The organism is Spirillospora sp. NPDC029432 (assembly GCF_040703975.1).
Taxonomy (GTDB): Bacteria; Actinomycetota; Actinomycetes; order Streptosporangiales; family Streptosporangiaceae; genus Spirillospora.
In genome coordinates this window covers 1-56,886 of record NZ_JBEZWH010000050.1, presented here as the reverse complement: position 1 = coordinate 56,886, position 56,886 = coordinate 1, and the positions used below count along the sequence as shown (strand labels likewise).

General features: G+C 73.7%; 51 protein-coding genes (1 of these 51 only partly in view). 26 read left to right on the top strand and 25 right to left on the bottom strand.

What is annotated here, in order from left to right:
- A protein-coding gene (locus AB0881_RS30215; protein ID WP_366622310.1) for a hypothetical protein crosses the window boundary here: on the bottom strand, positions 1-1,042 show its 5' portion. The gene continues 65 nt to the left of window position 1, outside the view; the window shows 1,042 of its 1,107 coding nt (coding positions 1-1,042); the start codon lies at positions 1,040-1,042; the stop codon falls past the left edge of the window.
- 374 nt (positions 1,043-1,416) lie between these two features.
- Here AB0881_RS30215 and AB0881_RS30210 point away from each other — a divergent pair, with 374 nt between their 5' ends.
- The gene (locus AB0881_RS30210) at positions 1,417-1,725 is read left to right on the top strand and encodes a hypothetical protein (protein WP_366622308.1); all 309 of its coding nucleotides are present in this window, start codon (positions 1,417-1,419) and stop codon (positions 1,723-1,725) included.
- 172 nt (positions 1,726-1,897) lie between these two features.
- Positions 1,898-2,488: a Uma2 family endonuclease gene (locus AB0881_RS30205; protein WP_366622306.1), complete on the top strand. Its 591-nt coding sequence runs from the start codon at positions 1,898-1,900 to the stop codon at positions 2,486-2,488.
- Between the two features lie 295 nt (positions 2,489-2,783).
- On the opposite strand, the gene AB0881_RS30200 is transcribed toward AB0881_RS30205, so the two are convergent.
- On the bottom strand, positions 2,784-3,596 hold the full coding sequence (locus tag AB0881_RS30200) for a crotonase/enoyl-CoA hydratase family protein (RefSeq protein ID WP_366622305.1): 813 nt from the start codon (positions 3,594-3,596) through the stop codon (positions 2,784-2,786).
- Positions 3,597-3,745: 149 nt separating this feature from the next.
- Between AB0881_RS30200 and AB0881_RS30195 the strand changes: the two genes are divergently transcribed.
- The 6 genes from AB0881_RS30195 to AB0881_RS30170 all read left to right on the top strand — a co-directional run bounded on the left by AB0881_RS30195 (position 3,746) and on the right by AB0881_RS30170 (position 10,621).
- The gene (locus AB0881_RS30195) at positions 3,746-5,311 is read left to right on the top strand and encodes an acyl-CoA synthetase (protein ID WP_366622303.1); all 1,566 of its coding nucleotides are present in this window, start codon (positions 3,746-3,748) and stop codon (positions 5,309-5,311) included.
- Positions 5,301-6,233, top strand: coding sequence for an OB-fold domain-containing protein (locus AB0881_RS30190; RefSeq protein ID WP_366622301.1), 933 nt, complete (start codon positions 5,301-5,303; stop codon positions 6,231-6,233). The genes AB0881_RS30195 and AB0881_RS30190 overlap by 11 nt, the downstream gene beginning before the upstream one ends.
- Complete coding sequence (locus tag AB0881_RS30185) at positions 6,230-7,261, top strand: thiolase domain-containing protein (protein WP_366622299.1); 1,032 nt, start codon at positions 6,230-6,232, stop codon at positions 7,259-7,261. Before AB0881_RS30190 ends, AB0881_RS30185 begins: the two co-directional genes overlap by 4 nt.
- Positions 7,261-8,418 (top strand): thiolase domain-containing protein, encoded by a 1,158-nt coding sequence (locus AB0881_RS30180; RefSeq protein WP_366622297.1) that lies wholly within the window; start codon positions 7,261-7,263, stop codon positions 8,416-8,418. The genes AB0881_RS30185 and AB0881_RS30180 overlap by 1 nt, the downstream gene beginning before the upstream one ends.
- 48 nt (positions 8,419-8,466) lie before the next feature.
- Entirely contained in the window at positions 8,467-10,044 is a 1,578-nt protein-coding gene (locus tag AB0881_RS30175) for an acyl-CoA synthetase (protein ID WP_366622295.1), read from the top strand.
- 106 nt (positions 10,045-10,150) lie between these two features.
- Positions 10,151-10,621, top strand: coding sequence for a MarR family transcriptional regulator (locus AB0881_RS30170; protein ID WP_366622294.1), 471 nt, complete (start codon positions 10,151-10,153; stop codon positions 10,619-10,621).
- Here the strand turns inward: AB0881_RS30170 and AB0881_RS30165 are convergent.
- The 4 genes from AB0881_RS30165 to AB0881_RS30150 are packed head-to-tail and all read right to left on the bottom strand — an operon-like array spanning position 10,593 to position 15,955.
- On the bottom strand, positions 10,593-11,225 hold the full coding sequence (locus AB0881_RS30165; protein ID WP_366622292.1) for a TetR/AcrR family transcriptional regulator: 633 nt from the start codon (positions 11,223-11,225) through the stop codon (positions 10,593-10,595). The two genes, AB0881_RS30170 and AB0881_RS30165, sit on opposite strands and share 29 nt — an antisense overlap.
- An 11-nt stretch (positions 11,226-11,236) precedes the next feature.
- A complete protein-coding gene (locus AB0881_RS30160; protein WP_366622290.1) occupies positions 11,237-13,384 on the bottom strand; it encodes a YhgE/Pip domain-containing protein in 2,148 nt (715 codons plus the stop codon).
- Positions 13,381-14,019 (bottom strand): ATP-binding cassette domain-containing protein, encoded by a 639-nt coding sequence (locus AB0881_RS30155; RefSeq protein ID WP_366622288.1) that lies wholly within the window; start codon positions 14,017-14,019, stop codon positions 13,381-13,383. The genes AB0881_RS30160 and AB0881_RS30155 overlap by 4 nt, the downstream gene beginning before the upstream one ends.
- A gap of 55 nt (positions 14,020-14,074) precedes the next feature.
- Complete coding sequence (locus tag AB0881_RS30150; protein ID WP_366622286.1) at positions 14,075-15,955, bottom strand: protein-arginine deiminase family protein; 1,881 nt, start codon at positions 15,953-15,955, stop codon at positions 14,075-14,077.
- Between AB0881_RS30150 and AB0881_RS30145 the strand changes: the two genes are divergently transcribed.
- The 3 genes from AB0881_RS30145 to AB0881_RS30135 are packed head-to-tail and all read left to right on the top strand — an operon-like array spanning position 15,944 to position 18,052.
- The gene (locus AB0881_RS30145) at positions 15,944-16,999 is read left to right on the top strand and encodes a histidine kinase (RefSeq protein ID WP_366622284.1); all 1,056 of its coding nucleotides are present in this window, start codon (positions 15,944-15,946) and stop codon (positions 16,997-16,999) included. The genes AB0881_RS30150 and AB0881_RS30145 overlap by 12 nt on opposite strands.
- A complete protein-coding gene (locus AB0881_RS30140) occupies positions 16,996-17,640 on the top strand; it encodes a response regulator transcription factor (RefSeq protein ID WP_366622282.1) in 645 nt (214 codons plus the stop codon). Before AB0881_RS30145 ends, AB0881_RS30140 begins: the two co-directional genes overlap by 4 nt.
- A 37-nt stretch (positions 17,641-17,677) precedes the next feature.
- Positions 17,678-18,052 (top strand): MauE/DoxX family redox-associated membrane protein, encoded by a 375-nt coding sequence (locus AB0881_RS30135; RefSeq protein WP_366622280.1) that lies wholly within the window; start codon positions 17,678-17,680, stop codon positions 18,050-18,052.
- Here the strand turns inward: AB0881_RS30135 and AB0881_RS30130 are convergent.
- On the bottom strand, positions 18,039-19,229 hold the full coding sequence (locus tag AB0881_RS30130) for a lipid-transfer protein (protein WP_366622278.1): 1,191 nt from the start codon (positions 19,227-19,229) through the stop codon (positions 18,039-18,041). The two genes, AB0881_RS30135 and AB0881_RS30130, sit on opposite strands and share 14 nt — an antisense overlap.
- A 64-nt stretch (positions 19,230-19,293) precedes the next feature.
- Positions 19,294-19,740: an OB-fold domain-containing protein gene (locus tag AB0881_RS30125; RefSeq protein WP_366622276.1), complete on the bottom strand. Its 447-nt coding sequence runs from the start codon at positions 19,738-19,740 to the stop codon at positions 19,294-19,296.
- Positions 19,741-19,947: 207 nt separating this feature from the next.
- Between AB0881_RS30125 and AB0881_RS30120 the strand changes: the two genes are divergently transcribed.
- The 4 genes from AB0881_RS30120 to AB0881_RS30105 all read left to right on the top strand — a co-directional run bounded on the left by AB0881_RS30120 (position 19,948) and on the right by AB0881_RS30105 (position 22,590).
- A complete protein-coding gene (locus AB0881_RS30120) occupies positions 19,948-20,715 on the top strand; it encodes an SDR family oxidoreductase (RefSeq protein ID WP_366622274.1) in 768 nt (255 codons plus the stop codon).
- 8 nt (positions 20,716-20,723) lie between these two features.
- Positions 20,724-21,689: an LLM class F420-dependent oxidoreductase gene (locus tag AB0881_RS30115; protein ID WP_366622273.1), complete on the top strand. Its 966-nt coding sequence runs from the start codon at positions 20,724-20,726 to the stop codon at positions 21,687-21,689.
- A 208-nt stretch (positions 21,690-21,897) separates the two neighbouring features.
- Positions 21,898-22,221 carry a Fe-S cluster assembly protein HesB gene (locus AB0881_RS30110; RefSeq protein WP_366622271.1) on the top strand — a complete coding sequence of 108 codons (324 nt, stop codon included), beginning with the start codon at positions 21,898-21,900 and terminating at the stop codon, positions 22,219-22,221.
- A gap of 156 nt (positions 22,222-22,377) precedes the next feature.
- On the top strand, positions 22,378-22,590 hold the full coding sequence (locus AB0881_RS30105) for a hypothetical protein (RefSeq protein ID WP_366622269.1): 213 nt from the start codon (positions 22,378-22,380) through the stop codon (positions 22,588-22,590).
- A gap of 21 nt (positions 22,591-22,611) precedes the next feature.
- Here the strand turns inward: AB0881_RS30105 and AB0881_RS30100 are convergent, their stop codons facing one another.
- Positions 22,612-23,718: a hypothetical protein gene (locus AB0881_RS30100; protein WP_366622267.1), complete on the bottom strand. Its 1,107-nt coding sequence runs from the start codon at positions 23,716-23,718 to the stop codon at positions 22,612-22,614.
- On the bottom strand, positions 23,715-24,797 hold the full coding sequence (locus AB0881_RS30095; protein ID WP_366622265.1) for a phosphotransferase family protein: 1,083 nt from the start codon (positions 24,795-24,797) through the stop codon (positions 23,715-23,717). Before AB0881_RS30095 ends, AB0881_RS30100 begins: the two co-directional genes overlap by 4 nt.
- Positions 24,798-24,952: 155 nt before the next feature.
- Between AB0881_RS30095 and AB0881_RS30090 the strand changes: the two genes are divergently transcribed.
- From AB0881_RS30090 to AB0881_RS30065, 6 genes are all read left to right on the top strand, one after another.
- Positions 24,953-25,594: an MBL fold metallo-hydrolase gene (locus tag AB0881_RS30090; RefSeq protein WP_366622264.1), complete on the top strand. Its 642-nt coding sequence runs from the start codon at positions 24,953-24,955 to the stop codon at positions 25,592-25,594.
- Complete coding sequence (locus tag AB0881_RS30085; RefSeq protein ID WP_366622262.1) at positions 25,591-26,271, top strand: HAD family hydrolase; 681 nt, start codon at positions 25,591-25,593, stop codon at positions 26,269-26,271. The genes AB0881_RS30090 and AB0881_RS30085 overlap by 4 nt, the downstream gene beginning before the upstream one ends.
- Before the next feature lie 141 nt (positions 26,272-26,412).
- Positions 26,413-26,616 carry a PspC domain-containing protein gene (locus AB0881_RS30080; RefSeq protein WP_366622260.1) on the top strand — a complete coding sequence of 68 codons (204 nt, stop codon included), beginning with the start codon at positions 26,413-26,415 and terminating at the stop codon, positions 26,614-26,616.
- 124 nt (positions 26,617-26,740) lie between these two features.
- A complete protein-coding gene (locus tag AB0881_RS30075; protein WP_366622258.1) occupies positions 26,741-29,980 on the top strand; it encodes a hypothetical protein in 3,240 nt (1,079 codons plus the stop codon).
- A 95-nt stretch (positions 29,981-30,075) separates the two neighbouring features.
- Positions 30,076-30,456: a hypothetical protein gene (locus tag AB0881_RS30070; protein ID WP_366622256.1), complete on the top strand. Its 381-nt coding sequence runs from the start codon at positions 30,076-30,078 to the stop codon at positions 30,454-30,456.
- A gap of 43 nt (positions 30,457-30,499) precedes the next feature.
- Positions 30,500-31,057 carry a hypothetical protein gene (locus AB0881_RS30065; protein ID WP_366622254.1) on the top strand — a complete coding sequence of 186 codons (558 nt, stop codon included), beginning with the start codon at positions 30,500-30,502 and terminating at the stop codon, positions 31,055-31,057.
- Positions 31,058-31,064: 7 nt separating this feature from the next.
- Here AB0881_RS30065 and lysX read toward each other — a convergent pair whose 3' ends face one another.
- Positions 31,065-34,385, bottom strand: coding sequence for a bifunctional lysylphosphatidylglycerol synthetase/lysine--tRNA ligase LysX (gene lysX / locus AB0881_RS30060; protein ID WP_366622252.1), 3,321 nt, complete (start codon positions 34,383-34,385; stop codon positions 31,065-31,067).
- 193 nt (positions 34,386-34,578) lie between these two features.
- Between lysX and AB0881_RS30055 the strand changes: the two genes are divergently transcribed.
- The 3 genes from AB0881_RS30055 to AB0881_RS30045 are packed head-to-tail and all read left to right on the top strand — an operon-like array spanning position 34,579 to position 39,691.
- Positions 34,579-36,486 carry a serine/threonine-protein kinase gene (locus tag AB0881_RS30055; protein WP_366622250.1) on the top strand — a complete coding sequence of 636 codons (1,908 nt, stop codon included), beginning with the start codon at positions 34,579-34,581 and terminating at the stop codon, positions 36,484-36,486.
- A gap of 26 nt (positions 36,487-36,512) precedes the next feature.
- Entirely contained in the window at positions 36,513-38,213 is a 1,701-nt protein-coding gene (locus AB0881_RS30050) for a serine/threonine-protein kinase (RefSeq protein ID WP_366622248.1), read from the top strand.
- Positions 38,214-38,257: 44 nt separating this feature from the next.
- Positions 38,258-39,691, top strand: coding sequence for a protein kinase (locus AB0881_RS30045; RefSeq protein WP_366622246.1), 1,434 nt, complete (start codon positions 38,258-38,260; stop codon positions 39,689-39,691).
- 54 nt (positions 39,692-39,745) lie between these two features.
- Here the strand turns inward: AB0881_RS30045 and AB0881_RS30040 are convergent, their stop codons facing one another.
- From AB0881_RS30040 to AB0881_RS30015, 6 genes are all read right to left on the bottom strand, one after another.
- Positions 39,746-40,372, bottom strand: coding sequence for a response regulator (locus tag AB0881_RS30040; protein WP_366622245.1), 627 nt, complete (start codon positions 40,370-40,372; stop codon positions 39,746-39,748).
- 103 nt (positions 40,373-40,475) lie between these two features.
- Positions 40,476-41,141: a response regulator transcription factor gene (locus tag AB0881_RS30035; RefSeq protein WP_366622243.1), complete on the bottom strand. Its 666-nt coding sequence runs from the start codon at positions 41,139-41,141 to the stop codon at positions 40,476-40,478.
- Positions 41,138-42,466, bottom strand: coding sequence for a sensor histidine kinase (locus AB0881_RS30030; protein ID WP_366622241.1), 1,329 nt, complete (start codon positions 42,464-42,466; stop codon positions 41,138-41,140). Before AB0881_RS30030 ends, AB0881_RS30035 begins: the two co-directional genes overlap by 4 nt.
- Before the next feature lie 124 nt (positions 42,467-42,590).
- Positions 42,591-43,466, bottom strand: coding sequence for a cytochrome P450 (locus tag AB0881_RS30025; protein ID WP_366622239.1), 876 nt, complete (start codon positions 43,464-43,466; stop codon positions 42,591-42,593).
- A 62-nt stretch (positions 43,467-43,528) separates the two neighbouring features.
- The gene (locus AB0881_RS30020; RefSeq protein ID WP_366622238.1) at positions 43,529-44,179 is read right to left on the bottom strand and encodes a response regulator transcription factor; all 651 of its coding nucleotides are present in this window, start codon (positions 44,177-44,179) and stop codon (positions 43,529-43,531) included.
- Positions 44,180-44,230: 51 nt separating this feature from the next.
- Entirely contained in the window at positions 44,231-44,980 is a 750-nt protein-coding gene (locus tag AB0881_RS30015; RefSeq protein WP_366622236.1) for an ATP-binding protein, read from the bottom strand.
- A 309-nt stretch (positions 44,981-45,289) separates the two neighbouring features.
- Here AB0881_RS30015 and AB0881_RS30010 point away from each other — a divergent pair, with 309 nt between their 5' ends.
- Both AB0881_RS30010 and AB0881_RS30005 read left to right on the top strand, forming a co-directional pair.
- Positions 45,290-46,855, top strand: a complete 1,566-nt coding sequence (locus tag AB0881_RS30010; RefSeq protein WP_366622234.1) for a Rieske 2Fe-2S domain-containing protein — start codon at positions 45,290-45,292, stop codon at positions 46,853-46,855.
- 102 nt (positions 46,856-46,957) lie between these two features.
- Entirely contained in the window at positions 46,958-47,104 is a 147-nt protein-coding gene (locus AB0881_RS30005) for a hypothetical protein (RefSeq protein ID WP_366622232.1), read from the top strand.
- A 28-nt stretch (positions 47,105-47,132) separates the two neighbouring features.
- Here AB0881_RS30005 and AB0881_RS30000 read toward each other — a convergent pair whose 3' ends face one another.
- The 8 genes from AB0881_RS30000 to AB0881_RS29965 are packed head-to-tail and all read right to left on the bottom strand — an operon-like array spanning position 47,133 to position 56,532.
- On the bottom strand, positions 47,133-48,047 hold the full coding sequence (locus tag AB0881_RS30000; RefSeq protein ID WP_366622230.1) for a hypothetical protein: 915 nt from the start codon (positions 48,045-48,047) through the stop codon (positions 47,133-47,135).
- A 25-nt stretch (positions 48,048-48,072) separates the two neighbouring features.
- Positions 48,073-48,903: a sugar transferase gene (locus AB0881_RS29995; RefSeq protein WP_366622228.1), complete on the bottom strand. Its 831-nt coding sequence runs from the start codon at positions 48,901-48,903 to the stop codon at positions 48,073-48,075.
- Between the two features lie 5 nt (positions 48,904-48,908).
- The gene (locus AB0881_RS29990; RefSeq protein WP_366622226.1) at positions 48,909-50,240 is read right to left on the bottom strand and encodes a lipopolysaccharide biosynthesis protein; all 1,332 of its coding nucleotides are present in this window, start codon (positions 50,238-50,240) and stop codon (positions 48,909-48,911) included.
- Positions 50,237-51,562, bottom strand: coding sequence for an O-antigen ligase family protein (locus AB0881_RS29985; protein WP_366622224.1), 1,326 nt, complete (start codon positions 51,560-51,562; stop codon positions 50,237-50,239). Before AB0881_RS29985 ends, AB0881_RS29990 begins: the two co-directional genes overlap by 4 nt.
- A 25-nt stretch (positions 51,563-51,587) precedes the next feature.
- Entirely contained in the window at positions 51,588-52,784 is a 1,197-nt protein-coding gene (locus AB0881_RS29980) for a glycosyltransferase (RefSeq protein WP_366622222.1), read from the bottom strand.
- A 40-nt stretch (positions 52,785-52,824) separates the two neighbouring features.
- On the bottom strand, positions 52,825-53,982 hold the full coding sequence (locus tag AB0881_RS29975; protein ID WP_366622220.1) for an SDR family NAD(P)-dependent oxidoreductase: 1,158 nt from the start codon (positions 53,980-53,982) through the stop codon (positions 52,825-52,827).
- Entirely contained in the window at positions 53,979-55,148 is a 1,170-nt protein-coding gene (locus AB0881_RS29970) for a DegT/DnrJ/EryC1/StrS aminotransferase family protein (protein ID WP_366622218.1), read from the bottom strand. The genes AB0881_RS29975 and AB0881_RS29970 overlap by 4 nt, the downstream gene beginning before the upstream one ends.
- Before the next feature lie 4 nt (positions 55,149-55,152).
- A complete protein-coding gene (locus AB0881_RS29965) occupies positions 55,153-56,532 on the bottom strand; it encodes a hypothetical protein (RefSeq protein ID WP_366622216.1) in 1,380 nt (459 codons plus the stop codon).
- Positions 56,533-56,886 lie beyond the last annotated feature (354 nt).

Here is a 56,886-nt window from a genome sequence, read left to right as displayed (position 1 = left end):
GGGCCCGGTCCGCCACGGCCATGATCGCCGCGGCGGCCGCCTCGCCCATCCCCGCGGCGCTCACCGCCCGGTGCGCGTCCCGTTCGGGACGGAACCGCAGATCCTCCACATCGCCCAGCACGACCGCGCCGGTCCGGCCCAGGTCGTCGATGTCCTCATCGCTCCACCGCCGGACCAGCTCCGCCGCCGCCTCCGGCACGCCCGCCCGCGGGCCGCGCGCCCCGTTCCCCGCCAGGATCCGCTCCCGCAGCGCGCGGGCCTCGAACACGTCCCATCCGGCCGCCTCGATCGCCCGGTTGAGGTACGTCAGCAGCTCGGTCTCCGGCAGCGTGAGACCGGCGTGCGTGCGCCGTACGAGAACGTCCTCCGGCGGCAGGTCGCACGGCGCGCCGACCGCTTCGGCGAACCGCCGCCACAGCAGATCCGGCGGCGAACCCGGATTGACCACCACGGTCACCCGCCCGGCGATCCCCGCCCACCGGCGCACCAGCCCGCCGAGCGCGAACGACCGCCAAAGATGCAGGTGCCGCTCCTCCTCGATCGCCCTCGCGCCGCGCTCCCGCTGCTCGGCCAGCGACTCGAAGAACTGCGGCGCCCCGAGCGCCCGCCCGTTCCGCACGTGCTGCTGCCACAGCGACGGCAGCGTCCGGCCCAGCGCCCGCGTCGTGACGACCACGTCCAGCTCCGCCGGCCGCAGCTCGTCCGCCAGCCGCCCGACGGCCGGCGCGCGCACCACCGACAGCGCCTCCGCGGACAGCAGCACCGTCCCGGGCCACTCCCGTACCCGCTCGGCGAGCCGCACCCACTTGCGCCGCTCGCCCTCCGCCCGCTCGGCCGACACCCACGGGTACTCGGTGCCGAGCAGGCCGTACGTCGCCCGCTCATGGTTCTCGATCGCGTCCGGCAGGATCTCGCGCAGCGACGGCGGGAACAGGATCCCCGCCTTGGCGGCGAGCCCGTCCGTACAGCTCCCCAGGACTTCCTGCAGGTACGTCGTGCCCGATTTCTGCTGACCGATATGCAGGACCACCCTGGCCGCCATGCGCTCCCCAAACTCGCCACCTGCCCGGACAGCGGAGAGTAACCGCCCCGCTGCCGTGCATCAGGGCGGGAGCGGGGCGGTTAGGGAAACGTTGGAAGGACGTTCACTCCGCGGTCAGAACCGGACCAGCCACGACAGGACGCGCGCCAGCACGTAGTACAGACCGGCGGCGATCGCCCAGTTCACGTACAGCTCCCGGTCGGGATCCACCTGGGTGAAGCGGTCGGCTTTCACTCCGCTGGGGGTCGACGGGAAAGGCGGCGTTCGGTGCTGACCTGGTGTGTCGCGCGGGAGTCGGCATGGCAGGATCCTCCGGGGAGAGCGGAGGGCGGCCAGTGGCGAGAGGTCGTGCGGCATGGCGCTGGGTTGCGGGAGTGGCCGCGCTGCTCTTCGTGGTGGTCTATCTGCGCGGTGCGTTCGCGCTGATTCCTTTCGAGAACGACTATCACACCTGCACGTCGGCGCGGTTCGGTGTCCCCGATGGCGGCGGGCTCCCCCCTTTCATCGACCTTGACAGAGGCGGCATTCCGCCGAGCGGGGTCTGCCGGTGGAAGGACGGGCATTCGCTCGACCTCGTTCCGGCGTACGTTGCCCCAGTCCTGGGGATTCTTATTGTTTTGTCGGCTGGTGCCGCACTGCTTGCCGCGGTCGCGGGAAAGCGGCGTTCTCCGAACCTGGGCTGACTTCTTCGATACCTCCACTCACCAACCGCGACCGGGCGCTAGCGTCAATACCCGGTGTGTCGGTCCGCTTACTGTGAGGTGTTCCATGACAGTGACCGCCCAGAGCCTCGCCCCTACCCCCGCGGACGCCCCGGTCCCTATGCTGGAGGAGGAGCAACCGAGGGGACATGGCATGGCCGCTGACATGGAACGTGATCCGCGGTACGCGGAGGAGCAGGCGCTTCTCCAGGGCTTCCTGGAGCTCGGCACGCCGGAGGGTTACCGCGCGGAGTTCATCGAGGGAGAGATCGTCGTGTCGCCACCCCCCAGCGGAGATCATGAGAGCATCTTCTCTCTCATTACCAAGCAGGTAATTCGGAAAAGCGCCGTCGATATGGACGTATCGGGCAACAAGGGTCTTGAACTGCCTCGGGGCGGTCGCTGTTCGAATAACCTGCTGATACCGGACGGCGTGTTCGCTCCCACCGAACTCAAGTTGTTCCAGAGGGCGGAGCCATGGATGCCGGCAGAGGGCGTCGCGATGGTCTTCGAGGTGACCTCCGGACGGCCGGACCGTGATCGTGGAGGCAAGCGCCACTGCTATGCCAAGGCGGAGATCCCGCTCTACCTGCTCGTCGATCGGTCCGCCCAGGCGGTCACGCTTTTCAGCACGCCCGACCGGGCGGCGGGGGACTATCGCGAGGACGTGCGGGTCGTCTTCGGGAAGCCGGTGGAGTTGCCTGAGCCGTTCTCGTTCACCCTGGAGACGGGCGAGTTCGCCTGAGCCGGGTCAGCGCTGGGTGAGGGACTGCGGGTAGTCGGCCCCCAACACGCGGTGTCGCCTCACGGGACGGCACGCGGCGTGTTCCAGCCGTCGATGAAGCGCAGGATGCGTTCGTCGACGACCTCCGGCCGTGCGGGCGCCGAGCAGCGAGCTGCGCGCGCCGAGGAGTTCGAGGATGCGCTCGAAGAGCAGTCCGTTCCGGACCTCCTCTGGTAGTCCGTTCAGCTCGTACAGTGCGCGGTCCGAAAAATCCTCCGAACGTGTACGTCACAGGCGCCCGGGAAGCGAAGTGTCGTTAGCGGCCCTTGTAGACGGCGGGGCGCTTCTCCTTGAAGGCCTTGGAGCCCTCCTTGGCGTCCTCGGTCTCGAAGACGGGCCAGCCGATCTCGTCGGAGACCTTGAGGGCCTCCTCTTCGGGGAGGTGCTCGGTCTCGCGGACGGCGCGGAGGATGGCCTGGACGGCGAGCGGGGCGCAGGCGGCGATCTCGTCGGCCTTCTCGCGGGCGGCGGCGAGGGCCTGGCCGGCCGGGACGATGCTGTTGATGAGGCCCATGTCGAGGGCCTCCCGCGGGGTGATCGAACGGGCCGTGAGGAGGATGTCCAGGGCGGCGGCGTAGCCGATCTGGCGGGGGAGGCGGATGGCGGAGCCGCCCATGGGGAACAGGCCGCGCCTGGCCTCGAACAGGCCCAGGGTGGCGTCCTCGGCGACGACGCGCAGGTCGGTGCCGGCGAGGAGTTCGGTACCGCCGGCGACGGCGTAGCCCTCGATGGCGCAGATGAGGGGCTTGGTGGGACGGGCCTCGCGGAGCAGGCCGCGCCAGTGGTAGTTGGGGATCTTCGCCATGCGTTCCTGGACGGCCGGGTCGGACGGCGGGGTCCCCATGGCCTTCAGGTCGGCGCCGGCGCAGAAGGTGCCGTCGGCTCCGGTCAGGATGCCGACTCGGATGTCCGGAGTGTCCGTCATGTATTGCCAGGCGTCGGCCAGACCGACGAGCATCGAGGAGCTGAGCGCGTTGCGCGCCTCCGGGCGGTTCATGGTCACGATGAGGACGTGGCCGTCCCGCTCGACGGTGCAGTGCTCGGTGCTGATGGGCAGCCGCTCGGCCATCCGTTCCTCCACTCAACCGGTCAGAAAACAAGAACAGATTCTAGTAACACGTTCGGCCCGTCAACAGGTCTTGCAGAGCAAAACGAGAACGTGATCTACTTTGGCCCCCGGCACCCTGTTGGGTGCGCCGCGATCACCGAGGAGAACCGATGGGGTCGTTGGGTTTTTGGCGGCTGGCGCAGGCCGACCCGGAGTGGATCGCCGCCGTCGACCCGGACGGGACCGAGTACACCGCCGGCGAGCTGCTGGCCCGGGCCAACCGGCTGGTCCACGGGCTGCGCGACCTGGGACTGGAACGGAACGACGGCATCTGCGGGCTCGTGCCCAACGGTGTCGAGGGTCTCGTCCTGTACCTGGCCGCGCTCCAGGCGGGCTGGTACTACACGCCCGTCAACTGGCATCTGACCGGCCCGGAGATCGGCTACATCGTGGCCGACAGCGAGGCCAAGGCCTTCTTCGTGCACGAGCGGTACGCGGCCGAGGGCGTGCGCGGCGCCGAGGAGTCGGGGCTCGACCCGCGCCGCCGGTTCGCGTTCGGCGACGTCGAGGGCTTCCGGCCGTACGAGGAGCTGGTCGGCGGGCAGCCGGACACGCTGCCGGAGGATCGCTCCAACGGCGCGACCATGCACTACACGTCCGGTACGACCGGCAAGCCCAAGGGCGTGCGGCGGAAGCTGGCGGGGATCGACCCCGACGACAGCGCCGAGCTGCTGACGTTCCTGCTGGGGCTGTTCGGGATCCCGCCGGGCCGGCCCGCGGGGCAGGAGCCGCAGGCGCACCTGATCACCTCGCCGAACTACCACACGGCCGTCACGCAGTTCGGCGGCACGGCGCTGAACATGGGCCACACGCTCGTCTACATGGACAAGTGGGAGGCCGAGGACTGCCTGCGGGTGATCCAGCAGTACAAGATCACCAACACGCACATGGTGCCGACGCACTTCAAGCGGCTGCTGTCGCTGCCGAAGGAGACGCGGGACCGGTACGACGTGTCGTCGATGAAGTGGGCGATCCACGCGGCCGCCCCCTGCCCCGTGCCGATCAAGCACCAGATGCTCGACTGGTGGGGCGACGCCATCTGGGAGTACTACGCGGCCACCGAGGGCGGCGGGACGATCGCCAGCCCGCAGGACTGGCGCGCGCACCCCGGAACGGTCGGCAACGCGTGGCCGATCAGCGAGATCCTGGTCGTGGACGACGACAACAACCCGGTGCCCGCCGGGACGCCCGGGACCATCTACATGAAGATGGCCGGGGTCGAGTTCGAGTACAAGGGCGACCGGGAGAAGACCGAGAAGAACCGGCTGAAGGACTACTTCACGGTCGGCGACATCGGCTACCTCACCGAGGACGGCTTCCTGTTCCTGTCCGACCGCAAGTCGGACATGATCATCTCCGGCGGGGCCAACATCTACCCGGCCGAGATCGAGAACGAGATCATCCTGAACCCCAAGGTCGCGGACGTCGCCGTGTTCGGCATCCCCGACGAGGAGTGGGGCGAGCAGATCAAGGCGGTCGTGGAGCCCGCCGCGGGCGTCGCGCCCGGCCCGGAGCTGGCGCAGGAGATCCTCGCGTCGCTGGAGGGCCGGCTGGCCCGGATGAAGTGGCCGAAGTCGGTCGACTTCATCGAGGTCATGCCGCGCGAGCCCAACGGCAAGCTGCTGAAGCGGAAGCTGCGCGACCCGTACTGGAAGGACCACGAGCGTGCCATCTGAGGCGCCCAACCACGTCCTGGAGTTCCCCGGCGGCTACACGCGGTCGGTCGGGCCGGTCATCGGGCGGTTCCTGACCGAGCTGCGCGACGGCCGGCTGGTCGGGGTGCGCACGGCCGGCGGCAAGGTGCTGGTGCCGCCGCTGGAGTACGACCCCGCCGACGGCGAGGCCGTGACGGACGAGTTCGTCGAGGTCGGCCCGGCCGGGACGGTGCGGACGTGGTCGTGGGTGTCGCGGCCGCTGAAGACCCATCCGCTGGACCGCCCGTTCGCCTGGGCGATGGTCCGGATGGACGGCGCCGACACCGACCTGCTGCACGCCCTCGACATGGGCGTCTTCGAGGAGGGCGCCGACGCGCCCAAGACCCTCAAGACGGGCATGCGCGTACGGCCGAAGTGGCGCGCGGAGCGCGCCGGCGCGATCGGCGACATCGAGTGCTTCCGGCCCGAGATCACGATGATCACCTCGCCGACCCGGCTGGAGTACCACCTGGAGCCGGGCCGCGCGATGAGCCGCTTCCTGGAGGGCATCTCCGAAGGGAAGATCCTCGGCCACCGCTGCCCGGCGTGCGGCGAGGTCATCGTCCCGATGAAGGGCCTGTGCGCGCGCGACGGCGTGGCCACCACCGAGGAGGTGGAGCTGCCGCACACCGGCACGGTCACCACGTTCGCGGTCAACAACCTCCCGGACCCGCGCGCCCCCGAGGTGCCGTTCGTGTCGGCGTACGTGCTGCTGGACGGCGCCGGCGTGCCGATGCTCGGCCTGGTCTCCGGCATCCCCGCCGACCAGGTCCGCGAGGGCATGCGGGTGAAGGCGGCGTGGCGGCCGCGCGAGGAGTGGGGCAGGACCATGGCGAACATCAAGTGGTTCGAGCCCCTCGACGAGCCGGACGCCCCCTACGACGCGATCAAGGATTTCGTATGAGAGACGTTGCGGTCGTGGCGTTCGTGCAGACCGAGCACAGCGCCCAGCCGACCGGGTTCTCCGACATCGAGCTGCTGGCCCCGGTGATCACCGGGATCAAGGAGAAGACGGGGCTGAACCGCTTCGGGTTCACCTGCTCGGGGTCGAACGACTACCTGGAGGGCCGGCCGTTCGCGTTCGTGTCGGCGCTGGAGACGGTCGGCGCGTGGCCGCCGATCTCCGAGAGCCATGTGGAGATGGACGCGGCCTGGGCGCTGTACGAGGCGTGGGTCCAGCTCCAGCACGGCGAGATCGACACGGCGCTGGTGTACGGCTTCGGCAAGTCGACGCAGAACCACCTGCGCGAGGTCCTGACGCAGCAGCTCGACCCGTACTACCTGGCGCCGCTGGGCCTGGACCAGGTGTCGCTGGCGGCGCTCCAGGCCCGCGCCTACATGGAGCGGTCGGGCGCCAAGGAGGACGACCTGCGCGCGGTGGCGGCGCGGTCGCGGGCGAGCGGCCGGGACAACCCGTTCGCGGTGCACCTGCCGGAGCCCGAGGACGCCCCGTACGACGTGGCGCCGCTGCGGCCGTACGACATCGCGCCGATCACCGACGGGGCCGCCGCGATCGTGCTGGCCGCCGGTGACAAGGCGCGGGACCTGTGCGACCGGCCCGCGTGGATCCGCGGCATCGACCACCGGACCGAGGCGCACCTGCCCGGCGTGCGGGACCTGACCCGTTCCGAGGCGGCCCGGCTGGCGGGGGAGAAGGCGGACGCGGCGGGCGTCGAGGTGGCGGAGCTGCACGCGCAGTTCAGCCACGAGGAGCTGATCCTGCGCGAGGCGCTCGGCCTCGGCGAGGACGTCACGGTCAACCCGTCGGGCGGGGCGCTGTCGGCGAACCCGATGATGGCCGCCGGCCTCGTCCGGATCGGTGAGGCCGCGGCCCGCATCCACGACGGGTCGGCGAGCCGGACGCTCGGCCACGCCAGCTCGGGTCCGTGCCTTCAGCAGAACCTCGTCTGCGTCCTCTCGGGAGACAACTAATGGGAAACCCATGCGCGGTCATAGGCGTGGGGCAGACCACGTACAAGACCAAGCGGCTCGACGTGTCGATCGCCGGGCTGCTGCGCGAGGCGGCGGTCAAGGCGCTCGATGACGCCGGGCTGACCTGGAAGGACATCGACGCGGTCGTCGTCGGCAAGGCGCCGGACATGTTCGAGGGCATGATGATGCCCGAGACGTACCTGGCGGACGCGCTGGGCGCCAACGGCAAGCCGCTGCTGCGGGTGCACACGGCCGGCTCGGTCGGCGGGTCGACCGCGATCGTGGCGGCCGGGCTGATCCAGAGCGGCGTGCACGAGCGGGTGCTGACGGTCGCCTGGGAGAAGCAGTCGGAGTCGAACGCGACCTGGGCGCTGACGGTGAACGGCCCGTTCACGACGTCGCTGGTCGTCGGCGCGGGCGGCTACTTCGCCCCGTACATCCGGGCGTACATGCGGCGCTCGGGCGCGCCCGACCACATCGGCACGCTCGTTGCGGTCAAGGACCGGCAGAACGCGCTGAGGAACCCGGTCGCGCACCTGAAGATCCCCGGCATCTCGCGCGAGATGGTCGAGTCGACGCCGATGCTGTGGGAGCCGATCCGCTACCTGGAGACGTGCCCGTCGTCGGACGGCGCGTGCGCGATGGTGCTGTCGTCGGAGGACGCGGCCCGCAAGGCGCCGAACCCGCCGGCGTGGGTGCACGGCACGGCGATGCGCTCGGAGCCGATGGGGTTCGCGGGCCGCGACACCGTGAGCCCGCAGGCCGGCAAGGACGCGGCGGCCGAGGTGTACCGGCAGGCCGGGATCACCGACCCGCGCCGCGAGCTGGACTGCGCCGAGGTGTACGTGCCGTTCTCCTGGTACGAGCCGATGTGGCTGGAGAACCTCGGTTTCTGCGGCGAGGGCGAGGGCTGGAAGCTGACCGAGGCGGGCGCCACCGCCATGGACGGCGACATCCCGTGGAACGCCTCGGGCGGCGTGCTGTCGTCCAACCCGATCGGCGCCTCCGGCATGATCCGGTTCGCCGAGGCGGCGCTGCAGGTGCGCGGACTGGCCGGCGAGCATCAGGTGGACGGCGCCCGCCGCGCCCTCGGGCACGCGTACGGCGGCGGCGCGCAGTTCTACTCGATGTGGATCGTCGGCTCGGAGAAGCCCTAGACCCGCCAGCTCCCGTCCCCCACCCCCCGAACCTCCGGAGGCCGTCCGATGGAGTTCAACCACGCCGATCTCTTCGAGGCGATCGCCGACGAGATCGGTGAGCGCGTCGCCCTCGTCTGCGATGACAGGCGGCTCACCTACGCGGAGCTGGACGCGCAGGCCAACCGGCTCGCGCACCATCTCCGGGAGGCCGGGGTCGAGCCCGGCCAGCATGTGGCGATGCAGCTCTACAACGGCATCGAGTACGCCGTGGCGCTGCTGGCCACCGTGAAGATCCGGGCCGTGCCGATCAACGTCAACTACCGGTACGTCGAGAACGAGCTGCTGTACATCTTCCAGGACTCCGACAGCGTCGCGCTGCTGTACGACGTGGAGTTCGACGAGCGGGTGGCGGCGACGGCGCCGCGGGCGCCGAAGCTGCGGCACCTGATCGCGGTCGGCGGGCCGTCGGCCGTGCCGGGCGCGGTGGAGTACGAGGCGGCGCTGGCCGCGCAGCCGGACACGCGGGGCTTCCCGGCGCGTTCGGAGGACGACACGTACATCATCTACACCGGCGGCACGACCGGCATGCCCAAGGGCGTCATGTGGGGCGTGAAGGACATCATCTTCGCGTTCTGGACCCCGGCGCTGCCGCCGCCGAAGGTGCCGGCGGACGTGGTCGCGAACGCCCGCGGCGGCGGCCCGATGATCATGATGCCGATCGCGCCGCTGATGCACGGCGCCGCCCAGGTGAACAGCTGGATCGCCTGGTTCATGGGCGCCCAGCTGGTGTACGTCCGCAAGTTCGACGCGGCCGAGATCTGGCGGACGGTCGAGCGCGAGAAGGTCAACTCGATCACCATCACCGGGGACGCCATGGCGATCCCGATGGCGGAGGAGCTGGAGCGCGGCTCGTACGACCTGTCGTCGCTGCTGGCGTTCGTGTCGACCGGCGCGATCCTGACCGGTTCCGTCCGGGACCGGATCGCGGCGGCGCTGCCGAACATCATCATCATGGACCGGTTCGGCTCCACCGAGTCGGGCTCGACGGCGGGCGCCGTCCCGGGGTCGAGCCCCGAGAAGGGGCTGAAGTTCGAGCGCGAGGACACCGCGAACGTCACCGTCCTCGACGACGCGCTGAAGCCCGTCGCGCCGGGCTCGGGCGTGATGGGGCAGGTCGCCCGCACCGGCTACATCGCGCGCGGCTACTACAACGACCCGGAGAAGACGGCGCGGACGTTCCCCGAGGTGGACGGGAAGCGGTGGCTGCTCACAGGCGACATCGCGACGGTGGAGGCCGACGGGAGCATCGCGGTGTTCGGGCGCGGCTCGCAGGCCATCAACACAGGCGGCGAGAAGGTCTTCCCGGAGGAGGTCGAGGCCGTCCTCAAGGGGCACCCGGACGTGTTCGACGCGGTCGTCACGGGGATCCCGGACGAGCGGTTCGGGTTCCGCGTCGCGGCGGTCGTGCAGCCGCAGGGGGAGGCCCCGACGGCGGACGAGCTGGACGAGTTCTGCCGCAAGAACCTGTCCGGCTACAAGGTGCCGCGGACGTACGCGTTCGTCGTCGAGATGAAGCGCTCGCCCGCGGGGAAGGCCGACTACCGGTGGGCCAAGGAAGTGGCGCAGGAGGCCGCCGGAAGCTGAAGCCTTTCACGGTACGCGGTCGTTGGTCTTCACGAAGGGTGCCGGGTCCGGCCGCACTGCGGCCGGGCACTAGGCTCCGGGAAAACGTGGAGATCGAGGTGGAAGCTTGTCGACCCCGGAACGCGAGCGGGTTTTGGCCGAGCTGCGGGAGGCGATGCAGCGCAGCACCCTCTACACGGTGCTGCTGCACCACACCACCGCGAGCAAGGCGGGCCTGAACGTCTCCGACGCGCAGTGCCTCAACGCGCTGGCGCTGGACGGGCCGCAGACGCCGGGCCGGCTGGCGCAGCTGATGGGGATCACCACCGGCGGGGCGATCACCGCGGTGATCGACCGGCTGGAGAAGGCCGGGTTCGTCAAGCGCAGCCGGGACCCCGACGACCGGCGGCGCGTGATCGTGGAGCTGGTGCCGGAGAGCGCCGAGCGGTACGCGCGCTATTTCGAGCCGATCGCCGAGGAGTTCGGCGCGTTCCTGGCGGATTTCTCCGACGCCCAGCTGCGCGCGCTGTCGGCGTACATGCGGCACAGCAACGAGACGATGCCCGGCATCATCGACCGGGTCCGGCGGATGCCGTAGCGCTGTCCCCGGCCCCGGTCGCGTCCCCGGCGAGGCGGCCGCGCAGCAGCTCCATCAGCGTCGCGTGCACCTCGGCGGCGGGGCGTTCCGGCTGGAGCGTCCGCCACTGGAGCGCGACGGTCAGCACCATGCCGAACACGGCGGTGGCGGCCATCTCGACGTCCAGGTCGGGACGCAGGTCGCCGCCGCCGACGGCGGCGCGCAGGACGCCGGCGACCGCGCCGATGGCGCGCTCCCGGATCAGCGCGGCGGCGTGGTGCCAGTCGCCGCCGCCCGCCCGCCATGCCTCGGCGATCAGCAGCCGCGCGAACGGCTCGTGCTGCCCGATGAAGTCCAGCTCGGCGCCCACGACGGCCTCCAGCGCCTCCAGCGGGGGGAGCCCGGCGGCGGCGTCGCGCAGCGCGGTGGCGAGCCGTTCGACGCCGTACTCCAGCAGCGCGGTGAACAGCGCGGCCTTGGAGCCGAAGTTGTAGTAGACGGTGCCCTTGGCGACGCCCGCGCGCTCGGCGATCTGGTCGACCGTGGTCGCGGCGAAGCCGTGCTCGGCGATCAGCTCGATCGCCGCGGTGAACAGCCGTTCCCGGGTCGCCGCCCGCCGTCCCACCCGCCCGCTCCTCACAGTTTCAGCACGGGGTGCAGCCGCGCCATCGTCCACACCCGGTTCCGCCGGACGGCCAGCGCGGTGAGCGCGAGCCCGCCCGCCAGGAACGCCGCCAGTACCGCCATACCCTGCCATACCGGCGTCTGGTCGCCGCCCGCGATGAGGTGCCGGACGGCGTCCACCGCCCACGACATCGGCAGGAACGGCCGGATCGCCTGGAAGAACTCCGGGCTGGTCTGGATCGGGTAGGTCCCGGCGGCCGAGGTGAGCTGGAGCATGAGCAGCACCAGCGCGACGACCCGGCCGAGCGTCTCCCAGCGCGCGTTCACCCACTGGATGACCGCCAGGAAGGAGACCGAGGTGAGGCACAGGAACGCGATCAGCCCCGGCCAGTGGGCGGCCCGCAGGTCGAGCCCGAAGCGCAGCACCGCCAGGACGACCAAGGCCTGGCCGCAGCCCAGCAGCGCGGCGGGCAGCCAGCCGGCGAGCGCGACCCGCCAGGCGGGCGCAGTGGAGGCCAGGGCCCGCGGGTTCGCCGGCCGCAGCACCATGTAGATGATCATGCCGCCGACCCACAGCGAGAGCGGGACGAAGAACGGCGCGAAGCCCGTCCCGTAGTTGGCGACCTTGTTCTCGACGCTGCTGGACAGCCGCACCGGGTCGCTCATCATCCCGGCGCGGTCGGCCCGCTCCTCCTTGCCGTACGCGGGCACCTGCTTCGCGCCGTCGGCGAGGCCGCCGGCGAGCTCGCGGTTGCCACCGGAGATCTGGCCGAGCGCCTTCTCCAGGCTGACGGCGCCGCCCGACAGCTCCCCGAGGCCGGTACGGAGATCGCCCGCGCCGGTGGAGAGAGTCCCGAGCCCGCCGGTGAGGTCCGTGGAGCCGGCCAGCAGCCGGGCGGTGCCGCCGTCGACCCTGGCCGCGCCCGCCGCGACCTGCCGCGCCCCGGCACCGAGCCTCCGGACGTCCTGCCGCGCCTGCTCGATGCGGTCGGCCAGCGCCGGAGCGGCGGCGGCGATCCTCCGGGCCGTGTCCGCGGCGGCGCGGGCCTCGGCCGCGATCCGGCGGAGGCCGCCGGCCTGGTCGGTCACGAAGGCGTCCACCTGCCGGACGACCGCCACGACCTCGCGCGCCGCGTCCCGCAGCTCGGGCGGTGCGTCGGGGTGCTCGCGCAGGTATTTCTCGACCTCCGCTTGGGCCTCCTCGGCGCGCTCGACCGCCTTCCCCGTCTGCGCGGGCAGCCGGCCGGCGGCGCCGGCGAGCGCGTCCGCGCTCTTCGCGACCGCGAGCGCCGTCTCGCGGACCTCGGGAGCGTGCGTGCGCAGCAGCGGTACGGCGGTGTCGCTCGCGCGGTCGACCGCCGCCACGAGCCGCTGCATGCCGTCCGACAGCTCGCGGCTCCCCTCCGCGAGCCGCCCGGTGCCCTGCCGCAGCGTGGTGAGGCCGGACGTGAGCCGCTCGCTCCCGTTCTCGGCCTGGCCGATGCCGCCTTCGAGCCTGCCCGCGCCCCGCTCGGCGTCCTCCGCGCCCTTGGCGAGCCTCCCGGCGCCCCGCTCCGCCTCGTCCGATCCGTCGGCGAGCTTCCCGGCCCCGCTCGCGGCCTCGTCCAGCTTGCCGTGCAGCCTCCCGAACGAGATGAAGATCTGGTCGAAGTAGTCGTCGATCGCCTTGGCGCCCGCTGCCGCGCTGATCTCCTCGAACACCGACTCGGCGAGCGTGCCCAGCACGTAGTTGTTGGCGTCGTTGAGCACCAGCCGCAGCCCCGCGGCCGAGGGCGTGCCGTCCGCGCTGGGCGACGCGATCCGGGCGCTGAAGTCGGCCGGGATCGTGAGCGCCATGTAGTACTCGCCGGTACGGACGCCGTCGCGGGCGGTCCGCTCGTCCACCCGCTTCCAGTCGAAGATCCGGCGTTGCTCCAGCTCGCGGGTCAGGTCGGCGCCCGCGTTCACGGTGCGGCCGTCCGCGCGCGCCGGGCGGTCCTCGTTCACGAGCGCGACGGGCACGTGCTTGAGCCGCGCGTACGGATCCCAGTAGGACCACAGGTACAGCCCCGCGTACAGCAGCGGCAGGAACACCAGGCCGGCGAGCACCACCCTGGTCAGCCGGTCGCGACGGAGCCGCCGCAGCTCCAGGCGGCCGGTGAACAGCGCGGGAAGCCTCACGACTCCTCCAGGGGAACGGGCCGGGCCAGGCCCTCGGCGGGCGCCGGGTCGTCGCAGGCGGCGATGACCGTGACGCCGGAACGCGCGATGGCGTCCAGGCGCCGCCACAGCGCCCGGCGGCGGGCGTCCGGCAGGCCGTGGTCGACGTCGTCGAGCAGCAGCAGCCCGGGACGGCCGGTCAGCGCGAGCGCGGCGCCGAGCAGCCGCGCCTCGTCGGGGGCCAGTTCGCGGGCGGGCAGATCCTCGTCGATCTCCAGTCCGGCGCGGTCGAGCGCCGCCCGGATCCGGCCGCGGCGGCCCCGCCACCGGCCGCGCAGGCCCTCGTGCAGGTCCAGCGCCTCGCCGACGTGCTCCCGTACGGTCAGCGCCGGGTCGAGTTCGTTGACCTCCGCGACCAGCCCGAGCGCGGCGATGCGCTGGACGGCGCGGAGATCGGTCAGGGGATGCGGGCCGACGCTCCCGGTCCCCGAGGTGGCCTTCATCCGGCCGCCGAGCGTGAGGAGCAGCGCCGTCCGGCCGCTGCCCTCGATGCCGTGCACGGCCGCCAGCCCGCCGGCCGGCACGTCCAGGTCCACGTCGCGGTAGACCCAGCCGCGCGGCCCGCGCAGCGAGAGGCCGTGCGCCCTGACCCGCATCCCCGCCCCCGAATTTAAACTGACCAGTCAGTTCAAAAGTAGCATACGGCGCGTATCAGGACTGGCGCCACCAGGGCGCGGTCCCGCGCAGGTCGCGCTGGACGTTGGTGACGCAGTGGATGTCGCCGCCGGCCGTACCGACGTAGTGGGAGTAGTCCCAGTCCTCGATCCAGTGGACGCGGACGCCGGCCCGGCCCAGCGCCCGCTCGGTGGCCTGCTGGAACACGTCCTTCCCGTGGCGGCGCGGCCCATGCTGCGCGGGCGCCAGGTAGCCGCCGGTGCCCGTGCTGATGCCGTTGGCGGCGTCCGGCAGGTACGTGACGGTCAGGTCCTCGCGCGGGTAGCCGTCCGGCAGGTCGATCTTGGCGAACAGCGCGGGAACGCGGATGACGTCCCGCTCGGTGATGCCCGCCGCGTCCCGGAGTCGCCGCAGCGCCCGGTCGACGCCCGCCGCCGCGATGCGCGTGCCGTCCACCAGCTCCGGCTTGGCGAGAGCCTGCGCGACCGTGAGGTCAGGGAACTGCGTGCCGGACGGGTCCACCCCCTCCACCAGCCGCTGCCCGCCGCCACCGCCGCCCGCGACCTGCTCCAGCAGGTCCATGCCCAGCCGCGGGTCCGCGACGACCATCGCCCAGCCCTTGCCACCGCGCCTGGGGACGAAATGGAGGAACTCGTCGATGTGGCCCACGCCGAGCCAGCCGGTGTCCACCGCGATCGGGTCCTGGTGGCCCTGCGCCTCCAGCATCTTGACGAACGTCGCGTCCGGCGTGAACTCGCCCTCGCCGCCGTATACGATCCGCCCGGTGCGGTACTTGCCGTACGGCGGGATCGTCCCGAAGTTCCCGCTCGAACTCGCCGACCCGTAGAACAGGTTGTCGTCGGGACGGTCGACCGCGCCCGCGTCGAACTGCTGGACGCCCGCGACGCCGGGCCCGCGCATCATCGTGAACACCGGCCGGGACGCGTCCCGCAGCGGCCGGTCCCGCGCCGGGAAGTCCGGCGTCACGGCCGGGGACCTGAGGTTGACGACGATGCGGTGCTCCCTGCCGCCCGGCCCCGGCATGGACACGTAGCCGGCCTTGAACATGTCGCCCATCCACTGGTCGCCCCCGGCAGGCGACTCGACGAACGGCTTCGTGAGGCCCTCGGCGTCCAGCCCGCGCCGCAGATCGCGCCGGTACGCCTCCTGTCCCTTGACCGGCTTGTCCGGCGCCGCACCGTTCTCCAGCGTCACGGGCGCCTTGGGGTTCGCGACGACGGCGCGGTCCAGGGGCAGGAGGTCGTGCTGGAAGAGGACCGGCGCGACGCGCAGCCGCACGCTGTCGGCCCTGGTACGGCCGCCGTCGGTCACGGTCAGCGTGAGATCGCTGAACCCCGTCCAGGCCGCCGGGTCGCGGACGATGTCGCGGGCCTCGACGGCGAGCCGGGCCCCGCGGCGCAGCTCGTCCGCGCGGATCTCGCCGCCCGCGCCGAGCGCCGCGAGCCGGCCGCCGCGCTCGACGAAGATCCGTATCTTGTCCCGCGACGCGGCGTCCGGCCGCAGCGTCGCCAGCGCGGACGCGGACACCCCGCGTACCGCCGGGATCTCCAGCGGGGCCAGGTCGGCCTCGTCGGCGGCGCCGTTCACCACCGCGTCCGCCGCGTCATTGCACGCCGCCAGGGCCGCGTCGGTGAGCCGCTCGCCGCCCCTGCCCGCGGTGGGGCAGCGGGAGGCGTCGTCGTCCAGGTTCGGCAGCATGATGGCGCCGCGTGCGGGCGTCCACGTCCCGCGCCTGGCGTCGTCGGCGGGCGACAGCCGCCCGTCGCGGTCGGTGTCGGCGCGCAGCAGGGCCCCCGCCGGACGCTCGCCCGCCAGGGCCGTTCCGGCGCCGAGACCGCACGCCGCGAGGCAGGCCACCGTGACCGCCGTTCGTACGATGCGCTTGTGATCGTTCATAGGGACAAGCCTCGGGACCGGGGCAGGGGTGGGGCATCTGCCGTCCGGCAGATCTTCCGGGCGGGGACCTCGGCCGTTCGGCCGAGCACGGTCGCGGGGGCCGCCGGGGCCGGGTCGCTGGTCGGCACCCTGCTCTACCAGGGCCCGGCGGGGAACGGGACGGGCGCCTGGTGGCTGGCCGAGACGGCGGTCGCGCTGGTGCTGCTCCACCTGGTCGTACGGCGCGCGGACGCCCGTTCCGCCGCGCTCGCGGGCGCGGCGCTGGCGGCCGCGGTGACCGTACTGCCGCTGCGCCTGACCCTGCACGCCGTCCCGCCCGCCACCACGCGCGGTGCGCTGCTCGGCTGCCTGTTCTGCGGGCTCGTGGCGGCCGTCGCCGCCGGGACCGGGCTGTACCTGCGATCCCTGGACGCGCGGCGGACCCGGTCGGTCGCCGAGGCGCGCCGCGCGCAGCGCCTCGATCTGGCTCGCGACCTGCACGACTTCGTCGCGCACGAGGTCGGCGGGATGATCGTCCAGGCGCAGGCGGCGCGGATCGGCGGGGACCCGGCGGCGGCCCTCGGGCGGATCGAGGAGGCCGGGGTACGCGCGATGGCCTCGCTGGACCGTACCGTCCGCATGCTCCACGACGGCGGCCCCCGCGACGAGCCGCCGCACGGCCTGGACGAGCTGCCCGCCCTCGTCGACCGCTTCCGGGAGTCGAGTGCGGCCCGGGTGCGGCTGGCGGTCGACGCGGGCACCCCGCCGCCCGAGGTCGCGGCGACGGCCTACCGGGTGGTCGTCGAGGCGCTGACGAACGTCCGGCGGCACGCGCCCGGCGCGGCCGCCGTCGACGTCAGCGTGACATCGGCGGGCCCGGCGGTCCGCGTCACCGTGACCAGCGACGGCCGCCGCGGCGTACGGCGGGACCGGCGCCGCGGCGGCCTCGGGCTGCCCGGACTCGCCGAGCGCGTCGAGGCCCTCGGCGGCGACTTTGGCGCGGGCCCGGCGGGCGAGCGATCCTGGGAGGTCACCGCCGTCATCCCGGTACGATCACGCCCATGACCACCCGGATCGTCATCGCCGACGACCAGGACGACGTCCGCGGCGGTTACCGCATCATCCTGGACGCCCAGCCGGACATGACGGTGGTCGGGGAGGCCGCCGACGGCGCCGCGGCCGTCGAGCTGGCCCGCCGGCTGCGCCCCGACGTCGTGCTGGCCGACATCCGGATGCCGCGCATGGACGGCCTGGAGGTCACCCGGCTGCTGGCCGGGCCCGGCGTGCCCGACCCCCTCCGGGTGATCGTCGTGACCACGTTCGACCTCGACGAGTACGTGCACACCGCTCTGCGCGAGGGCGCCTGCGGGTTCCTGCTGAAGCGCTCCGGGCCCGCGCTGCTGGTGGAGGGCGTCCGGGCCGCCGCGGCGGGCGACGCGCTGATCAGCCCGTCGATCACCACCCGGCTGCTGCGCCGCTACGCCCCGCCCCGGCCGCGCGCAGGCGACGGTGGCCTCACCGGCCGCGAGGCGGAGGTCGCGACGCTCGTCGCGCGCGGCCGTACCAACGCCGAGATCGCCGCCGAGCTGGTCATCACGCCCGGTACGGCCAAGACGCACGTGGCGAGCATCCAGCGCAAGCTCGGTGTCCGCAACCGGGTAGAGATCGCCGCCTGGGCCTGGCGGAGCGGCCGGATGCGCCCCTGAGCGGGGCGCCGGGGCGCGGGTGTGAGAGCGTGCCGGCATGCCTTCCTCGACACGCCCCGCGTACGCGCTGGCCGGCCTGATGGCGGCCGCCGGGGTCACCCACTTCGTCGCGCCCAGGCCCTACGACACGATCATCCCCGAGCGGCTGCCGGGCAGGCCGCGTACCTGGACGTACGCCAGCGGCGCCGCCGAGCTGGCGTGCGCCGCGGCGATCATGGTGCCGAGGACGCGCCGGGCCGGGGCGCTCGCCACCGCCGCCCTGCTGGTGGGGGTCTTCCCGGCCAACGTCCAGATGGCCTACGACTGGCGGCGCCGGCCGCTCCCGCAACGCGCGGTCGCGTACGGCCGGCTGCCGCTCCAGGCCCCGCTCGTCGCGTGGGCCCTGAAAGTCGCCCGCGTCAGCGGACGGTGATGATCGCCGAACCGTGGCCGAACAGGCCCTGGTTCACCGCGATGCCCGCGCGGGCACCGTCCACCTGGCGGCCCTCCGCCTGACCGCGCAGCTGCCACGTCAGCTCGCAGATCTGCGCGATCGCCTGGGCCGGGATCGCCTCGCCGAACGAGGCCAGCCCGCCGGACGGGTTGACCGGGATCCGCCCGCCGAGCGCGGTGGCGCCGGAGCGCAGCAGCTCTTCGGCGCCGCCCTGCTCGCACAGGCCGATGTCCTCGTACCAGTCGAGTTCGAGGGCCGTGGAGAGGTCGTACACCTCGGCCACCGACAGGTCGCCGGGGCCGATGCCGGCCTCCTCGTACGCGGCGGCCGCGAGCGCCGAGCGGAACGGCTGCTCCGGCGCCGGCACCGCCATCGCCGAGTCGGTCGCGAAGTCCGGCAGGTCCACCACGGTCTTGGGGAACGTGGGCGTGACCGTCGACAGGCCGGAGATCCGCACCGGGTCCTTGATGCCCCTCTTGCGGGCGTACTCGGCCGAGCACAGCACCAGCGCGGCGCCGCCGTCGCTGGTCGCGCAGATGTCCAGCAGCCGCAGCGGGTCGGCGACCACGGCGGACTCGCGCACGTCCTCCAGGGTCACCTCCTTGCGGTAGCGGGCGTTCGGGTTGGCGAGGCCGTGCCGGGCGTTCTTGACCTTGACGGCGGCGAAGTCGTCCAGCGTCGCGCCGTACATGGCCATCCGGCGCCGCGCGTACAGCGCGAAGTAGATCGGGTTCGTCGCGCCCAGCAGCCGGAACCGCAGCCAGTCCGGGTCGTCGGGGCGGTCGCCGCCGACCGGCTTGAAGAAGCCCTTCGGCGCCGCGTCCGCGCCGACGACCAGCGCCACGTCGCACAGCCCGGCGAGGATCCGCGCCCGCGCGTTGTCGATCGCCTGCGCGCCCGACGCGCACGCCGCGTAGCTGCTGGAGATCCGCGCCCCCGACCAGCCGAGCGCCTGCGCGAACGTGGCGCCCGAGATGAAGCCCGGGTAGCCGTTGCGGATCGTGTCCGCGCCCGCGACGTAGTCGACGTCGGTCCAGCTCATCCCGGCGTCGGCCAGCGCCGCGCGGGCGGCGGCCAGCCCGTACTCGACGAAGTTGCGCCCCCACTTGCCCCAGGGGTGCATTCCGGCACCGATGACGGCGATGTCCGTGCTCATTGCCTCGCCTCCGGTCGCAGGCTCCCTGCGCTCTTCAGTCCAGCCGCCGCGCGGCCACTCGCGCTCACTTGACGGGCCTCCACATCCACACGGTGTACTCGGCCTCGTCGTCCTCGTACAGGGTGCCCTCGGTCAGCTCGACCTCCATGCCGACCTCCAGGTCGGCGGTGCCGACGCCGGGGACGACCTGGCCGAGCACGACCATCTTCTCGGTCTCCAGCTCGACGGCCGCGACCGCGTACGGCACGAACGGGTCGGGCGAGACGTACGGCGGCGGCGGCTTGTAGCGGGAGTCGGCGTACGACCAGATGCGGCCGCGGTTGGAGAACGCGTACTCCTCCAGCTCCGACCCGTCCTTGGGGCCGGCGCACGCGGGGTTGCGGCAGGCCAGCTCGTTCCGGGGGAAGTACGGGGTGCCGCAGGACGCGCACCGCGTCCCCAGGAGCCGCACATCGGTGCCGGTGCTGAACCAGCCCTCGACGGCGGGGCGGCGTTCCTTGGTGGTGCTCAACGCGCCTCCCTTGATCTAAGGGCCGCAGTTTATCAATCTAACGTCTGTTTGAATCAAGGCGGAGTCCCGCTGACAGGGCGATGGCCAGCGGCGCGAGCGCGTGCACGCCCGTCCCGGGCGGCTTCCCGGATCCAACCTCGCCCTCTCCTAACTGACGCGTCAGTCACTTCGGTACAGTGCAACCGAGCCGGATTCTAAGGAGAACGCATGCGGACTGGGCTTCAAGGACGGACCGCCCTGGTCACCGGGGCCTCCCGGGGCATCGGCAAGGCGATCGCCACCGCGTTCGCGGCGGAGGGCGCCAACGTCGTGCTCTCCTCACGCAAGCAGGAGTCGCTCGACGCGGTCGCGGAGGAGATCCGCGCCGCCCACCCGGAGGCCGGCGTGCTGGCCAAGGCCGCGCACGTCGGCGACCCGGACGCCGCCGCGGCCTGCGTGGACGCGGCCGTGGCCGAGTTCGGGTCGGTGGACGTCCTGGTCAACAACGCCGGCACCAGCCCGCACTTCGGCCCGATGGTCGACATCAGCCCGGCCGCGGCGGAGAAGACCGTCCAGGTCAACCAGTTCGCGGTGGTCCTGTGGACCCAGCTGGCCTGGAAGGCGTCGATGGCCGAGAACGGCGGCTCGATCATCAACATCGCGTCGGTCGGCGGCACCGTCACCGAGCACGGGATCGGCTACTACAACGCCACCAAGGCCGCCGTCATCCACCTGACCCGCCAGTTCGCGATGGAGCTGTCGCCCGGCGTCCGGGTGAACGGCATCGCCCCCGGCCTGGTCAGGACCGCCCTCGCCCGCGCCCTGTGGGAGGAGAACGAGGAGCGGATCAACAAGACGATGCCGCTCGGCCGCATCGGCGAGCCCGAGGACATCGCCCACGCCGCCGTCTTCCTGGCCGGGGACGCCGCGTCCTGGATGACCGGCCAGACGCTGATCGTCGACGGCGGCTCCACCATCCGACCCTCGATCGCCTAGGAGCACCGATGACCCGCTGGGGACTGACCGTTCCGCTGACCGGAGTACCGCTCGCCGAGAGCCGCGAGATCGTCGCCGGGCTGCCCGCGCTCGGCTACACCGACGTCTGGTCGGCCGAGACCAACGGCACCGACGCGTTCACCCCGCTCGCCCTGGCCTCGCAGTGGGCGCCGGAGCTGCGGCTCGGACCGGCGATCGTGCCGGTCTACACCCGCGGCCCGGCGCTGCTCGCCTCGCAGGCCGCCACCCTCGCCGACCTCGCCCCGGGCCGGTTCGTGCTGGGCATCGGGACCTCCTCCGACACGATCGTCGAGCGCTGGAACGGCATCCCGTTCGACGAGCCGTACAAGCGCGTCCGCGACACGCTCCGCTTCCTGCGCAAGGCGCTGGCGGGGGAGAAGGTGAAGGAGGAGTACGACACCTTCACCGTCAAGGGCTTCAAGCTGGAGAAGGCCCCCGCGACGCCGCCGAAGATCGTGCTGGCGGCGCTGCGCGAGGGCATGCTCCGGCTCGCCGCCCGCGAGGCCGACGGCGCGATCACCAACTGGCTGGCGCCCAAGGACGTGCCGACCGTCCGCGGCGTGCTCGGGGACGAGCCGGAGCTGATCGCCCGGCTGTTCGTGTGCCCGACCGCCGACGCCGAGGAGGCCCGCGCGATCGGCCGCTGGATGATCGCCGCGTACATGACCGTGCCGGTCTACCGGGCGTTCCACGAGTGGCTGGGCCGCGGCGAGGCGCTGGCGCCGATGAACGAGGCGTGGGCCGCCGGCGACCGCAAGAAGGCGCTGGAGCTGATCCCGGACGAGGTGGTGGACGACCTGATCGTGCACGGCTCGCCGGCCGACTGCCGGGCCCGGATCCGCGAGTACGTCGACAACGGCCTCACCACGCCGGTGCTGGCGATCGTCCCCGGCGGCGGGCTGGCGGCCGCCGACGCGGTACGGGAGCTGGCCCCCGCGGCGGACTCCGCCTGACGTCTCAGCCTGACGGTCTCTTTCTGGCAAAAGGGACATGAGTGACGGACGAGCCCGGTGCGGTCGGCGCGCCGGGCTCGTTCCGTCCGCCCGAAAACCGGGCGATCGACGTTTACCGGCCAAGATCTCGGAAACGGTGGTCCGAACAGGTTCGTCCGGCCGTACCCCAGGTACGCGGGGCGAACGATCGAGACCTGACGACCGAGACGTGAAGGAGCCGACAGTGCTCACCCTGACCAGCGGAGCCGTCCAGGTGATCCGTACCGTGACGGCCAACCCCGAGATGCCGCCGGAGACCGGCATCCGCATCGAGTCCGGGATCGACGGCTCGGACGCGCTCCGGCTGTCGGTGGCGCCGGCCCCCGAGGCGGGCGACCAGGTCGTCGAGGAGGAGGGCGCCCGGGTCTACCTGGAGCCGACCGTCGCCGAACTCCTCGACGACAAGACCCTCGACGCCCAGGTCGACCCGCAGGGCGACGTGGCGTTCAGCATCGCCGAGGGCGCGGAGGGCCCCGGCCCGGCGGGGGTCTGACGCCACCGGCCCGCGCCTTCCGGACGTTCCGCGCCCGCGTTCCTGCCCACTCCCCGTTCGGCCAGGAGCGCCAGGCGGCGGTGGCCGGGGACCGCCCGTTCCGCGGGCGGCCCCGGCCTTGCCCTTTCCGGCCGAGGTTTTGGAAGACTGGGCGCCGTGACGACCGACCCCGCCCCCGACCCCGGAGAGCCCGGCGAGGCCGGGCCGTCGCGGGAGGAGCTGGACCGCCAGGCGCGCGACCACTACGGCCCCGGATGGCGCGACCAGCCGCGCGGCCTGGCCTGCGCGGTGGTCGCCGCCTTCCTCGTGCTGACCACGGTGGCCTTCGGGTTCGCCGTCGCGGCGATGATCATGGCCGCCGCCCGCTGACGCGCGGCGGCCGCGGCCGGCTCAGTCCTTGAACGTCGGGTGCGGGCCCAGGGCCCAGTACTCGTACAGCCCGTGCCCCGTCCCGTGCTCCGTCGGCGCGGCGCCGTCCAGGTACTCGTAGCGGGCCACGGCGTCGACCATGCCCCACATCCGGGCCGCGTCCTCCTCCTTGCGGGTGTCGTACGAGACGCCCTGCACCTTCGTGTCGGGCCCCTGGTACATCCCGTGCTTCCAGTCGGGCTCCAGCCCGTACCCGGTGCCGACCATCATGTGGACGGGCAGGATCGGCGTCGCCCGCACCCCGAACGGCCGGCCGCCCGGCGGGCTGAACACGATCGTCGCCGTCGAGACCTCGCGCGTGCCGTCCACGTAGACCGGGTGGTACTCGGGGCGGCCGAGGTACTCGGGCTCGCGCGACTCGTCCGCCCAGACGCGCACGGCCTCCTCCAGCAGCCGCCGGCCCTTCTCGTCCTCCTGGAGGATGCAGAGGATCGAGTGGTCCTCGAACTGCATCGGCGTGTAGAGCCAGTAGAACGTTCCGGCGTTCTTGACCTGGATGCCGGGCGGCTCCGGCTCGCCGACCGGCCGGATACCCCAGGACCGGTCCCTCGATCCCCACCAGCGGTCAGGGGTGATCTCGATGCGCTCGCCGTCCACCGTGATCGAGCCCGTCCAGCGGCCGGTCTGCGCCAGCCGCCGCGAGTCGAACACCACCCGCTCCTGCCAGCGCAGGTAGTGCGGCGGCTCCAGCGTCGCCGGGATCGCGCCCTCCCAGACGAGGTCGAACGCCAGCCCGTGCTCGTTCTCCTCCAGGACGACCCGGAGCCGCTTGAGCCCCTCCAGGACCTCCACCCGGAACGGTCCCACCCGCGTGTCCATCCGGTCGTTCCCCAGCTCCCGCGAGGCGCGGACGACCTTGTGCGCCGGGCCGCGCCGCAGCACCGCGAAGCCGTCCATCACGCCGAGGTTCGGGTACTGGCCGATCCCGATGATCAGCATCAGCTCGTCGGAGCGGCCGTGCAGGTTGAAGTAGTACCGGTCGTAGAAGTTGCGGTCGGAGGTGGTGACGTGCCGCATGACCTCCGGCGCCTGGTGGATGGGGTAGTCGTCGAGCGGCGAGAGCGTCACGTGCGGTCCCCTTCGAGGATCGTGGCGAGCAGGCGGCTGGCGTTGTTGTCGTACGGGAACTCGCTGTCCGGCTCGATCCAGCCGAAGTCGATCATCGCCTGCCCGATCCGGGCCATGATGACCGTGAACTTGAAGCCGGAGAGGATCTCGTAGTAGTCCAGGTCCGCCACCGGGCGGCCGAGCATGGCCTCGTACCGCTCGACGGTCTCGGTGTACGGCGGGAAGCCGTCCAGCCGTTCCGCGCCGACACCCTCGGAGTGGTGCCGGTCCAGGAACATGAACCAGGCGAGGTCCTCCTCGGGGGCGCCCAGCACGGCGTTCTCCCAGTCGAGGACGGCCGCGGGCACGCCCTCCCGGAAGATGACGTTCCCGATGCGCGCGTCGCCCCAGAGGAGGCGCGGCGGGCCGGGCGGCTCCTCCGGGCGGTTGGCCTTCAGCCACGCGAGCGCCTTCAGCGCCGTCTCCTGCGGGCCGTCGTACGCCCAGTGCAGGTAGTGCTCGTAGTACGCGAGGCGCTGCTCCAGCCCCGGGGCGCCCCACTTGGGCTGGTCCAGGAAGCCGAGCCCGAGCTCCTCGGGGTCGAGCCGGTGGATGCGGGCCAGGATGCCGAGGGTCGACCACCACATCGCCGCCCGCTCCGCCGGCGGGACCTCGGTGACCCAGCCGTCCATGTGGTACGGCGGCATGTCGGTCGGCACCCGGCCCTCGACCCGGCCCATCACGAAGAACGGGGCGCCGAGCGGCTCGGGGGACGGCTCGTACCAGCGGATCGGCGGTACGGGGATGTCGGTGCGCTCGTCGAGGATCCGCATCAGGCGGTACTGCTCCTCGAAGCGCGGCTCGGGGAAGATCTGGTAGCGGCTCGGGGCGACCCGTGCGACGCACGGGTCCCTGTGCTCGTGCGGGCCGTCCGGTTCGGGGCCCGTCCAGGCCACGTCGAACAGCAGGGTCTCGCTGGAGAAGCCGCTCGTGGTCGGGGTCTCCAGCATGGGGATGCGGGCGCCGGGCAGGCGCCCCTCCAGCCAGCCGGTCAGGCTGCGCAGGGTGAGGTCCGGATCGCGCTGGTCGGGAACGGGCATGGCCGCCTCCTCGCGTCGCCGGGATGGGGTGGACGGCCGCGCGCGGCGGCCGGGGCCCGGGACTCAAAAGTGAAACGTGTTCTATCAACGGGCCGGGCGGCGGTCAATGGCCTTCCCGGTGACCGGGCCCGGCGGCGGCGTGAAAAGATCGGCGCATGCGTCTTACCAAGCTCGGACACGCCTGCGTACGGCTCCAGAAGGACGACCGCACCCTGGTCATCGACCCCGGGGCGTTCACCCCCGAGGGGGACGCCCTCGACGGCGCCGACGCGGTCCTGATCACGCATGAGCACTTCGACCACTTCGACCCCGACCGGCTGCGCAAGGCGATGGCGGAGAACCCGGCGCTGGAGGTGTGGACGTCCCGCGTCGTCGCCGAGAACCTCGCCGACCTCGGCGGGCGCGTCCACCAGGTCGGGCACGAGGACGCGGTCACCGTCGCCGGCTTCGACGTCCACGTCTACGGCGAGGACCACGAGATCCTGCACCCCGACGTCCCGCCGATCCCGAACACCGGTTTCCTGGTCGACGGCGAGGTCTTCCACCCGGGGGACGCGCTGACCGTTCCGAGCGAGCCCGTCCGGACGCTGTGCCTGCCCGGGAACGCGCCGTGGCTGAAGGTCCCGGAGCTGTTCCTCTACACCCGCGAGGTGCGGCCCGAGCGCGCGTTCGTCATCCACGACGGGCTCCTGAACGACAACGGCCTCGGCGTCATGGAGACCGCGGTGGGCAACGCCGGCAAGCAGCTCGGCAAGGAGTTCCGCCGCCTCAAGCCGGGCGAGTCGGTCGAGCTGTGACGGCCGGGACGGGCGCCGTACCGCACGGCCCGATCCGCGCGGTCTTCTTCGACATCGGCGAGACCCTGATCAACGAGGCCGAGATCTACGGCCGGTGGGCGGACTGGCTCGGCGTGCCGCGGCACACGTTCCTCACCAAGCTCGGCTCGATCCTCGCCACCGGCGGCACCCACATGGACCTGCTGGAGTACTTCCGTCCCGGCTTCGACCTGGAGAAGGAGCAGCGCAGACGGGCCGAGGCGGGGGTGCCGAACGGGTTCGGGCCGGCCGACCTCTACCCGGACGCGGCGCCCTGCCTGGCGCGGCTGCGCTCCCAGGGCCTCTACGTCGGCGTCGCCGGCAACCAGCCGGTGGAGGCGGGCGAGCAGTTCGCGGCGCTCGGCCTGGAGGCCGACGTGGTCGGGATCTCCGACGTGTGGGGCGTGCAGAAGCCCGCGCGGGAGTTCTTCGCCCGCTGCGCGGAGCTGGCGGGCGTGCCCGCGGGGGAGATCCTGTACGTGGGGGACCGCGTCGACAACGACGTGCGGCCCGCGCTCGCGTTCGGGATGCAGGCGGCGTTCCTGCGCCGCGGCCCGTGGGGGTTCATCCTCGACGACCCGGCGGCGCTGGCGGAGTGCACGTTCGTCCTGGACGATCTGGAGAGCCTCCCCGATCTCGTCGCCGCCCGTAACCCCTAGGGGTCATCCCGTAATCCGCGAGTAGGGCACCAAGACCGCTCGCGCGGGGGATCCGCGGGCGGTGCCCGATCCCTAACGTGGAAGACGTGTTCGCAGGTCGCGAATACGCATCCTTCACAAGGAATCGGGGAGAAGCACACCATGAACGGCCTTTACCGCCCGCGTCAGGGACGCATGATCGCCGGTGTCTGCGCCGGTCTCGGCCGCCGCTTCGGCATGTCGGCCACGACCGTGCGGCTGCTGGCGCTGCTGTCCTGCCTCCTGCCCGGGCCGCAGTTCGTGGCCTACCTCGTGCTCTGGATCATGCTGCCGAACGAGGACGGGCACGCCGCCCGCTCCTACTGACCCACGGCCGGCCCATCACGGGTCGATCTTCCGCCCAGGGACCCTTGGACCCGCACGGCGCACGGTGTTAGATCGTGGCACGGCGTTTGCAGGGTGTCTCCGAGCGGCCGGGGAGGGAGCGGCAGTGCCGGACGAGGGCGCGGGTCCCGGCCCCGGCGCGGACGCCGCCGCGGTGCGGCGGCTCCTGGCCGGGCTGTCCGGGCTGGCCCGCGCCCGGCACGCGCCCGCCCGCGACGTGTCCGCTCACGACCCGGTGCACTGGCTGGCCGAGCTGCCCGGCGAGGTCTACGTCGAGACCGACGCCGGGCCCGGCGAGGTCCTCTTCAGCGTCCCGGTGATCCCGCTGTCGCCGCCGGCCGTGCTGGAGGAGTTCGACGGCTGGCTCGGCATGCGGCACTGGTACCGGGCCCTGCGCGACACCGCCGAGCGCGCCGCCGCGCAGGGCGCCGAGCTGGTGCTGGCCACCGGCCTGCTCGCGTGGCGGCCGCCCGAGGGGCCCGCCGTCCGCGACCATCTGCTGTCCACGCCCGTCCGGATCGCGGTGGACGAGCGGTCCGGGCGGCTGGACGTGATCCTCGCCGGGCGCACCGTCCCGCGCGACCGCGAGGTCCTCGCCGGCCTCCCCGGCTTCGGTGACGCCGGGACCGGCTGGATCCGGGACGCCGTCCACGCCGGGCAGGGCTTCGGCCTGCACGCGTCGGTGTCGGACGTGCTGCGCAAATGGTGCTCGGCCGCGTTCGGCGAGCGCAGCGAGGCCGTCACCTACCGGGAGGACTGGGTGCCCGTCCAGGCGCCGATGCCCGCCGTACCGCAGCTGCGGCTCGCCCCCGCGCTCGTGGCGCGCCCGCCGGGCCGGGACGCCGTCGCCGGCCACTGCGACCGGCTGCGCGCCCTCCTGGACGAGGAGCCGGTGCCGGCCGGGCTGGCCGCGCTCGCCGCGCCGGGGGAGAAGCCGCCCGTCCTGCACGTCGAGGAGCCGGGCCCGGGAGCGGTCGCCGAGCTGGTCGCCGGGATGCTCGCGCGCGGCCGCCGCGTCCTGGTCGCCACCGCCGACGGCGCGTCCGCCGCGGACCTGCACGCCGCGCTGCCCGCGGGCATCGCGGGGCTGTGCGCCGCCGTCACCGGCGCGGGCGCCGACGCGACCGCGCGGGCCGCCGCCGCGCTGCTCGAACGCGCCGGCGGCCACGATCCGCCCGCCCACCGGGAGCGGATCGCCGAGCTGGAACGCGCGGAGGCCGCCGCCCGTGCGGCCGCCGCCGAGGCCCGCGAGCGGCTGGCCGGGACGGAGGGCGCCGGCGTCCACGACCTGGGCGGCGGCTACGAGGGCCCGCGCGGCGACCTCGACCGGCGGCTGCGCGAAGAGGGCGAGGAGTACGGCTGGCTGCCGCCGCGCCCCGGGCTGGACGAGACCGCCCCGATCAGCGGCGGCGAGGCGGCCGAGCTGGTCCGGCTGCTGGCCGAGGAGACGCCGGAACGGCGGGCGCGGGCCGCGCGGCGCGACCTCGATCCCGCCACCCTGCCGAGCCCGGCGTACGTCCGGACGCTGATCGAGACGGAGGCGGCGGCCGCGGCCCGCGCCGCCGGCACCGAGACCGACCTGTCCCGGCGGCTGCGCCAGTGCGACGTGCGCCTGCTCGCCCGCCTCGACGCCTGCGCCGGCGCGGTGGACGCCGCGCTGCGCGATCTGGGCCTGGAGGGCCATCCGGGCGGCTGGGACCCGGCCGACCACGCCGTCCTCGCGTTCACCGACGCCCTCGCCCGGCGCCGCCCCGCCGTCTGGGAGCGCGTCGCCGAGATGGGCGCCCAGGCGCAGTGGGCCGACCGGGCGCTGCGCGCGCAGGCCGGCGAGCAGGTCCGGATGCCGCCCGGCGAGCACGACCTGCGGCGGCTGGCCGACGCCGTCCGGCAGCTGCGCCACTACCTGGACGAGGGCGGCTCCTGGAAGCGCGGCCCGCTCCGCTCCGCCACGCAGCGCCAGACCGAGCCGCTCCTGCACGGCATCACGGTCGGCGGCCGCCCGCCCGCCGACGCGGCACGGCTCGGCGTCCTGTTCAGCCACCTCATGGTGCGGATCGCGTGCCAGGAGCTCCAGTACGTCTGGGAGGCGGCCGGCGTCTCGTTCCCGGCGGACGTGCCACTGGAGGACCGGATCGCCCGGTTCGTCCGCGCGCACGCCCGCCTCGCCCGCGTCCGCGAGGCGCTGCCCGCGATCGAGGAGACCGCCGAGCTGCTCGCCCGCTCCGGGCTGGGGCTCCAGCCGACGCATCCGGTGCAGTGGCACGGGTACGCGGCGGCCCTGGAGAACGCCGTCCTCGGCCTCGCCGTGAACCGCGCCGCAGCCGACCTGGCCGCGCTGCGCGACTCGATCGGCTCCCACGACGGAGCCGACGGAGCCGACGGCGCCGGCGAGGACGACCCGCCCGAGCTGCACGCCGCGCTCGCCGCGATCGACGCCCGGGACGCCGACGCGTACGGCCGCTCCCTGCGCGATCTGGCGGAGGCGCGGCACGAGCGCGCCTTCCAGCTCAGATGCGAGCGCCTCCTCGGCCGCGTGCACGCCGCGCACCCCGAGCTGGCCGAGCTGATGGCCGCCACCGCCGGCGACGAGGCGTGGGCCGCCCGGGCCGGGCACTGGGACGAGGCGTGGGCCTGGGCGCGGGCCGCGGCGGCGCTGGCGGCGCTGCCGCGCTCGGACGCCGAGGAGCGGCTCCGCGCGGACGCCGGCGCGGCCCAAGAGCGGGCGGCGGAGGCCGCCGCGCGGCTCGCGGCGGAGCGGGCCTGGGGCGCGGCGCTGGACCGGCTCGCGGTCACCGCCCCGGCCGACGCCGTGCCCGCGATGATCGTCCCGTGGGGGCGGCTCCCCGGCGCCGTCCCGCGGCGCCCGGACGCGTTCGACGTCGTGATCGTGGACGGCGACACCGGGGCGGAGGCGCTGTTCGTGCTGTGGTCGGCCCCCCGCGCGATCCTGCTGGGATCGCGCGGCCGGGACCTGCCCGTACCGGACGGGCCGGTCCCCGCCGGACTCGGCTTCGCCCCCACCGCGACGCTCTTCGGCGTCCTCCTCGACCCCGCGGAACCGGACGAGCCCGCCCCCGAGTCCGACCCCGAACCCGCCGCGGACGCCCCGGCCCCGGCTCCGGCGCCCGCGCCCGCGCCGGAGTTCCGGCCCGGCCGGTCCATCGCCACGTACAAGCGCCCGGAGCTGATCGGGCTGGTCCGCCGCGCCGCCGAGAGCGACCCGGACCTCACCGACGACCAGCTCGTGGAGCTGGTGCGCCGGCTCCTCGACTGCCCGCCGGACGAGGAACTGCTGGCGGGAGCCCGGATCCGCTACGCCGTGGAGGCGTACCGCGCCGAGGGCTGACTCTCATGGCGGCAGGCAAAGGCCGCTGACCTGCGCGAGTTTCGGATGGCGGGAAAGTGCCCGCAAGTGGACACGGAGCACGGCATCATCGCTTCATGCAGGCAGCGGAAATCGTCGAGATCTGGCGCGCGGTCATCCTCGGCGAGGAGAAGTCGTGGGTGGCGTTCGAGCACGGCACCTGCGTCGTCCTCATGGCGCCGGAGGGCGATCTGGCCGCGCAGGCGGTCGCGATCCTGCGGGAGTACGGGCCGGTCGCGGCGGGGACGCCGGCCGCCGACTTCGGCACCATCGACCTGGACGACGCGCCCGGCTGGGTCGTGTACGGCCACCACGCCGACGTGCTCACCTACGTCGCCCCCGGCGAGGTCGAGGACCCGGACGAGCTGCGGGTCGGCCTGCTCGGCCGCTCCAAGCGGGACCGGGACGGGCGCGAGCTCACGGTCGTCCACGTGGAGGACCGGCGCCCGCCGGCCTGACGTTCCGGCCCCGGCTGTCACCCGCGTTCTGTATATACGACATGTGGCCGAATGGGACGAGGACGCGCTGGCGCTGCTGCGCGCCGCCGCGTACCGGCGGGATCCGGCGGCCGGGCTGCCGCTGCTGGCGGACCGGCCGCTCGGTCCGGTGCTCCAGTACGCCGGCGACGTCCTGGTCGCGGCCCTGGAACGGGACGGGCCCGGCGCGGCCGGCGCGGTGCGGCTCGCTCGCGAGTGCGCGGCGGAGCTGACCGGGCGCGGCCTGGCCGGCGACGCGGAGCTGGCGGCCGAGCTGGCCGGCGCGCTGGCGGGCGAGCCGCCGGAGCTGGCGGACGCGCCGGTGGAGCTGAGCATGCTCGGGCTGCTGATGGACGCCGACCCGGCCGAGGGCGCGCAGGTCGTCGATCTGCGCACCGGCGACATCGGGCCCGACATCGCGGTGGGCGACGAGCCGCGCCGCTGGCTGATGTTCTGGCCGCAGGGCCCGGCCGGATCCGCCGAAGCGTCCGGGTCTGCCGAGTTCGCCGAGGAGGAGCGGCGCGGCCGGGCGCGGCAGTGGCTCGCGGCGCACGGCTTCCGCTCCCGGCCCCACTTCCTGTAGCGCGGGCTCAGGAGCCCGGGCGGACCAGCGGGAACGGCACCGTCTCGCGGATGCTGCGGCCGGTCAGCGTGATCAGCAGCCGGTCGATGCCCATGCCCATCCCGCCCGCCGGCGGCATCGCGTACTCCAGCGCCCGCAGGAAGTCCTCGTCCAGCTCCATCGCCTCCGGGTCGCCGCCCGCCGCCTGGAGCGACTGCTCGGTCAGCCGCCGCCGCTGCAGGATCGGGTCGATGAGCTCGGAGTACGCGGTGCCCAGCTCCAGGCCGAAGACGATGAGGTCCCACTTCTCCGCCAGCCGCGGGTCCTTGCGGTGCGGGCGGGTGAGCGGCGAGGTCTCGGCCGGGTAGTCGCGCACGAACGTCGGCGCCTTCAGCTCCTCCTCCACGAGGGCCTCGAACAGCTCCTGGACGAGGCGCCCCTGCCCCCAGGCCGGATCGGCGTTCAGCCCGGCCCGTTCGGCGGCGGCCCGCACCGTCCCGATCGGAGTGTCGGGGGTGAGGTCCTCGCCGAGGGCCTCCGACACCGACCCGTACACGGTGATCTCGCGCCACGGCTCGGCCAGGTCGTACTCGACGCCGTCCCGGACGACCACCGTGGTGCCGAGCGCGGCACGGGCGGCGGCGATCACGAGGTCGCGGGTGAGCGCGGCCATCGTGTCGTAGTTGCCGTACGGCTCGTACGCCTCCAGCATCGTGAACTCGGGGTTGTGCTTGTGCGACACGCCCTCGTTGCGGAAGTTGCGGTTCAGCTCGAAGACCTTGCCGACGCCGCCGACCAGCAGCCGCTTGAGGTACAGCTCCGGCGCGATCCGCAGGTAGAGCTGCATGTTGTACGCGTTCATACGGGTCGTGAACGGGCGGGCGGTGGCACCGCCGTGGATCGGCTGGAGCATCGGCGTCTCGACCTCCAGGTAGTGCCGCTCGCGCAGCACGTCCCGGACGGCGGCCACCGCGTCGCCGCGCATCCGCAGCATCCGGCGGGCCTCGTCGTTGACGATGTAGTCGACGTACCGCTGCCGGACCCGCGCCTCGGGGTCGGCGAGGCCGGTGCTCTTGTTCGGCAGCGGGTGCAGGCACTTGGCGGTGAGTTTCCAGGAGCCCGCGAGAACGGAGAGCTCACCCGTACGTGAGGTCACCACCTCGCCGGCGACGCCGACCTGGTCGCCGAGGTCGATCAGCGTCTTCCAGGTCCGCAGCGAGTCCGCGCCGAGCGCGTCGGCCGTCAGCATGACCTGGAGGTCGCCGGTCTCGTCGCGCAGCGTCACGAAGATGAGCCGGCCGTGCTCGCGGGCGAGCACGACACGCCCGGCGATCGCGACGTCCGCGCCGGTGTGCGAGTCCGGTGCCAGATCGGGGAAGCGCTCGCGGATCGCGGCCGCGTAGTCGGTACGGTCGAAGCCCAGGGGGTACGGTTCCATCCCCGCGGCGCGGATCTGGTCGAGCTTGGCGTGCCGGACCCGCTCCTGCTCCGACAGCCGCCGCTGCGGCGCGCGGGCCGCGTCCGCCGCGTCCTCGATCTCCTGGATCCTGGTGACCAGGGCGGGCGAGGGCTGCGTCCGCGCGGCGCGGTCCAGCCGGGGGCGGCTGAGGCTCGGCAGGAAGCCCTCGGCCTTGGCGTAGGCGAGGCCGAGCCGGATGATGTCGCGGCTCTGCTGGTAGCAGATGAAGCGCGGCCGCCAGTCGGGGTTGTACTTGGCGTTCGCCAGGTAGAGCGACTCCAGCTGCCAGAACCGGGAGGCGAACGACAGGAAGTGGTAGTACAGCCGCGCGACCGGCCCGGCGCCGATCTGCGAGCCGCGCTCGAACGCCGCGCGCAGCATCGCGAAGTTCAGCGAGAGCTGCTGGGCGCCGACCGTCGCGGCCTTCTCGGCCAGCTTGGCGACCATGAACTCGTTCAGGCCGTTCTCGGCGCCGCGGTCGCGCCGCATCAGGTCCAGGGACAGGCCCGTACGGCCCCACGGGACGAAGCTGAGCAGCCCGCGCAGCTCGCCCTCGGCGTCGAACGCCTCGACCATGACGCAGCGGCCGTCGGTCGGGTCGCCGAGCCGGCCGAGCGCCATCGAGAAGCCGCGCTCGGTCTCCTCGCCGCGCCAGGCGTCCGCGCTGCGGATCAGCTTGGCCATCTCCCAGCCGGCGATCTGCGCGTGGCGCCGGATCCGGACCGTGTAGCCGGCCCGCTCCACCCGCCGTACCGCCTGCCTGACCTGGCGCATCTCGCGGCCGTCGAGGTTGAAGTCGGTCAGGTCGATGATCGCCTCGTCGCCCAGCTCGAACGCGTCGAAGCCGTGCCGCCGGTAGATGTGCGCGGCGCGCTCGCCGACGCTGACCGCGCCCGGGATCCAGGCGTGCGCGCGGCACTCTTCGAGCCAGGCGGCGATCGCCTGGTCCCACGACTCGGGGTCGCCGAGCGGGTCGCCGCTGGCCAGCGACACCGAGCCCTCGACCCGGTAGGCGATGGCGGCCTTGCCGTTCGGGGCGACGATGACGTCCTTGTCGCGGCGCAGCGCGAAGTAGCCGAGGGAGTCCTGGTCGCCGTACTCGGCCAGCAGGGTGCGCGCGGCGAGCTCCTCGTCGGCGTCCAGGATCGCGTCCCGCCGGCCGGGCCGGAACAGCGCCCAGAACGTCACGATCAGCAGCCCGGTGCCGAGCACGCCGATGATGACGTCGACCCAGCCGGGCACCTTCACGTCCAGCGGCTCGCCGGTGACGCCCGCGCCCAGCACCGTCTGCAGCGCCACGTACCAGGGGTCGCTCCAGAACCCGCCGGCCGGGTTCTGGTCGGTGAGCGTGACCAGGAGCGTGCCGACGCACCCGCTGACGACGACCAGGCCGGCGAACACGATCGCCGCGACGCGCCGGTTGGCGCGGTCGGGCAGCGTGGTGAACTCGCCGCGCGCCGCGATGATGAGCCCGAGCACCGCCAGGAACACGGCGGTGGTGATGCACTCGCCGATCGGCGTGGGCTCGTCCGGGTCCAGGATGAGCGCGATCAGGAGCAGCGTGGACGTGGTCGAGTACAGCCCGAACAGCAGGACCAGGATCCGCCAGGCGGCCTTCTTGCGCCGCCGCACGCCCATCGACAGCAGGATCAGCAGGAACCCGAACGGGACGCTCGCGGTGAACCCGAGGTAGTAGATCCAGCGCAGCGCCCAGATGTCGGCGACCTCCAGGATGAGGTCGGAGGACAGCCAGGCCAGGATGGACAGGATGCCCGACAGCCGGGTGTACCAGAAGAAGATCGTCGGTACCGACTGGATGAGCCCTCGCCAGGCGCCCGCGGGCGCGCCGCTCGGAACGGGCGCCTTACCGGCGGTGCCAGATGTCGTCACGTTCGTCCACACTTCTGTCGCTCACTCGCAGCCCGCGCCGCGAACCGGCGCGACACGTCGGGCGTCCTACGGGTAGGGGACGCCGCCACAGGGGGGACAATGTCATACGGGACAGACCCCCGACGGGAGGCTCCGTCCTCGCGCGCATCATCTTCCCCACGAAGGCCGTCCAAGATTGTCAGCAAAAGTCGATATGGTCGCGGATATGCCTAATGAGACCTCCGGTGAGCGGTTGCTCGCCCACCGTTACCGACTGGTCACCCAGGTCGGCCGCGGCGGTATGGGTACGGTCTGGCAGGCTCACGATGAGGTCCTCGGTCGTGACGTTGCGGTGAAAGAGGTCATCCTGCCGCATGGTCTCACCGATGAGGAACGCTCGGTCCACCACAAGCGCACGTTCCGCGAGGCGCGCACGGCGGCGCGCCTCGGCCACCCCGGCGTCGTCACCGTGTACGACGTCGTGGAGGAGGACGGGCGGCCGTGGATCATCATGGAGCTCATCCACGCCCGGTCCCTGGATCAGGTGATCAAGCAGGAGGGGCCGCTGGAGATCCGGCGCGCCGCCGAGATCGGCCGCCAGATGCTGGCCGCGCTGCACGCCGCGCACGAGGCCGGCGTCCTGCACCGCGACGTCAAGCCCAGCAACGTGCTGGTCACCCGGGGCGACCGCGCCGTCCTCACCGACTTCGGCATCGCCACCGCCGCCGGCGACGCCACGCTCACCCAGACGGGCCTGGTCATGGGCTCGCCCGCCTACATCGCTCCCGAGCGCGCCCGCGGCCGCACCGCCGGGCCCGCCTCCGACCTGTGGTCGCTCGGCGTCACGCTGTACTCGATGACGCACGGCAAGTCCCCCTTCGAGCGGTCCGAGCCGATGGCGGCGCTGGTCGCCGTCATCTCCGAGGACCCCGATCCGCCGGAGAACGCCGGCAAGCTCGCCCCGGTCATCCGCGGGCTGCTGCGCAAGGACCCCGACCAGCGGATGGACGCCATCGAGGCCGGGATCCTGCTCGACGACATCGTCCGCCAGGAGACGTTCGACACGCAGCGCACGATGGCCGTCCAGTTCCCGATGGACGAGCCGCTCCCCGAGCAGGGGGAGGCGCCGCCGCCGGCCTCCGGCGAGCCGGCCGAGGCCGAGGCAGAGCGGACGGTGCGCGACGGGTACGCCGACCAGAGCTACGCCGATCAGACCTACGCCGACCAGGCGTATGCGGACGAGGCGTACGCCGAGTCCTACGAAGCGCCGGCGCCCGCCGCGGCGGACGGCGGCGAGGCCGGCAACGGCCGGACGAAGGCCGTGACCGCGGCGCGGGACGACGACCCCTCGCGTACGGCCAGGGAGCCCGCGAGCGCCATGGCGTGGCGCCCCGGCCCGCCCACCGAGCCCGCCGGCCGCCCGCCCGCGTCCGTCGGCGGGGGCTCCGGGCGGTCCACGCTGGCCGACAACCGCAACGTGCTCGTCGTCGCGGCGATCGTCGTGGTGCTGCTCGTCGCCGTCGTCGGGTTCGCGCTGGCCAACGGCGGCGATGAGAAGGAGGGCGGCACGCGCGGCGCGAGCTCCTCGCCGGAGCCGAAGTCGCCGCCCGCGACGTCGGCGTCCCCGTCGCCGAGCGGTACGCCGAGCCCGGTGGTCCCGGCGGACTTCCGCGTGCACAAGGACTCCAGCGGGTTCTCCATCGCGATCCCGAAGGACTGGGAAGGGCCCAAGAAGCGCGGCTCCTCGCCGAGCAGCGTGTTCTTCGAGCCGCCGAGCGGGCCCGGCTACATCCAGGTCGACCAGACCGACGACCCCAACGACAGCGCGCTGGAGGACTGGGAGAACTACGAGCCCCAGGCGCGCGGCCGGTTCAGCGGTTACGAGCTGATCGGCATCCGCCCCGTGAAGGAGGGCGAGCCGGTCAGCGACCCCGACGGCGACGACGCCGCCGACTGGGAGTGGACCTACAACGGGAGCGGCCAGCGGCTGCACGCGCTGAACCGGGGCTTCGTCATGAACGACACCGGTTACGCCATCGTGCTCGTCGCTCCCGACAAGGACTGGGATGCGACGCTCGCCCGGATGGACCCGGTCTACCGGTTCTTCAAGCCACGCGACTGACGCCCAACCAGATAAGGTCGCCATACATGTCGGACGGGGACGAATCGGCGCATGAGCGCCTGCTTGCTGGCCGCTACCGCCTCCTGTCGGTCGTCGGGCGCGGCGGAATGGGGACCGTCTGGCGGGCCCGGGACGAGATGCTCGGCCGCGAGGTCGCGGTCAAGGAGGTCCTGCTCCGCCACGAGCTGAGCGACGAGGAGCGCGCCGACCGGCACCGGCGCACGCTGCGCGAGGCCCGCGCGTCGGCCCGGCTGAACCATCCGGGCGTCGTGACCGTACACGATGTCGTGGACGAGGACGACCGCCCGTGGATCGTCATGGAGCTGGTCCGCGCCCGGTCCGTCCAGGAGGTCCTGGACCAGGACGGGCCGCTGCCGCCGGGCCGGGTCGCGGCGATCGGCCGGCAGGTCGTCGGCGCGCTGCGCGCCGCGCACGCGATCGGCATCCTGCACCGCGACGTGAAGCCCGCCAACGTGCTGCTCACCGACGACGACCGCGCGATCCTCACCGACTTCGGCATCGCCCAGGTCGAGGGCGACGCGACGCTCACCCAGACCGGGCTGCTGATGGGGTCGCCCGCGTACATGGCGCCCGAGCGGCTGAAGGGCGAGCGCGCGATCCCGGCGTCGGACCTGTGGGCGCTGGGCTCGACGCTGTACGCGGCGTGCGAGGGCAAGCCGCCGCACCACCGGTCCGAGGCGATGGCGGTGCTCGCCGCGGTGATGACGCTGGATCCGCCGCCGCCGCGCAACGCGGGGCCGCTCGGCCCCGTCCTGTACGGGCTGCTGCGGCGCGATCCGGTCGACCGGCTCCGGGCCGAGCAGGCCGAGGAGATGCTGGCCGCGGTCATGGCGGGGAGTCCCGTGCCGTCCGCGGCGGGCATGGCCGGGATCGCGGGCACGGCCGGCACGGCCGGCACGGCCGGTACGACGATGGGCCCGACGCCGACACCCACACCCACGCCCACGCCGGCGCCGCTGGAGGCGGCGGCGATGGAGCGGACGACCGGGGTGCCCGTCCCGGACCTGCCCACCCACGACGGCATGGGCCCGTACGACGGCCGGACTGCGCCCGGCACGGCGCCCGGGAAGCGCCGCTCGCCCGCGGTGATCATGCTGGTGGCGGCGGCCGCCGCGGCCGCGGTCACGGTGGTCGCCGGGCTGGTGGTCTTCTGGTCCGGGGACGACGGCGGCGGGGGCGGCCCGTTCGACGCCGCCAAGACTGCCCCGGGGCAGCGGTCCCCGGGCCAGGGCGGCACGGGCGGGGGACCCGTGAAGAGCCCGGCGGGCGCCGCGCCCGCCACGACCCTGCTGCCGCCGGGGTTCACGCGCGTGCGCGTCCACGGGTACTCGATCGGGGTGCCCGCCCACTGGACCCGCAAGGAGCAGGGCAACAGCACGCTGTGGCTGGATCCGGACTCCGACGCCTACGTCCAGGTCGACCGCACGTTCTGGACCGGCGACCCGTACGCCCACTGGACGCAGTGGGACCGGGAGGTGCGGGCGAAGGGCTCGCTCGCCGGATACCGGCGCATCGACCTGCGCAGGACCAGGGTCGGCCAGCGGCCCGCCGCCGACATCGAGTTCACCTGGAGCAGGTTCCGGGCCGTCGACCGCGGGGTGATCGCGGGCGGCCGCCCGTTCGCGGTGCTGGTCGCGGTTCCGGCGGGCCAGTGGAATCAATACCAGCGGACCGTGAACAATGTCCTCGACACGTTCCAGCCGTGAACGTGGTCTAGGCAGCGCCGCGCGACACGGGGGACCATTGAGATATGGCTGAGGGTCATCTGCTCGCCGGCCGGTACCGGCTGGACGCGGTGGTCGGCCGTGGCGGCATGGGCACGGTCTGGCGCGCCTATGACGTGATGCTCGACCGCGAGGTCGCGGTCAAGGAGGTGGTGCTGCCGCCCGGGCTGGGCCCGGACGAGCACGAGCTGACCTACAAGCGCACCTTCCGCGAGGCCCGGGCCTCCGCCCGGCTCAACCATCCCGGCGTCGTCACCGTCCACGACGTCGTGGAGGAGGCCGACCGGCCGTGGATCGTGATGGAGCTGGTCCACGCCCGCTCGCTCCAGGACGTGCTGGAGGAGGGGCTGCTGGAGCACCGGCGGGTCGCGGAGATCGGCCTGCAGATGCTCGGCGCCCTGCGGCACGCGCACGAGAAGGGCATCCTGCACCGCGACGTCAAGCCCAGCAACGTGCTGATCACCGACGCCGGCCGGGTGGTCCTCACCGACTTCGGCATCGCCCAGGTCGAGGGCGACGCCACCCTCACCCAGACCGGCCTGGTCATGGGGTCGCCCGCGTACATCCCGCCGGAGCGCGCCCAGGGCGAGCGGGCGGTGCCGGCGTCCGACCTGTGGGCGCTCGGGGCGACGATGTACGCCGCGCTGGAGGGCCGGTCGCCGTACGAGCGCTCCGACGCGATGTCGTCGCTCCAGGCCGCGCTGATCGAGCCCGTGCCGCCGCCGCGCAACGCCGGGCCGCTGCGCGCGGTGCTGGACGGGCTGCTCGCCCGCGAGCCCGCCCGCCGGATCACGGCCGCGCAGGCCGAGCCCATGCTGGACCGGGTGGCCACGATGCCCCGGCCGGTCGCGCCGCCGCCCCCGCCGCCGCGGCCGCGCACGGACGAGACGTTGCTGGACGAGCCCCTGCGCGCCTACGAGCAGACGGTCGTGGACGAGCCCGCCGACACCATCCTCGACTCGGCCGAGTTCGAGGAGATCACCCGGCCGGATTCGGGCACCGGCTCGGCGTCGCACGCCCCGCCGGGCCCGCCGCCTCCGGCCCCGCCCTCCCGGCCGCCGACCGGGCCGCCGGCACGGCCACAGGCAGGGCCGCCCTCGCGCCCTTCCCAGTACGGGCGGCCGGAGGAGCCGCGCACGCTGCTGGAGACCGAGTGGGCGCCGCCGCCCGAGCATGGCAACCGCGCGCCGGGCGGCCAGGTTCCGGGGGCGGGCGCGCCGCAGACGCCGCCGCCGTGGGAGCAGCCCGCGCAGTCCCGGCAGTGGCAGCAGCCGCGGCCGCCGACGCCGGTGCTGAGCCCGCGCGAGAAGGAGCGCCGCAAGACCATCGTCATCGTCACGATCGCGGTGATCCTGGTGGTCGCCGCGGTGCTGGGCGGGGCGCTGATCATCCGAATGAAGATCAACGGCGGTGCGGGCGCCGCCGGCGAGGTCCGGGTGGAGGCCGTCCGCGGCGCCTGACAGGCGGTCCCCGCCGGCCGGCCGCGACCTGCGGCGGCCGGTGGCGGCGGGGGCTCAGTTGCCGGCGATGAGGGCGTTCAGGGCCAGCCGCAGGTCGGCGACGTGCGCGTCCAGCTCCTCCAGCGCCGGGCCGGCCGGGCCGCCGGTGCCGCCGCGCAGCCGGGCGACGTCGTCCTCGACCCGGATCATCCGGTCGTCCAGCGTCTTGAGGATCTGCTCGCCGGTGCCGGACGCGCCGTCCTCGTCGTCGTCCAGCGCCTGCCGCAGCAGCGCGGCCTGCTGCCGCAGCTGGAGCGTGCGGCGGTGCAGATCGACGAAGATCGATACCTTGGCGCGCAGCAGCCAGGGGTCGAACGGCTTGGTCAGGTAGTCGACCGCGCCCGCCGCGTACCCCTGGTACGCCTGCTCGCCGGCCTCGCCCGCCGCGGTCAGGAAGATGATCGGGATGTCCCGGGTCCGGGGCCGGCTCTTGATGTGCCCGGCGGTCTCGAACCCATCCATGTCGGGCATCACCACGTCGAGCAGGATGAGCGCGAACTCGTCGTTCAGCAGCTCCTTGAGCGCGGCCCGGCCCGAGGAGACGGAGACCACCTCGACCGGGAGCGCGTCGAGGACGGCCGCGAGGGCCACGAGGTTCTCCTCGCGGTCGTCCACGGCCAGGATCTTCGTGGCGTGCGGCACCGGCTCCTCCGCGCGTCGGTCAAGGCCTGTCGTGCGCCAACCCTGCCATGCCCGTGCCCGGCGCGACCAGGGAACGGCGCCGAATCAGCATAGAGGGCGGCCGTCAGGACAGCCATCCGGGCTTCACCAGCCCGGATTCGTACGCGAACACGACCAGCTGGGCGCGGTCGCGGGCGCCGAGCTTGACCATCGTCCGGCTCACATGGGTCTTGGCGGTCGCCGGGCTCACCACCAGCCGGGTCGCGATCTCCTCGTTCGTCAGCCCCTCGCCGACCAGCGTCATCACCTCGCGCTCGCGCTCGGTGAGGGCGTTGAGGCGGGGCGAGGGCGCGGGCTCCTTGGCCCGGGTGGCGAACTCGGCGATCAGCCGCTTGGTCACGCTCGGCGACAGCAGCGCGTCGCCCGCCGCCACCGCCCGCACGGCGTGGATCAGCTCGACCGGCTCGGTGTCCTTGACCAGGAACCCGCCGGCTCCGCCGCGCAGCGCCTCGAACACGTACTCGTCCAGTTCGAACGTCGTGAGGATGACGATCCGGACGCCGTCCAGCCGCTCGTCGGAGGCGATCCGGCGGGTGGCCTCCAGGCCGTCCAGGCCGGGCATCCGGATGTCCATCAGGATCACGTCGGGACGCAGCCGGCGGGCCTGCGCGACCGCCTCCTCGCCGTCGCTCGCCTCGCCCACCACCTCGATGTCGGCCTGGGCGTCCAGGAGCGCCCGGAACCCCGCGCGGACCAGGACCTGGTCGTCGGCCAGCAGGACCTTGATCATTCCGTGTCTCCCTCGCCCGTGGGCCCGGCGCCGGGGGGCGCCTCGGTGGCCGGCAGCGTCGCGCTCACCCGGAACCCGCCGCCCGGCCGCGGCCCGGCCTCGAACGTGCCGCCGAGCGCCGCGGCGCGCTCGCGCATGCCGTTGATCCCGCTGCCGCCCGGATGGTCGTCCAGCAGCGACACGCCCTGGCCGTCGTCCTCGACCTGGACGGCGACCTCCCGCTCACCGTAGGCGATCCGGAGCCGGGCCGTCACCGGCCCGGGACCCGCGTGCCGGGTGATGTTCGTGAGCGACTCCTGGACGATCCGGAACGCGGCCAGGTCGGTGCCGGCCGGCAGCGGCCGCCGCTCCCCGGTGATCTCCGACTCCACCCGCAGCCCCGCCGACCGGGCCCGGCCGAGCAGCTCGTCCAGCCGGGCCAGGCCGGCGGTCGGGGAGCGCGGCGCGCTCTCGCCCTGCGAGCGCAGCACCCCGATCACCGACCGCATCTCGGTGAGCGCCTCCTTGCTGGCCTCCTTGATCGCGGCCAGCGCGGTGCGCGCCTGGTTCGGATCGTCGTCGATCAGGTGCAGCGCCACCCCGGCCTGCACGTTGATCATCGAGATGTTGTGCGCCAGCACGTCGTGCAGCTCGCGGGCCATCAGCAGCCGCTCCTCGCTGGCCTGGCGGCGCTCCTCCTCGGCCCGGGTACGGGCCGCGGCGGCGGCCCGCTGCGCGCGCATCCTGACCAGCTCCCCGCTGATCAGCGCGATCAGCACCCACGCGACCGCGAACGCCGCGCCGCTCACCGACGGCTCCTCCACCGGGAACGGCGTGCCCGCCCGGCCGCGCTCCTCGAACGGCACGCCGATCACGGCGGTGAGCGCGAAGTACCCGGCGACCGCGGCCGACGCGCCCGCCCACGCGGCAAGCCGGTGCCCGGCCACCACGGCGCCCACCAGCGCGATGGCCGCGGCGAACAGGCCGGGCCCGTACGTGTAGGCGCGCAGCAGGTAGACCAGCGTAACCGCGCCCACCCCCGCCAGCGTGAACACCGGGTGCCGGCGGCGCAGCAGCAGCAGCGCCGGGCCGCCCGCCAGCAGCGCGAACCCCAGCGGGTCGAGCGGCGTGCTGGTGTACCCGGGGTCGGGCTCGCGCCAGGGGCCGTGCGTCTCGTCCCACGACGGCGGGCCCTCCCAGGGGCCGCCGCGGCGCTCCCCGCTCTGCGCGCCCAGCGACCCGACGACCTGGACGAACGCGAGGAACGCCGGCACCAGCCAGACGGGCCACGTGCTCGGCAGCGGCAGGTGGGGCCTGACCTGCGCGCCCGGCGGGGAAGTGCTCATGCCTGCAAGTTAGGTCACCGGGCCCGGCGGCGGCGTCGGTCCGGGGGAGTGACCGGACCTACTCCCGCGGCGGTACGGGGCGGCCGCGGCCGCCATCGCGGGTCGGAGGCCGGGCATGGCGCGCTCACCCGCTCCACCGGACGGGCAGGCGCTCGAAGCCGTTCCGGGTGGTGGACCTCAGCCGGACGGGCTCGCCCGCCGGGACGAGGCGCCCGGGGCGCTCCAGGACGGCGGTGAGCAGCGCGCGCAGGTGGAGGCGGGCGAGCATGGCCCCCAGGCAGGCGTGCGGGCCGTGGCCGAGGGCGAGGTGGGGCCGCGCCCGGCCGCCGGGCCTGAAGCGGTCCGGGACGAACCGGTGCGGGTCGGGGAACGCGGCCTCATCGTGGCCGGCGGCGGTGAGCCAGAGCGACACCCGCTCCCCGGGCCGCAGCGGGACCCCGCCCATGATCGTCGGGCGGCGTACGGTGCGGCGGACGCACATGACCGGCGTCCACCAGCGCAGCGTCTCCTCGACGGCGGCGTCCAGGAGCCCCTCGTCGGCGCGGGCGGCCCGCAGCCGGGCGTACTGGTCGGGGGCGCGCAGCAGCGCGTACAGGCCGCCCGCGAGCGTGTTGCGGACGGTCTCGGGGAGGTCCGCGGCGACCCCGGCGGCGAAGTCGGCCGGGGCGTCGCCGGTGATCCGGGCCAGCAGGGCGCGGGCCGGCGGCTCCATGTCGATCATCGCGGCGTCCGGCTCGGGCGGGCCGGCGGACGTCCCGTGCGGCCCGGCGCCGGGCTCGGGCGCGAACAGCTCCGGGTGGGCGAGCGCGTGCCGGACGTCGGCGTACCGCAGCACCGCCCACGAGCCCGGCCCGCCCGCGCCGCGCTCGTCCAGCCAGGTGACCGGGGTGCGGGCGCGCAGCCGGTCCAGGAGGTCGTACGGCACGCCGCGGGCGTAGGTGTCCGGGCAGGCCAGCGCCTCCGCCCCGGCGACCGGCCGGGCGCCTCGCCGCTGCGGCATGGACTCCCTCCCGTTCGCCGTGTCGCCCTGTGTCCCCCCGCGTCCCCCCGTGTCCCTCTTCTTCAGCCCGCGAGCCATTCCCCGGTCTCGACGCTCACCAGCCCGTGCCGCGCCGCCTCGATGACCGCCTCCCGCTGCGAATGCACCCCGAGCTTGCTCAGCACGCTCTGGACATGGCTGCGGGCGGTGCTGCGGGTCACGCCCATCGCCTTGGCGAGCGCCTGGGTGGACTCGCCGCGCGCCAGCCGGGTCAGCACCTCGCGCTCGCGCGGGGTGAGGAACCGCGCCACCTGCCGCGCCTGGCTGTGCGCCCGGTCGCCGCCGCCGCGCCGGGCGGCCCGGTCGACGACGATCTCGCCGGCCTCGACCCTGCGCAGCACCGCCAGGACGTCGCCGGCCTGCTGGCCCTTGTGCGCGAAGCCGTGCACCCCCGCCGCGAGCCCCGCGTCCAGCACCCGCTGCTCCAGGAACCCGGTCAGCACCACGAACCGCGCGTCCGGGGCCGCGGCGCGCAGCCGCGGCATCCAGTCCAGCGCGGTGCCCGCCGGGAACCGCAGGTCGATCAGGCAGACGTCCGGCGGGTCGGCGCGCAGCATCGGCAGCGCCTCCTCCGGCGAGTACGCGACGCCCACGACGGCGTGCCCCGCGTCCGCCAGCACCAGCGACAGCGAGTCGGCGAAGACCGCATGGTCGTCGCACACGAGAACCCTCATGGACAGACCCTCATAAACCAGCCCTCATAAACGAACCTTCATGGACGAACCTCAGGGATGCGGCCGCCAGTCGTCGGCGGTGACGGCGGCCGGGACGGCCTCGGGCGGCGGGGCGGACGGCAGCAGGATGCGGACCCGGGCGCCGCCCATCGCGCCGGTGCGGATCTCCAGCCCGCCGCCGTACTCGGAGATCAGGTCGTGCACGATGCCGAGGCCGAGCGAGGCCAGCCCGCCCGAGCCGGCGCCGAAGCCGGGCCCGTCGTCGTCGACCTGCACGGCGACCCAGCCGCGGTCGGCGGCGACCTGGACGTCCACCCGCCCGGCCGCGACCCGGCAGGCGTTGTCGAGCACGTTGCGCAGCGCGCGCCACAGCGCCACCGGGTCCATGTGCGCCCACGCCTCGCCGCCGGTGAGGCTGACCTCGTGCGGGGTGGCGAGCCGCATGCCGGTGACGACCTCGGCGGTGAGGTCGTCCACCCGGATGCGCTCGGGCAGCGGGCGCTCGTGCTCGCCCGCGCCGCCTGTGCCGCCTGTGCCGCCTGCGTCGTCGCCGTCGAGCCTGCGCAGCAGGTGGTCCAGCCAGCGGGTCTCGCCGAGCAGCTGCTCGACCCGCTCGCGGCTGGTGGCCCCCACGTCGTCGGCGACCGCGACCGCCGAGGCCAGCATGATGATCGTGCCGAGTTCGTGGCGGATGTCGTGCCGCAGCCGCCGCCGCCACAGGCCCGGATCGCCGCCGGCGGCGGCTCCGGAGCGGGCCGGCGCGGCCTGGTCGAGGCCGTGCGTCGCGACATGTGCGGGCATGTCGAACGGAGATGACCGAGACTGCCCGTTGTTCATGGAAGGACCCCCGTCCGGTAATACCAGCACCGTGACGACGGTCACTCGCGAACGTTCTCTTGTCCAGGTCGCCGACCGCGACAGACGGGTCACTGACCGGAAGTGGACATGCTTATCCGGCGGCGTAAACCGGGGCCTTTGCCGGTACGTCTGTAAGGGTCGTACTAACTGGATTGTCGGCCGCCGGACCGGCATTTCTTTCATACCTACGGCGTAGCCGTCTTGCGCATTCCGGTGGGTGTGATCGGGGACGCGGGGAGGGATCGTCGGGGCATGCCTGCGATCACCTTTCTCGGACATGCCGGAGTGGCGGTACGCGCGGGCGCGTTCCGCCTGCTCGCGGATCCCTGGCTCGCCACGTCGGGGGCCTTCCTCGGGGCCTGGCACCAGTATCCGAGGAACGATCACCTCGACCCCGGCGCGCTGGCGGACGCCGACTGGGTCGCCGTATCGCACGAGCACCTAGATCATTTCGATCCCTGGTTCATCGAGCGGCTCTCCGTGCGGACCCGTATCCTCATTCCTCGCTATCCGGGGCCCGCGTTCAGAGAACGGATGGCGCGGGCCGCCGGTTCCCGCCAGGTAATCGAGATACCGCCGTGGGAGAAATTCCCACTCGACAATCACGGCTCCTGGCTGACCGTCATTCCGGAGCTCTCGCCGATGTGTCATGACGCGGCATTTCTCATCGTGGCGGACGGGCGCGCGGTGCTGCACTGCAACGACGCCCGGCTCACCGCCGCGCAGGTCCGCCGCGCCAAGCATCTGGCGGGCGGCCGGCTGGATCTGATGGCGCTGCAGAGCGCGGGGGCGTCATGGCATCCGATCTGCTACGAGTACCCGGCCGCCGAGATGGCGAAGATCTCCATGGACAAGCGGGTGGCGAAGCTGCGCGCGGTGCAGCGCCTGGTCAGGCAGGCCGCGCCGGAGCTGGCGGTGCCGTTCGCCGGGCCGCCGTGCTTCCTGGACGGCGAGGTCGGCCACCTCAACTGGGTGCTGGACCAGGAGGCCGGCGCGTTCTGCGATCCGGACGTGTCGGTGCGGTGGCTGAGCGAGCACCTGCCGGACCAGCGCTGGGACGCGTTCAAGCCGGGCGACGTCCTCGACCTGGACACCGGCGCGGTCACCCGCGACCCGGTCTCGGCGGCGTTCCGGTTCGACGACGCCTTCCGGAAGGGCTACCTGGAGCGGTACGCGGCCGACCGGGCGGCGGCGATCGAGGGCGTGCTGGCGGGGTTCCCGCATCCCGAGCCGGGGTTCGCGGACCGGTTCGCGGCGCATTTCCATGATCTGGGCGGGTTGAGCGAGTACTTCCGCACCAAGATCGACATGGTCGTCCGGTTCGAGGTGACCGGCCCGAACGGCGGGGTGTTCGACGTGGGCTTCTCGCCGGACGGCGTCACGGTGGCGGAGGCCGGGCCCGGCACCCGCGCGCACTACCGGATCACCACCGCGGGCCGCTGGGTGCGGGGGGTGCTGGACGGCCGGATCGCCTGGGAGGACCTGCTGATCTCGTTCCGGCTCAGCCTCTACCGCGACCCGGACGTCTACAACGACCATCTCGTCGGGCTGCTCAAGCACGCGAACGCCCCGGCGCTGCGGGCGGTCGAGGCGTACGAGACGGGCCGCGACGAGTCCGAGCGGATCATCGTGAAGTCGGGCGGCCGCACCTACGACATCCCGCGCTACTGCCCGCACGCGGGGGAGGACCTGGCGGTCGGCGCGATCGTCGACGGCGGGCTGGTGCACTGCCTGGCGCACAACTTCGCGTTCGACCTGGCGACCGGCGAGTGCGTGAACGCCCGCTGCGTCAACCTCGGCAGCCGGCCGGTCTCCTGATCCACATCGATACCGAATACTGACCGTTATTCCGTACGTACTCATATAAAGGCGTGCTAGCGTTTTTCAAGGTCATCCGGGGGTTTTGAAGGGGTTCGGGGAGTGCTGGGCAAGAAGAAGATCGGCCTGTGGGCCGCCGGTTTCGTCGTGGTCGTCGTGATGCTGGAGGTGCTGGCGCTCCAGCTCGGGTCGCTCCCCCTGGACATGCCGAATTCTCCCGCCCTGGCGGAGACCCCCGCACAGCCCTGAGCGGGCCGCCACCTCTACCGGACGTTCCCTACCGGACGTTCCGGGCCTTCATGATCGACTGTAGGTCGGGGTGGCCGCCGCCCGCGGCGTCCTTGAGGGTCGGGCACGCCCACCGCCCCTGGTGCCCCCACGAGTAGGCGATGTCCATCGGCGGGTTCGGGACGAGCCGGTCCCAGCGGTGCAGGATCTGCCGCATCTGGTCCTCGGTGGGCAGCCAGTACTGCTTGTCGCCGGTGGAGCAGCGCTGCCCGAACGTCTGGAACACCGGCACGACCAGCCGCCGCGGGATCCCCGCGGCGTCGGCCATCCGCACCATCCGGTCGATGGCGCCGATGTCGCAGCGGGACCGCGTCCGCGCCGAGCCCTTGCACGGGTACGGGTCCAGCCCGACCAGGTCCACGTTCACCTTCTCGGGCGTGACCGCCCGCATCGGCCAGTCGGTGAGCGAGATGAACGAGATCTGCCCCGGCGCCTCCCGCTCGATCAGGTCGGCCCGGCGCCGGATCTCGTCGGCGATCTCCGGGCACCGGCGCGGGTTGGGCTCGTCGGACAGGTACCAGCCGTACACCTTGGGATGGCGGGCCAGGCGCCGCACGGCCGCGGCGAAGTCGGCGTAGGAGTACTCGAACGGCTCGCAGGTGAAGTTGCCGACCCAGAGCATGGCCCGCATGCCGTCCGGGACGCCCTCGACCGAGGAGGGGTCGGGCTTGACGTCCACCAGGTCGTAGCCGAGCTCCCGCAGCCGCGGGTAGTCGGCCGGCTCGGTGTTGAGCGCGATGTTGAGCGTCCGCGGCGGCTCGGGGCGGGTCGCGCCGGGGGACGCCGGCGGCCCCGTGTACGGCTCGTGCCCGCCGGACGACCCGCGCTGCGCGTAGAGGAGGAATCCGGCGAGCAGGACGGCGCCGGCGACCACCGCCGCCGGGATCTTCAGTCGCGTGTCCATCGGCGTCTCCCCGTGCGGTCGGCGGTCAGGCGGCGGAGCCGGGCTCCTCGGCGGGCGGCTCGGTCACGGGAGCGGTCCGGGGCTGGGGCCGGGACTCGGGCCGGGACGGGGACGTGGACGCGGGCGGCCGGGACTTCGGCGCGGGCGGCGCGGCCGGGGTCACGTCCAGCGGCGGGATCGTGAAGCCGAGGATGTGCCGGACGGTGTCCCACAGCGCCCGGACCGTCGCCGCCATGGACGGGTCGCGCAGGTACACCGCGTCCACCGCGACCCGCGCCGGCACGATCCGCCGGATGTAGTTGACGAGATCGACCTCCTCGCCGGGCGGCAGCACGTCGAAGTCGCGGAAGCGGACCTCGGACAGCCCGGTCAGCCCGGGCCGGTGGTCGAAGATCCAGCGGGTGGCGGGGTCGTAGTGCACGGCCAGGTCGTACGTCTCCGGGCGCGGCCCGACCAGCGTCATCTGGCCGCGCAGCACGTTCACCAGCTGCGGCAGCTCGTCCAGCGACCACTCGCGCAGCACCTTGCCGATGCGGGTCAGCCGCGGGTCGCAGTTGGCGGTGACGGTGAGGCCGCCGACGCCCTGCCGCATCGTGCGGAACTTGTACATGGTGAACGGCCGCCCGCCCTGCCCGACCCGCGTCTGCCGGAAGACGCCGGGACCGGGGCTGGACGTGCGGACCAGCACGTACACCAGCAGCAGCGGGAAGCTGAGCAGGACCAGCCCGGCGAGCGCGCCGAGGACGTCCAGCACGCGCCGCGCGGTGGACGGGGCGACGCCGTCGGACGGGTCGACGGGGCGCGTCACGAGGTCCTGTCCGGGATCACGGCCGGGCTCGCGGTCGTGGGCGGCCATCGCGGTCACCCCTTCCTCTCGACATGGCGGAACCACGCCAGCAGCGCGACCGTGGTCGCGACGAACGACACCGCCGTGGCGATCGCGGCGCCGGACGCCTCGTACCGGGGGATCAGAATCACGCCCGCCACGACCACGACGACCAGCCCGATCGCCTGCCCGGCCGAGGCGGCGCCGGGGCGGCCGACGCCGTACAGATACGCCATGATCAGCCCGGTGACGCCGAACGTGACGACGCCGGCCAGCCGGATGTAGGTCGGCACCACCGCGTCGTCGAAGACCTCGCCGAACACCCACGGCAGCGCCGTCCCGGCGATCAGCGCGAGCGGCAGCGCGGCCAGCACCGAGATCCCCAGCGCGGGCAGGATGAGCCTGCGCGTACGGCGGGTGGCCTCGGCGCGGTCGTCGCGCGCGAAGTCCGGGTACAGGACGTAGTTGAGCGCCAGCCCGGGCAGCTGCACCAGCTCCGCGAACTTGCTCGCGACCGTGTAGACGCCCAGCACCTTCGGCCCGGCGAGCGCGCCGAGCAGCGCCATGTCGAAGCGCAGCTGGAGCAGGTCGATCAGCTGGCCGAGGTAGCCGCGCAGCCCGTACCCGGCGATGGTGCGGCCGAGTCGCGCGTCCGGCCGCCCCCAGCCGCGGAAGAAGCCGCGCCGGGCCAGCCGGACGATGATCCAGGCCGCCGCCGCCACGTCCGCCAGCACCAGCCCGGTGACCAGCGCGCCCGGCCCGTGCCAGGCGATCAGGATGGCCAGGTAGATCGGCAGGAACACGAACTCCTCGACCGTGATCGCGAGGCTGGCGCCGCGCATGTCGCCGGTCCCCTGGAGCAGCCCTTTGCCGACCGACACGAACCCCTGCGTGAACGTGGGCACGGTCGCCACCAGCGCCACCCAGTACCCGAAGGACTGGAAGAACGCCAGGTAGATCAGGGGGCTGAGGACGAGCCAGCCCGCCGCCCCGGTGAGCGCGCCGCCGACCGTGAGCCACGCGAGCGTGGGCCGCACCCGCGCCTGGTCGTACCCCCTGCCCGCGCCGTCGTGCCCGGCGAGGAAGTACGGCGCGGCGGCCGGGAGCCCGGCGTTGGACAGGTGGCAGGCCAGCCCGGGCAGGATCCGCACCAGCGTGAACGCCCCCACCAGGGCGGGCCCGCCGATCCGCGCCACCATGATCGTCGCGATTCCGAGCGAGGCGAGCGCGCCGACCCGGCCCGCCATGTTCCCGGCCATCAGCGTGGCGATGCGGCCGGTGATCGTGCGGGCGGGCGCGGCGGTGTGCTCGGTGGGCAGCACCGTGCCCGGCACGGCGTCGCCCGGCTTGGGACGCAGCTCGGTCATCGCGCCTCCTCCCGTACGGCGCCGCGGCGCCCGAAGACGTGCAGGGCGGCGATCAGGCCGAAGAACGCCCAGCCGTGCCGGTAGTGCAGGGTCTCGTAGAACAGCCCGGACACCAGGAACACCAGCACGAGCGCGCCGAACAGCTCGGGCCGCGGGACGGCGGCCGCGTACGCGGGGGCCAGCGCGTTCCGGCGGCCGATACGCAGGCAGTAGAGCAGCACGACGAACACCAGGCAGATCAGCGCGATCCCGCCGAGGAAGCCGCGTTCGAGCACCGCCGCGATGTAGTCGTTGTGCGCCTCGCGGACGTACGTCTCCTGGTTCTCGCGCATCGCGGACTCGGTGTGGCCGGCGCCGATGCCCCACGGATGGGTCTGCTCCTCGATCATCCGGAACGTGGTCGCGAACACCGTGCCGCGCGACTCGGTGCTCTCCCCGGTCGTCCGGCCGATCGAGTCGCGCAGGATGGGGGAGGCGGCGCTGGCCCGGTCCAGCAGCGGCTGGATGTCGATCTGGGTGAGCGCCGCGACCGCGCCGCCGCCCATGAAGACCACCAGCGACATGACGGCGACCGCGTGGTGCGCCTTCCCCTCGCGGAACAGCCGGAAGACGTACCCGGCGACGATCGCGACGCCGAGCGCGAGCGCGCCGCCGTTCGACCCGGTCAGCACCTCGGCCAGCAGCAGCACGCCGCAGAGCGCCCGGCGCCGCCACGGCGTCTCCGGGTAGCGGGCGGCGCGGGCGATGAAGAAGACGCAGATGAACCAGTTGGAGGCGTAGTTCGCGTCGCCGAAGGTGAACATCGCCCGCTCGCCGTCGACCTGCTTGCCCGACAGCAGATCGTTCCCGATCGCGAAGCCGAAGATCATGACGGCCGCGTAGAACGTCCCGATCAGCACCCAGGACCGGATCGCGAGCCGCAGGTGGCGGACGTCCCGGCCCAGGTTCGCGACGCAGACGCACCACAGCAGCACGAACAGGTCCTTGACCAGTGTGAGCGCGCCGACGTCGTTCACGATCGCGGCGATCCCGCCGGCGATGATCGTCAGCAGCGTGGGGATCAGGAACGGCCACCGCACCGCGTACCGGCGCGCCGCCGCCCAGGAGAACACGGTGAGCGTCAGGACGATCAGCGCCAGGTCGGGCAGGCCGGTGTTGCCGGGGCCGGGCGGCAGCCCGAACGGCATCAGCATCGGCAGCGAGGCGATGCTCCCGACCAGCACGAACCCCACCAGCGGCCACCGGCGGCGCGGCTCCGGCGCCTTCCGCGCGCTCTCGGCGGCGGGCGCGGCGGCCGGTGCCTCGGCGACGGTCGCGGTCATGGTCCCTCCTCGCTGCTCGGGCCGGTCACGCCCGGTACGGCCGCTCGGACGCCCCCCGGTAGGTGGCGTCGAGCACCTCGCCCAGGTACTCGGGGGAGAACCAGCCGCCGACCCGTTCCCGCGCGCGCTCGGCCATGCGCGCGGCGGCCACCGGGTCGTCCAGCAGGTGCGCGACGGCGGCCGCGAGCCCGGCCGGGTCCTCCGGCCGTACGAGCAGCCCCGTCTCGCCGGCCAGCACGAGGTCCTGGTTGGACGGGACGGCCGTCGCGACCAGCGGGATCCCGGCGCCGATCGCCTCGACCAGCACGCACGGCAGGCCCTCCCAGCGGCTGGCCATCGCCATCAGGTCGAACGCGGGCAGCACGGCGGCCACGTCGTCGCGGTGGCCGAGCCAGCGCATCCGGTCCCCGACGCCGAGCCGCGCCGTCAGCCTCTCCAGCTCGCCCGCCATCGCGCCGCCGCCGACCCACAGCCCGAACACGTCCTCGGGCAGCCGCGCCAGCGCCCGCACGAAGATCTCCGGGCCCTTCTGGAACGTCAGCCGCCCGATCGAGCCGACCACCTTCACGCCCAGCGGCAGGTCCAGCCGGCGCCGGGCCTGCGCGCGCGAGCCGGGCGCGGTGGCGTAGGCGGCCACGTCCACCGCCGGCCACGACAGCCGGATCCGCTCCGGCGTGGCCAGGCCCAGCCGCAGCGCCGTCGTGACCGTCTCCGAGCCGATCGCCAGGAACGCGTCGGTGTGCTTGGCGGCGACCCGTTCCAGCCGGATGTAGGCGTACCGCCGCGCCCGGGACTGGAACTCGTTGAACGGGAAGCCGTGCCAGGTGTGCACGATCCGCGGCACCCCGGCGCGCGCCGCCGCGATCCGGCCGATCACCCCGCCCTTGGCGCTGTGCGTGTGGACGACGTCGTACCGCCCCTCGGCCAGCACCCGCGTCAGCGTCCGCAGCGCGGCCCGGTCGTCGCGCGGCGAGATCTGCGGGACGAGCGGCCCCACCTGGACGATCTCCATCCCGGCCGCGTGCGCCCGCGGCGTCAGGTCCCCGGCGGCGGCGTGCGCGACGGCGTCCTCGCCGTACCGGACCTCCGCCAGGCTCCCGGCGGCCTCGCTGTCCATGCCGACGCCGCCGGTGACGATCGCGCGCTCGTACCCGGACGGGTCCAGGGCCAGCGCGCCGTTCAGCGCCACCTGGCCGGCGCCGCCGTTGAAACGGGTGATCACCGTGGCGACCCTGAGCTTGCGGCTCGACCTCACGAGAACCTCACCACCACTTCCGGTACGCGGGGCGGTACTCGGGCAGCAGCCGGCGCAGCAGCAGCCGCACCTCGGCGGCGTCGCCGCGGCCGGCCGCCGCGCCCAGCGCGTCCAGCAGCCGCGGCAGCCCGGCGGGCGGCGGCGCGGGACGGGTGCCCCAGATCTTGGGATGGGCGGTGCGCAGCCGCCGCTCGGAGTCGGCGAACGCCTTCTCGGCGAGCTTCTCGCCCGGCCCGAGCCCGCTGAACCGGATCGTCACCTCCGGCAGCCGCAGCTGCGCCGCGTACCGGTGCACCAGTTCGATCACCGGGACCGGGCTGCCCATGTCGAGCGCGAACGTCTCGGCCTCCTCCGACAGCGCCGCCACCTCCAGCAGCAGCCCCGCGGCCTCGTCCACCGTCATGAAGTGCCGCGCCGCCTCCGGATGGGCGAGGACGACGGCCTCGCCGGCCGAGATCCGGCCCGCCAGCGCGGTGAGCAGCGGGCCCTGCGCGCCGATCACGGTCCCGACCCGTACCGCCGCGAACCGGGTCGGGCCGGGCGTGGCGGTACGGAGCAGCAGCTCGCCGAGCCGCAGCGTCGCGCCGAGCACCGAGGTCGGCTCCGCCGCCTTGTCCGACGAGACGAGCACGAGCCGCTCCGCGCCGTGGCGGACGGCGCCGTCCACCAGGTTCCGGGTGCCGAGCACGTTGTCGGCCACCCCCGCGCACGGGTCCTCCTCCACCTCGGCCAGCTCGTTCTGGCCGGCGGTGTGGAAGACCAGCGCGGGCCGCGCCGCCCGCAGGATCCGGTCCACCCGGCCGCGGTCGCGGACGTCGGCGCGGGCCGGCACCACCCGGTCGGCGCCGAGCCGGCCGGCCAGCTCGCGGGCCAGCCCGTCCAGCCGCGCCGCGTCCCGGTCGACCAGGAACAGCCCGGCCGGATCGAGCCGCTCGATCCGGCGGCACAGCGCCGCGCCGATCGTCCCGCAGGCCCCGGTGACCAGCACCCGGCGGCCGGCGACCAGGCGCTGGCCGCGCCGCCCGGCCACCGCGACCTCGGCCCGCCCCATCAGCACGGCCATCGCGCCGGCCTCCGGGGCGGCCGCCGGGTCGGCCATCGGGTCGGCCGCGGCGTCGGGCGGCGGTACGGGACGGCGGGGCCGCGGCAGCAGGCGCACGGTCATCCCCGGGACCGCAGCGCCCCGGCGAGGGCCGCGGCCACCCGCTCCAGCCCGTCGTCCGGCAGCCCCGGGTAGAGGGGGAGCGACAGCAGCTCCTCGGCGACCTCGTCGGTCACCGGCACGCTGCCGCACTCCTCCTCGCCCAGGATCTCCCGGTACGCGGTCATATGGCTGGCGGGGATGAAATGGACCGACGTGGCGACGCCGGCCGACTCCAGCTCGGCGATGATCGCGTCCCGGTCCGGCACCCGCACCTGGTAGAGGTGCCAGGCGTGCTGGACGCCGTCCAGCTCCCGCTGCGGCACGACCAGACCGGGCAGGCCGCGCAGCGCCTCGTCGTACCGGGCGACCAGCTCGGCCCGCCTGCGCTGCCACCCGGGAAGCGCCGCCAGCTGGGCCCGCCCGATGGACGCCTGGATGTCGGTCATGTTGGCCTTGAGCCCCAGGTTCCTGACGTCGTACCGCCAGCTGCCGCCCGGCAGGTAGCGGCGCCACGAGTCCTTGCTCATCCCGTGCAGGCGCGTCGCCCGGATCCGGTCCGCGAAGTCCCCGTCGCTGGTCGCGACCGCGCCGCCCTCGCCGATCGGCATGTTCTTCGTCGCGTAGAAGCTGAAGCACGCCGCGTACGAGGAGGAGCCGACCGGGGCGCCGCCGCGCGCCGCGCCCGGTCCGTGCGCGGCGTCCTCGACCACCTGCGTCCGGTCCAGCCCCGCTGCCTCCGCGAGCGCCGCCACATCGACCGGGTAACCGCCCTGGTTCTGCACGACCATCGCCGCCGGCCGCACCCGCGCCGCCGCCGCGGCGACCGTCGCCGGGCCCGGCACCAGCGTCCCCGCGTCGATGTCCACCAGCACCGGCCGGTGCCCGGCGTGCAGGATCGCGTTGATCGCGCCGCAGAACGTCAGGCTCGGCGTCAGCACCGCCGAACCGGGCGGCAGGTCCATCGCGCGCAGGCACAGCTCCAGCGCGGTCGTGCAGGAGGCCACCGCGACGACGTGCGCGGCGCCCAGATAGTCGGCGAAGTCCCGCTCGAACGCGGCGGTCTGCGGCCCCGTCGTCACCCAGCCCGAATCCAGCACCTTCACGACCGCCTCGGACACCTCGTCCGCGAACGAGGGAACGGTGAACGGGACGGTGCTCGACGCGGTGGCGGTCTGCTCTGCGGCCATGCGGCTACCCCTTGATCTTTCGCGTGGTGGCGACGACCCCGAGCAGCGGCCAGCCGGAGGCGGCGACCAGGTCGCGGACCGAGTCCATGCCCGCCACGCGGGTCACCGGACCCGCCACCGCGACCACGCCGACCTCGTCGTCGGCACCGGGATCGATGTCCTCGAAGGCGTGCACGTGGCACACGGCACGGGCGAGCACCTGCTGCCCGGACTCGGCGGGCTTCGCCACACCGGCGGACTTCTTGGAGATCACGGCCGTGCCCGCGCCCTTCGCGCCGGCCTTCACCACCGCCGACCCCTTGCCCTCGCCGCCCGCGGGTTCGCCGTCCCCGCCGTCCCCGCCGGGGGCGTCCCCGCTGGACCCGTTGGACGGCGGCGCCGCGGCCGCCACGCGGGCGCCGACGACCTTCGTGTCGTCCCCGTACACGGCGGCCGCGACCCGCGAGACCAGCTCCGGCGGCAGCGGCCCGCCCGCCCCGACCAGCGCGACCTTGCCCGTCCCCGCCCGCCGCGCGGCCAGCCGCACCCGGCGGCCCAGATCCGCCAGCTCGGCGTCACCGCGATCCGCCCAGCCCAGCAGCGGCGCGCCCAGCCGGCGCGCGACCCGCGCCTGCCCCGGAACCGTCGGCCGGAACATCTCGACCACGACCGCGACCAGGATCCCGAACACCAGCCCCACCAGGCCCGCGATCGCCGCCATCATCAGCGCCGGATTGCTCCGCGGCGCCAGCACCGCCGGCTGCACCACCGACGCCGTACCGGTCGTCGACAGCTGCGTCCGCAACTCGCTGCGGCTCGTCCGCAGATCGCTCAACTCCGCCGCGACCCGCTCCCGCTCGTTCGCCGCCCCGATGTCCGGCACCGGCACCGCACCCGCCCGCCGCGACAGCGGCCCGAGCTCCTTCTCCAGCTCCCGGATCCGCTTCTCGATCGTCGCCAGCTGCGCCGTGATCGCGCCCTGGTTGGACTGGTTGATCTCGGCGACCACGGCCCGGCCGATCGCGTCCGTCAGCCGCCGCGCCACCACCGGATCCGCGTCCTCGACGGTCAACTCCACCACCGTCGACGTGCCCAGGCCCGCCACCGCCGTCCGCTTCGCCAGCTCCACCGGATCCCGGACGACCCGCTGCTCCCGCAGCACCCGATCCACCAGCGTCCGGCTCGTCGCGAACGCCTTCACCTGGCTCACCACGATGCTGACACCGGCGTCGCCCGCCGCCGCGTCCGTCGCACGGCTGCTCGCCTGGATCCGCGACGTGGCCGAATGCGGCGGCTCCTGACCGCCCATCACCAGCCCCACCAGCACCAGCGGCAGCAACGTCATGGCCAGCAGGAGCGCCCAGTAGCTGCGAACCACCCGCGCGGCGACTTCGTCGATCTCCACGATCTTCCTCCCGGCTTCGTCAGGCCGAGCGTAAGAACGCGCACCGCGGAGTGGATCGCCAAAGGAGACGAAGACCCGCTACGTCTAATTGTGGAGGGGCGACCCTCCACACCACCCGGGCCCGGGGTGGGCGCCCTGCGCTCGTTCCTCGCTCCGGGCACCCGCCCCGGGGCAGGGGACTCCGTCCCCCGCACCCCCTGCGAGGGACTCCGTCCCCTCGACCCCTTTGGGACTTCGTCCCCTCGGCCCCTCATTGTGGAGGGGCGACCCTCCACACCACCCGGGCCCGGGGCGGGGGCCCCGCGCTCGGTGCTCGCGCCGGGCGCCCCCCCCCGGGGGGCGGGGGGGCGGGGC

What these genes read in the sequence shown, in the direction of transcription:
- AB0881_RS30205 (WP_366622306.1), top strand. Translation starts at nt 1,898, where the DNA reads ATGGCCGCTGACATGGAACGTGATCCGCGGTACGCGGAGGAGCAGGCG.
- AB0881_RS30200 (WP_366622305.1), bottom strand. Translation starts at nt 3,596, where the DNA reads ATGGCCGAGCGGCTGCCCATCAGCACCGAGCACTGCACCGTCGAGCGG.
- AB0881_RS30195 (WP_366622303.1), top strand. Translation starts at nt 3,746, where the DNA reads ATGGGGTCGTTGGGTTTTTGGCGGCTGGCGCAGGCCGACCCGGAGTGG.
- AB0881_RS30185 (WP_366622299.1), top strand. Translation starts at nt 6,230, where the DNA reads ATGAGAGACGTTGCGGTCGTGGCGTTCGTGCAGACCGAGCACAGCGCC.
- AB0881_RS30180 (WP_366622297.1), top strand. Translation starts at nt 7,261, where the DNA reads ATGGGAAACCCATGCGCGGTCATAGGCGTGGGGCAGACCACGTACAAG.
- AB0881_RS30175 (WP_366622295.1), top strand. Translation starts at nt 8,467, where the DNA reads ATGGAGTTCAACCACGCCGATCTCTTCGAGGCGATCGCCGACGAGATC.
- AB0881_RS30155 (WP_366622288.1), bottom strand. Translation starts at nt 14,019, where the DNA reads ATGCGGGTCAGGGCGCACGGCCTCTCGCTGCGCGGGCCGCGCGGCTGG.
- AB0881_RS30150 (WP_366622286.1), bottom strand. Translation starts at nt 15,955, where the DNA reads ATGAACGATCACAAGCGCATCGTACGAACGGCGGTCACGGTGGCCTGC.
- AB0881_RS30140 (WP_366622282.1), top strand. Translation starts at nt 16,996, where the DNA reads ATGACCACCCGGATCGTCATCGCCGACGACCAGGACGACGTCCGCGGC.
- AB0881_RS30135 (WP_366622280.1), top strand. Translation starts at nt 17,678, where the DNA reads ATGCCTTCCTCGACACGCCCCGCGTACGCGCTGGCCGGCCTGATGGCG.
- AB0881_RS30130 (WP_366622278.1), bottom strand. Translation starts at nt 19,229, where the DNA reads ATGAGCACGGACATCGCCGTCATCGGTGCCGGAATGCACCCCTGGGGC.
- AB0881_RS30120 (WP_366622274.1), top strand. Translation starts at nt 19,948, where the DNA reads ATGCGGACTGGGCTTCAAGGACGGACCGCCCTGGTCACCGGGGCCTCC.
- AB0881_RS30115 (WP_366622273.1), top strand. Translation starts at nt 20,724, where the DNA reads ATGACCCGCTGGGGACTGACCGTTCCGCTGACCGGAGTACCGCTCGCC.
- AB0881_RS30095 (WP_366622265.1), bottom strand. Translation starts at nt 24,797, where the DNA reads ATGCCCGTTCCCGACCAGCGCGATCCGGACCTCACCCTGCGCAGCCTG.
- AB0881_RS30090 (WP_366622264.1), top strand. Translation starts at nt 24,953, where the DNA reads ATGCGTCTTACCAAGCTCGGACACGCCTGCGTACGGCTCCAGAAGGAC.
- AB0881_RS30080 (WP_366622260.1), top strand. Translation starts at nt 26,413, where the DNA reads ATGAACGGCCTTTACCGCCCGCGTCAGGGACGCATGATCGCCGGTGTC.
- AB0881_RS30070 (WP_366622256.1), top strand. Translation starts at nt 30,076, where the DNA reads ATGCAGGCAGCGGAAATCGTCGAGATCTGGCGCGCGGTCATCCTCGGC.
- AB0881_RS30055 (WP_366622250.1), top strand. Translation starts at nt 34,579, where the DNA reads ATGGTCGCGGATATGCCTAATGAGACCTCCGGTGAGCGGTTGCTCGCC.
- AB0881_RS30050 (WP_366622248.1), top strand. Translation starts at nt 36,513, where the DNA reads ATGTCGGACGGGGACGAATCGGCGCATGAGCGCCTGCTTGCTGGCCGC.
- AB0881_RS30045 (WP_366622246.1), top strand. Translation starts at nt 38,258, where the DNA reads ATGGCTGAGGGTCATCTGCTCGCCGGCCGGTACCGGCTGGACGCGGTG.
- AB0881_RS30035 (WP_366622243.1), bottom strand. Translation starts at nt 41,141, where the DNA reads ATGATCAAGGTCCTGCTGGCCGACGACCAGGTCCTGGTCCGCGCGGGG.
- AB0881_RS30030 (WP_366622241.1), bottom strand. Translation starts at nt 42,466, where the DNA reads ATGAGCACTTCCCCGCCGGGCGCGCAGGTCAGGCCCCACCTGCCGCTG.
- AB0881_RS30025 (WP_366622239.1), bottom strand. Translation starts at nt 43,466, where the DNA reads ATGCCGCAGCGGCGAGGCGCCCGGCCGGTCGCCGGGGCGGAGGCGCTG.
- AB0881_RS30020 (WP_366622238.1), bottom strand. Translation starts at nt 44,179, where the DNA reads ATGAGGGTTCTCGTGTGCGACGACCATGCGGTCTTCGCCGACTCGCTG.
- AB0881_RS30015 (WP_366622236.1), bottom strand. Translation starts at nt 44,980, where the DNA reads ATGCCCGCACATGTCGCGACGCACGGCCTCGACCAGGCCGCGCCGGCC.
- AB0881_RS30010 (WP_366622234.1), top strand. Translation starts at nt 45,290, where the DNA reads ATGCCTGCGATCACCTTTCTCGGACATGCCGGAGTGGCGGTACGCGCG.
- AB0881_RS30000 (WP_366622230.1), bottom strand. Translation starts at nt 48,047, where the DNA reads ATGGACACGCGACTGAAGATCCCGGCGGCGGTGGTCGCCGGCGCCGTC.
- AB0881_RS29995 (WP_366622228.1), bottom strand. Translation starts at nt 48,903, where the DNA reads ATGGCCGCCCACGACCGCGAGCCCGGCCGTGATCCCGGACAGGACCTC.
- AB0881_RS29990 (WP_366622226.1), bottom strand. Translation starts at nt 50,240, where the DNA reads ATGACCGAGCTGCGTCCCAAGCCGGGCGACGCCGTGCCGGGCACGGTG.
- AB0881_RS29985 (WP_366622224.1), bottom strand. Translation starts at nt 51,562, where the DNA reads ATGACCGCGACCGTCGCCGAGGCACCGGCCGCCGCGCCCGCCGCCGAG.
- AB0881_RS29975 (WP_366622220.1), bottom strand. Translation starts at nt 53,982, where the DNA reads ATGACCGTGCGCCTGCTGCCGCGGCCCCGCCGTCCCGTACCGCCGCCC.
- AB0881_RS29970 (WP_366622218.1), bottom strand. Translation starts at nt 55,148, where the DNA reads ATGGCCGCAGAGCAGACCGCCACCGCGTCGAGCACCGTCCCGTTCACC.